Source organism: Bacillus sp. FSL W7-1085 (genome assembly GCF_038595035.1).
Classification (GTDB): Bacteria; Bacillota; Bacilli; order Bacillales; family Bacillaceae; genus Bacillus; species Bacillus altitudinis.
Genome location: NZ_CP152000.1, coordinates 3636417 through 3694087, shown reverse-complemented (window position 1 = coordinate 3694087; position 57671 = coordinate 3636417). Strand labels below are relative to the sequence as shown.

54 protein-coding genes, 1 pseudogene and 1 riboswitch (2 of these 56 cut by a window edge) are annotated in these 57671 nt (G+C 41.5%); of the genes and pseudogenes, 39 read left to right on the top strand and 16 right to left on the bottom strand.

What is annotated here, in order from left to right:
• From MKY11_RS19155 to MKY11_RS19130, 6 genes are all read left to right on the top strand, one after another.
• Nucleotides 1-749: the 3' portion of a GntP family permease gene (locus MKY11_RS19155; RefSeq protein WP_056703976.1), read on the top strand. The gene continues 523 nt to the left of window position 1, outside the view; only the last 749 of its 1272 coding nucleotides appear in the window; the start codon falls outside the window, past its left edge; the stop codon is at nucleotides 747-749.
• A 29-nt stretch (nucleotides 750-778) separates the two neighbouring features.
• Nucleotides 779-1918 carry a glycerate kinase gene (locus MKY11_RS19150; RefSeq protein WP_056703980.1) on the top strand — a complete coding sequence of 380 codons (1140 nt, stop codon included), beginning with the start codon at nucleotides 779-781 and terminating at the stop codon, nucleotides 1916-1918.
• Between the two features lie 93 nt (nucleotides 1919-2011).
• On the top strand, nucleotides 2012-2350 hold the full coding sequence (locus MKY11_RS19145; protein WP_024720449.1) for a zinc ribbon domain-containing protein YjdM: 339 nt from the start codon (nucleotides 2012-2014) through the stop codon (nucleotides 2348-2350).
• A gap of 328 nt (nucleotides 2351-2678) precedes the next feature.
• Nucleotides 2679-3608 carry an ABC transporter ATP-binding protein gene (locus MKY11_RS19140; protein WP_008347360.1) on the top strand — a complete coding sequence of 310 codons (930 nt, stop codon included), beginning with the start codon at nucleotides 2679-2681 and terminating at the stop codon, nucleotides 3606-3608.
• Nucleotides 3605-4555 (top strand): ABC transporter permease subunit, encoded by a 951-nt coding sequence (locus tag MKY11_RS19135; protein ID WP_024720448.1) that lies wholly within the window; start codon nucleotides 3605-3607, stop codon nucleotides 4553-4555. The genes MKY11_RS19140 and MKY11_RS19135 overlap by 4 nt, the downstream gene beginning before the upstream one ends.
• 26 nt (nucleotides 4556-4581) lie before the next feature.
• On the top strand, nucleotides 4582-5010 hold the full coding sequence (locus MKY11_RS19130) for a DUF4064 domain-containing protein (protein WP_024720447.1): 429 nt from the start codon (nucleotides 4582-4584) through the stop codon (nucleotides 5008-5010).
• Between the two features lie 44 nt (nucleotides 5011-5054).
• Here MKY11_RS19130 and MKY11_RS19125 read toward each other — a convergent pair whose 3' ends face one another.
• From MKY11_RS19125 to MKY11_RS19095, 7 genes are all read right to left on the bottom strand, one after another.
• Nucleotides 5055-6383: a citrate:proton symporter gene (locus MKY11_RS19125; RefSeq protein ID WP_327855473.1), complete on the bottom strand. Its 1329-nt coding sequence runs from the start codon at nucleotides 6381-6383 to the stop codon at nucleotides 5055-5057.
• Between the two features lie 294 nt (nucleotides 6384-6677).
• Nucleotides 6678-8744 (bottom strand): beta-galactosidase, encoded by a 2067-nt coding sequence (locus MKY11_RS19120; protein ID WP_327855474.1) that lies wholly within the window; start codon nucleotides 8742-8744, stop codon nucleotides 6678-6680.
• Between the two features lie 23 nt (nucleotides 8745-8767).
• A complete protein-coding gene (locus tag MKY11_RS19115) occupies nucleotides 8768-9976 on the bottom strand; it encodes a glycosyl hydrolase 53 family protein (protein ID WP_327855475.1) in 1209 nt (402 codons plus the stop codon).
• Between the two features lie 11 nt (nucleotides 9977-9987).
• Entirely contained in the window at nucleotides 9988-10830 is an 843-nt protein-coding gene (locus MKY11_RS19110; RefSeq protein ID WP_007497274.1) for a sugar ABC transporter permease, read from the bottom strand.
• Nucleotide 10831: 1 nt separating this feature from the next.
• Nucleotides 10832-12070, bottom strand: a complete 1239-nt coding sequence (locus tag MKY11_RS19105; protein WP_045033662.1) for a sugar ABC transporter permease — start codon at nucleotides 12068-12070, stop codon at nucleotides 10832-10834.
• A gap of 145 nt (nucleotides 12071-12215) precedes the next feature.
• Nucleotides 12216-13481, bottom strand: a complete 1266-nt coding sequence (locus MKY11_RS19100) for an extracellular solute-binding protein (protein ID WP_327855476.1) — start codon at nucleotides 13479-13481, stop codon at nucleotides 12216-12218.
• Nucleotides 13482-13653: 172 nt separating this feature from the next.
• Nucleotides 13654-14649, bottom strand: a complete 996-nt coding sequence (locus tag MKY11_RS19095; protein WP_024720441.1) for a LacI family DNA-binding transcriptional regulator — start codon at nucleotides 14647-14649, stop codon at nucleotides 13654-13656.
• Nucleotides 14650-14820: 171 nt separating this feature from the next.
• Here MKY11_RS19095 and MKY11_RS19090 point away from each other — a divergent pair, with 171 nt between their 5' ends.
• Nucleotides 14821-15720, top strand: coding sequence for a LysR family transcriptional regulator (locus tag MKY11_RS19090; protein ID WP_025208260.1), 900 nt, complete (start codon nucleotides 14821-14823; stop codon nucleotides 15718-15720).
• Nucleotides 15721-15735: 15 nt separating this feature from the next.
• Here MKY11_RS19090 and MKY11_RS19085 read toward each other — a convergent pair whose 3' ends face one another.
• The 3 genes from MKY11_RS19085 to MKY11_RS19075 form a co-directional block, all read right to left on the bottom strand.
• The gene (locus MKY11_RS19085) at nucleotides 15736-17412 is read right to left on the bottom strand and encodes a hypothetical protein (RefSeq protein ID WP_047946714.1); all 1677 of its coding nucleotides are present in this window, start codon (nucleotides 17410-17412) and stop codon (nucleotides 15736-15738) included.
• Nucleotides 17413-17494: 82 nt separating this feature from the next.
• Nucleotides 17495-17905: a hypothetical protein gene (locus MKY11_RS19080; protein ID WP_024720438.1), complete on the bottom strand. Its 411-nt coding sequence runs from the start codon at nucleotides 17903-17905 to the stop codon at nucleotides 17495-17497.
• 12 nt (nucleotides 17906-17917) lie between these two features.
• Complete coding sequence (locus MKY11_RS19075; RefSeq protein WP_342501698.1) at nucleotides 17918-19402, bottom strand: lipase; 1485 nt, start codon at nucleotides 19400-19402, stop codon at nucleotides 17918-17920.
• Between the two features lie 108 nt (nucleotides 19403-19510).
• Between MKY11_RS19075 and MKY11_RS19070 the strand changes: the two genes are divergently transcribed.
• The 8 genes from MKY11_RS19070 to MKY11_RS19035 all read left to right on the top strand — a co-directional run bounded on the left by MKY11_RS19070 (nucleotide 19511) and on the right by MKY11_RS19035 (nucleotide 27416).
• Nucleotides 19511-20011, top strand: a complete 501-nt coding sequence (locus tag MKY11_RS19070) for a DUF1433 domain-containing protein (protein ID WP_019743871.1) — start codon at nucleotides 19511-19513, stop codon at nucleotides 20009-20011.
• A gap of 84 nt (nucleotides 20012-20095) precedes the next feature.
• Nucleotides 20096-20578, top strand: a complete 483-nt coding sequence (locus MKY11_RS19065; RefSeq protein ID WP_342501697.1) for a DUF1433 domain-containing protein — start codon at nucleotides 20096-20098, stop codon at nucleotides 20576-20578.
• A 78-nt stretch (nucleotides 20579-20656) separates the two neighbouring features.
• A complete protein-coding gene (locus tag MKY11_RS19060; protein WP_342501696.1) occupies nucleotides 20657-21145 on the top strand; it encodes a DUF1433 domain-containing protein in 489 nt (162 codons plus the stop codon).
• Between the two features lie 93 nt (nucleotides 21146-21238).
• Nucleotides 21239-22174: a nucleoside hydrolase gene (locus MKY11_RS19055; protein ID WP_056408434.1), complete on the top strand. Its 936-nt coding sequence runs from the start codon at nucleotides 21239-21241 to the stop codon at nucleotides 22172-22174.
• Between the two features lie 116 nt (nucleotides 22175-22290).
• Nucleotides 22291-23124 carry a MurR/RpiR family transcriptional regulator gene (locus MKY11_RS19050; protein WP_039165382.1) on the top strand — a complete coding sequence of 278 codons (834 nt, stop codon included), beginning with the start codon at nucleotides 22291-22293 and terminating at the stop codon, nucleotides 23122-23124.
• A gap of 185 nt (nucleotides 23125-23309) precedes the next feature.
• Nucleotides 23310-24854: a gluconokinase gene (gene gntK / locus MKY11_RS19045; protein ID WP_024720429.1), complete on the top strand. Its 1545-nt coding sequence runs from the start codon at nucleotides 23310-23312 to the stop codon at nucleotides 24852-24854.
• Between the two features lie 24 nt (nucleotides 24855-24878).
• Entirely contained in the window at nucleotides 24879-26207 is a 1329-nt protein-coding gene (locus MKY11_RS19040) for a GntP family permease (protein ID WP_008347326.1), read from the top strand.
• A gap of 105 nt (nucleotides 26208-26312) precedes the next feature.
• Complete coding sequence (locus MKY11_RS19035) at nucleotides 26313-27416, top strand: DNA alkylation repair protein (protein WP_342501695.1); 1104 nt, start codon at nucleotides 26313-26315, stop codon at nucleotides 27414-27416.
• A gap of 219 nt (nucleotides 27417-27635) precedes the next feature.
• On the opposite strand, the gene MKY11_RS19030 is transcribed toward MKY11_RS19035, so the two are convergent.
• A complete protein-coding gene (locus MKY11_RS19030; protein WP_024719206.1) occupies nucleotides 27636-28973 on the bottom strand; it encodes an amino acid permease in 1338 nt (445 codons plus the stop codon).
• 318 nt (nucleotides 28974-29291) lie between these two features.
• On the opposite strand from MKY11_RS19030, the gene MKY11_RS19025 reads away from it, so the two are divergent.
• Nucleotides 29292-30806: a PAS domain-containing protein gene (locus MKY11_RS19025; protein ID WP_135009510.1), complete on the top strand. Its 1515-nt coding sequence runs from the start codon at nucleotides 29292-29294 to the stop codon at nucleotides 30804-30806.
• A 41-nt stretch (nucleotides 30807-30847) separates the two neighbouring features.
• Here the strand turns inward: MKY11_RS19025 and MKY11_RS19020 are convergent, their stop codons facing one another.
• On the bottom strand, nucleotides 30848-31831 hold the full coding sequence (locus MKY11_RS19020; protein WP_216943000.1) for a Gfo/Idh/MocA family oxidoreductase: 984 nt from the start codon (nucleotides 31829-31831) through the stop codon (nucleotides 30848-30850).
• A 144-nt stretch (nucleotides 31832-31975) separates the two neighbouring features.
• Entirely contained in the window at nucleotides 31976-32335 is a 360-nt protein-coding gene (locus MKY11_RS19015) for a MerR family transcriptional regulator (RefSeq protein WP_007498034.1), read from the bottom strand.
• A 311-nt stretch (nucleotides 32336-32646) separates the two neighbouring features.
• Here MKY11_RS19015 and yidA point away from each other — a divergent pair, with 311 nt between their 5' ends.
• Nucleotides 32647-33459, top strand: a complete 813-nt coding sequence (gene yidA, locus MKY11_RS19010) for a sugar-phosphatase (protein ID WP_008345739.1) — start codon at nucleotides 32647-32649, stop codon at nucleotides 33457-33459.
• A gap of 35 nt (nucleotides 33460-33494) precedes the next feature.
• Here yidA and MKY11_RS19005 read toward each other — a convergent pair whose 3' ends face one another.
• Nucleotides 33495-34502, bottom strand: a complete 1008-nt coding sequence (locus MKY11_RS19005; RefSeq protein WP_039164974.1) for a LuxR C-terminal-related transcriptional regulator — start codon at nucleotides 34500-34502, stop codon at nucleotides 33495-33497.
• Between the two features lie 125 nt (nucleotides 34503-34627).
• Between MKY11_RS19005 and MKY11_RS19000 the strand changes: the two genes are divergently transcribed.
• The 3 genes from MKY11_RS19000 (at nucleotide 34628) to MKY11_RS18990 (ending at nucleotide 37921) form a co-directional block, all read left to right on the top strand.
• Nucleotides 34628-35335, top strand: a complete 708-nt coding sequence (locus MKY11_RS19000; RefSeq protein ID WP_341018001.1) for a class I SAM-dependent methyltransferase — start codon at nucleotides 34628-34630, stop codon at nucleotides 35333-35335.
• A complete protein-coding gene (locus tag MKY11_RS18995) occupies nucleotides 35332-36429 on the top strand; it encodes a saccharopine dehydrogenase NADP-binding domain-containing protein (RefSeq protein WP_342501694.1) in 1098 nt (365 codons plus the stop codon). The genes MKY11_RS19000 and MKY11_RS18995 overlap by 4 nt, the downstream gene beginning before the upstream one ends.
• A 220-nt stretch (nucleotides 36430-36649) precedes the next feature.
• Nucleotides 36650-37921: an MFS transporter gene (locus MKY11_RS18990; protein ID WP_138279178.1), complete on the top strand. Its 1272-nt coding sequence runs from the start codon at nucleotides 36650-36652 to the stop codon at nucleotides 37919-37921.
• Between the two features lie 96 nt (nucleotides 37922-38017).
• On the opposite strand, the gene MKY11_RS18985 is transcribed toward MKY11_RS18990, so the two are convergent.
• Nucleotides 38018-39841 carry an acyltransferase family protein gene (locus MKY11_RS18985; RefSeq protein ID WP_342501693.1) on the bottom strand — a complete coding sequence of 608 codons (1824 nt, stop codon included), beginning with the start codon at nucleotides 39839-39841 and terminating at the stop codon, nucleotides 38018-38020.
• 225 nt (nucleotides 39842-40066) lie between these two features.
• On the opposite strand from MKY11_RS18985, the gene MKY11_RS18980 reads away from it, so the two are divergent.
• From MKY11_RS18980 to MKY11_RS18915, 14 genes are all read left to right on the top strand, one after another.
• Nucleotides 40067-40930 carry a S8 family peptidase gene (locus MKY11_RS18980; protein ID WP_160757851.1) on the top strand — a complete coding sequence of 288 codons (864 nt, stop codon included), beginning with the start codon at nucleotides 40067-40069 and terminating at the stop codon, nucleotides 40928-40930.
• Between the two features lie 56 nt (nucleotides 40931-40986).
• On the top strand, nucleotides 40987-41778 hold the full coding sequence (locus MKY11_RS18975) for an SAR2788 family putative toxin (RefSeq protein ID WP_047947039.1): 792 nt from the start codon (nucleotides 40987-40989) through the stop codon (nucleotides 41776-41778).
• 25 nt (nucleotides 41779-41803) lie between these two features.
• The gene (locus tag MKY11_RS18970; RefSeq protein ID WP_047947038.1) at nucleotides 41804-42265 is read left to right on the top strand and encodes a hypothetical protein; all 462 of its coding nucleotides are present in this window, start codon (nucleotides 41804-41806) and stop codon (nucleotides 42263-42265) included.
• Between the two features lie 117 nt (nucleotides 42266-42382).
• Nucleotides 42383-43258, top strand: coding sequence for an aldose 1-epimerase family protein (locus MKY11_RS18965; protein WP_056704026.1), 876 nt, complete (start codon nucleotides 42383-42385; stop codon nucleotides 43256-43258).
• 60 nt (nucleotides 43259-43318) lie between these two features.
• A complete protein-coding gene (locus MKY11_RS18960; RefSeq protein WP_007498020.1) occupies nucleotides 43319-44263 on the top strand; it encodes a sugar-binding transcriptional regulator in 945 nt (314 codons plus the stop codon).
• A gap of 84 nt (nucleotides 44264-44347) precedes the next feature.
• Nucleotides 44348-45019 carry a deoxyribose-phosphate aldolase gene (gene deoC, locus MKY11_RS18955; protein ID WP_007498018.1) on the top strand — a complete coding sequence of 224 codons (672 nt, stop codon included), beginning with the start codon at nucleotides 44348-44350 and terminating at the stop codon, nucleotides 45017-45019.
• Nucleotides 45020-45186: 167 nt separating this feature from the next.
• Nucleotides 45187-46368 carry a NupC/NupG family nucleoside CNT transporter gene (locus tag MKY11_RS18950; protein ID WP_017358632.1) on the top strand — a complete coding sequence of 394 codons (1182 nt, stop codon included), beginning with the start codon at nucleotides 45187-45189 and terminating at the stop codon, nucleotides 46366-46368.
• A 24-nt stretch (nucleotides 46369-46392) separates the two neighbouring features.
• The gene (locus MKY11_RS18945) at nucleotides 46393-47694 is read left to right on the top strand and encodes a pyrimidine-nucleoside phosphorylase (protein ID WP_041091254.1); all 1302 of its coding nucleotides are present in this window, start codon (nucleotides 46393-46395) and stop codon (nucleotides 47692-47694) included.
• A 547-nt stretch (nucleotides 47695-48241) separates the two neighbouring features.
• Nucleotides 48242-48685, top strand: a complete 444-nt coding sequence (locus MKY11_RS18940; protein ID WP_045033720.1) for a MarR family transcriptional regulator — start codon at nucleotides 48242-48244, stop codon at nucleotides 48683-48685.
• Between the two features lie 13 nt (nucleotides 48686-48698).
• Nucleotides 48699-49337, top strand: coding sequence for a nitroreductase family protein (locus tag MKY11_RS18935; protein ID WP_017368360.1), 639 nt, complete (start codon nucleotides 48699-48701; stop codon nucleotides 49335-49337).
• Between the two features lie 25 nt (nucleotides 49338-49362).
• The gene (locus tag MKY11_RS18930) at nucleotides 49363-49656 is read left to right on the top strand and encodes a putative quinol monooxygenase (protein ID WP_327862300.1); all 294 of its coding nucleotides are present in this window, start codon (nucleotides 49363-49365) and stop codon (nucleotides 49654-49656) included.
• 189 nt (nucleotides 49657-49845) lie between these two features.
• The gene (locus tag MKY11_RS18925) at nucleotides 49846-52227 is read left to right on the top strand and encodes an immune inhibitor A domain-containing protein (RefSeq protein ID WP_100324611.1); all 2382 of its coding nucleotides are present in this window, start codon (nucleotides 49846-49848) and stop codon (nucleotides 52225-52227) included.
• A gap of 207 nt (nucleotides 52228-52434) precedes the next feature.
• Entirely contained in the window at nucleotides 52435-52698 is a 264-nt protein-coding gene (locus MKY11_RS18920; RefSeq protein ID WP_008345710.1) for an ORF6C domain-containing protein, read from the top strand.
• Nucleotides 52695-53066 carry a DUF1304 domain-containing protein gene (locus MKY11_RS18915; RefSeq protein ID WP_007498006.1) on the top strand — a complete coding sequence of 124 codons (372 nt, stop codon included), beginning with the start codon at nucleotides 52695-52697 and terminating at the stop codon, nucleotides 53064-53066. Before MKY11_RS18920 ends, MKY11_RS18915 begins: the two co-directional genes overlap by 4 nt.
• 144 nt (nucleotides 53067-53210) lie before the next feature.
• Here MKY11_RS18915 and MKY11_RS18910 read toward each other — a convergent pair.
• Nucleotides 53211-53405 (bottom strand): annotated as a pseudogene (locus tag MKY11_RS18910) (hypothetical protein); the annotation flags it as partial.
• A 225-nt stretch (nucleotides 53406-53630) separates the two neighbouring features.
• Between MKY11_RS18910 and MKY11_RS18905 the strand changes: the two are divergent.
• The 5 genes from MKY11_RS18905 to MKY11_RS18885 all read left to right on the top strand — a co-directional run.
• Nucleotides 53631-54287 carry a type 1 glutamine amidotransferase domain-containing protein gene (locus tag MKY11_RS18905; RefSeq protein WP_217967689.1) on the top strand — a complete coding sequence of 219 codons (657 nt, stop codon included), beginning with the start codon at nucleotides 53631-53633 and terminating at the stop codon, nucleotides 54285-54287.
• Nucleotides 54288-54428: 141 nt separating this feature from the next.
• Nucleotides 54429-55556 (top strand): hypothetical protein, encoded by a 1128-nt coding sequence (locus tag MKY11_RS18900; RefSeq protein ID WP_041091253.1) that lies wholly within the window; start codon nucleotides 54429-54431, stop codon nucleotides 55554-55556.
• Between the two features lie 56 nt (nucleotides 55557-55612).
• Nucleotides 55613-55716, top strand: a riboswitch (TPP riboswitch).
• An 87-nt stretch (nucleotides 55717-55803) separates the two neighbouring features.
• Nucleotides 55804-56490 carry a thiaminase II gene (gene tenA, locus MKY11_RS18895; RefSeq protein ID WP_017358641.1) on the top strand — a complete coding sequence of 229 codons (687 nt, stop codon included), beginning with the start codon at nucleotides 55804-55806 and terminating at the stop codon, nucleotides 56488-56490.
• Nucleotides 56487-57086, top strand: a complete 600-nt coding sequence (locus MKY11_RS18890; protein ID WP_342501692.1) for an ECF transporter S component — start codon at nucleotides 56487-56489, stop codon at nucleotides 57084-57086. Before tenA ends, MKY11_RS18890 begins: the two co-directional genes overlap by 4 nt.
• On the top strand, nucleotides 57061-57671 hold the start of the coding sequence (locus MKY11_RS18885) for an energy-coupling factor transporter ATPase (RefSeq protein WP_342501691.1). It continues 988 nt past the right edge of the window; the window shows 611 of its 1599 coding nt (coding positions 1-611); it begins with the start codon at nucleotides 57061-57063; the stop codon falls past the right edge of the window. The genes MKY11_RS18890 and MKY11_RS18885 overlap by 26 nt, the downstream gene beginning before the upstream one ends.

Genomic DNA, 57671 nt, shown 5'->3' with positions numbered 1-57671 from the left:
TTACTTCTCTGATGGCGGCAGGTGTCATACCGGCTATTTTCGGGATAGCCGTCACGTATGTATTAGCCAAAAAGCTTGCGAATAAAGGGACACCTGTTTTGGAAGAGGGAACAGACCAAGGCGAGGTTCAAGTACCTGGTTTTCTACAAGCGCTTGTAGGCCCGCTTGTGACCATTCTCTTGTTAGCCTTAAGACCGTTGTTTCAAATAAATATTGATCCGATGATTGCCTTACCAATAGGAGGAATTGTAGGCGCTCTTTTCATGAAAAAAGGGAAGTTTCTCAATGATTATGCGATGTCAGGGCTGCATAAAATGTCAGGTGTAGCGATCATGTTACTAGGTACAGGCACATTAGCTGGAATTGTATCGAATTCTTCCATGAAAGAGGTATTTATTCAGGTGCTTGACGCTTCGGGATTACCTCCTTACTTGCTTGCACCAACGTCTGGAATTTTTATGTCGGCAGCCACAGCTTCGACAACTGCAGGGACGGCAGTTGCAAGTGGTGTATTTAGCGGAACTCTTATTGGTCTTGGTGTATCTGCCCTTTCAGGCGCAGCTATGATTCACGCTGGCGCAACTGTGCTAGACCATATGCCACACGGAAGCTTTTTCCATGCAACGGCTGGAAGTGTTCAAATGGATATAAAAGAACGGTTGAAATTAATGCCCTTTGAATCGTTAATTGGTTTGACATTAACCGTTGTATCGACCATTATCTTTGGTATTTTCCAGCTGTTCGGCTGAGGACTTAATGAGAAACGAGGGGTTTTTGGATGAAAATTGTGATCGCACCAGATTCATTTAAAGAAAGTTTATCTGCTTATGAGACAGCATGTGCCATTGAACGAGGATTTCGCTCTATTTTGCCAGATGCAGAATATATGAAAATCCCAATGGCAGATGGAGGAGAAGGCACAGTTCAATCGTTAGTGGATGCGACAGGCGGAACCATTGTCAAGCAAGTGGTCACAGGCCCGCTTGGCAAACCTGTGGATGCCTTTTTTGGTATGTTGGGAGATGGTCAGACAGCTGTCATAGAGATGGCAGCAGCATCAGGATTACATCTTGTCCCGCCAGAAAAACGGAACCCCTTATTCACGACGTCTAGAGGGACAGGAGAATTAATGCTTGCAGCGCTGGATAAAGGAGCGAAGCATTTAATCATTGGGCTTGGTGGAAGCGCAACAAATGATGGTGGCGTTGGCATGATGCAAGGTTTAGGGGCTTTTTTTCTCGATAAAGCAGGCCAAGACCTCACGCCGGGCGGTGGATCACTGAATCAATTAGCTTCTATTGATCTATCTCGACTGGATCCAAGATTGCAATCTGTCCGTCTGGAAGTGGCGTGTGATGTGGATAATCCTTTAACGGGTGAAAGAGGAGCGTCTGCTGTGTTCGGTCCTCAAAAGGGAGCAGATACAGAAATGGTTCAACTGTTGGACAAGAATTTATCTCATTTAGCACAAGTGGCTAAGCAGCATCTTCATGTCTCCTTTGGTGATGCGGCAGGTGCAGGAGCGGCAGGAGGACTTGGTGCGAGTTTATTAGGCTTTTTACAGGCTGATCTGCAAAAGGGAATTGATATTGTACTGAAAGCCGTACATTTTGCTGACGTACTCAAGGACGCTGACCTAGTCATTACAGGGGAAGGGCGGATTGATCAGCAGACCATTTACGGCAAAACGCCAATCGGTGTAGCTAAAGCTGCGAAACAATATGGACTCCCTGTGATTGGTATCGCTGGGTCCCTCTCAAAAGACAGTGCAGTCGTACATGATCATGGCATTGATGCACTTTTTAGTATTGTCCCTGGCGTCACGACTCTGGCTGAAGCCATGCATGATGCTAGTGTGCATGTAGAGAGAACAGCAAGGAATATTGCGGCTGTCATGACATTTGGAAGAGATAAGTAAATGATGAAAAATGTTTCCTTTTCTATCACATTTCTCTCTATAGAAATGTGGTAAAATGGTTCTAAATGAAATAGAAAGTTGGAGGAAACACAAATGTCTAATCTACCGAATTGTCCATCGTGCAGTTCAACTTATACATACGAGGATGGCAGCATGCTTATTTGTCCAGAATGTGCGCATGAATGGTCGCTAGAACAAGAACAAGCGGAAGAGGAACAGCTTGTTGTCAAAGATGCGAATGGAAATCTATTAAGTGATGGTGACACGGTCACTGTGATTAAAGATTTAAAAGTCAAAGGCTCTTCTTCGGTTTTAAAAATAGGAACGAAGGTCAAAGGGATTCGTTTAGTCGAAGGCGATCATAATATTGATTGTAAAATTCCTAGCTTTGGCGCGATGAAGTTAAAATCGGAGTTTGTGAAGAAAGTATAATATATGAAAAGAGGCTGTCGATCATCAGCCTCTTTTTTATTTCGATATTTATAGGTGAAAGGTATAATCTTAAACATCATTTCATACATATGTACCTATTGAAAATCATTCTTTTTTTAAAAAATCAAGCCTCTTTTCTTATAAAAATTCACGCTTTTCTTAACTCTACCTTAAAAAAGGCAGATGATTCTCTAAATTTTGCCTAATCCCCTTCACAACTTTTGGGCATTGCTGTACCATATGGAAGTGTTCTTCTATTTTTGACGGATCATGGTGTTTATCAGGAAATAGATGATAGATGATACTTAGACAAAGAAGGAGAGGTAACGTGACGAACGTTTTAGAACTGCAAAATGTATCTAGGCATATTCGCGGGAAAAAGATTGTTCAAGACTTGAGTTTCTCTGTCCAAGCGGGCGAAGTCTTTGGCTTCTTAGGGCCGAATGGCGCAGGAAAAACGACAACCATTCGCATGATGGTCGGTCTTTCTCCCATTACATCCGGTGACATTCTGATTAATGGTCATAGTATTCAAACCTCATATCAGCATGCCATCCAAGATGTCGGTGCAATTATTGAAAATCCAGAAATGTATAATCATTTAACGGCAAGACAAAACCTTGTTCATTTTGCCAGAATGAATGGAAAAGTGGATGAAGGTCGAATTGATGAACTGCTAGAACTAGTTAGTTTGCAGCATGTGAAACATAAGCGTGTCCGTACGTTTTCATTAGGAATGAAGCAGCGTTTGGGGATTGCTCAGGCATTGATACATAAACCGAAACTGCTAATCTTAGATGAGCCGACCAATGGACTAGATCCAGAGGGAATTCGTATGATACGAGATTACTTGAGAAGGCTGGCAAAGGAAGAAGGTCTTGCTGTCATTGTTTCAAGTCACCTCATGTCAGAAATGGAATTGATGTGTGATCGTTTCGCCATTATCCAAAAAGGAAAGCTGATTGCGATTGAGGATCAGCGTGCGGAGACGAAGCAGGATGATTTGGTCAATTATCGAATGAAAGTAGCATCAAGTGAGCTTGAAGAAGCTCAAAAGCTCATTGAAGCATTTGAGGAAGGCATCACAGTTAGAGAAGAGGAGCAGTACTTATTCTTCTCCATCCTAGAAGAGAAAATGCCACAATTGATTCGTCATTTGAGCGAGGCTTCTATTCATTTGTACGAAATCAAAATAGAAAAACAAACCTTAGAAGATAAGTTCTTAAGCTTAACAGGTAAAAAGGAGGCAGACGTATGATTCGCCTCATTCAAAACGAGTGGATGAAAATCAGTTATCGTGTGGGTACTTGGATTATGGTTGGGCTTCTTGTTTTAGGTATGATTGCGACGTTGATTTTTGCTGTTAAGACAAATGACGGAGATCAAGCATCCGGTGATTGGAAAACTGAGTTGCAAGAAATCAATAAAGCAAATAAGAAAGAATTGAAAGAGGATAATATAGGATTTTATAAGAGATCCCTTGAAACCGATATAGCGATTAATGAGTATCGAATCAAACATGATTTACCTCCAGCCGATCAATTCGGTAAAAATGCATGGACTTATGTGAAAACAAATGCTAATTTGCTTCAGCTGGTCGGTGTATTTGTGATTATTATTGCAGCCACAATTGTCTCGGCTGAATATAAGCATGGTACAATTAAATTATTACTGATTCGTCCGCCATCCAGGTTGAAGGTTCTTTTGTCTAAATACTTTACCGTTCAACTATATTCACTTTTCCTGATCGCTGTCCTATTTATCTTATCCTTTATCTTAGGTGCGATATTCTTTGGACTAAACAATGATTATGTGTATTTGGCTTATCAAAATGGTGAAGTCATTGAACGGTCTCAGTTTGCAAATATGGTCTCTTATTATTTGGCGCATTGTGCTATGTTTGTTGTATTAGGGACACTTTCTTTTGCCATCTCAACGGTGTTTAGAAGTGAGGCCATTTCCATAGCGATTAGTGTATTAGCCTATGTTGTCGGAGCATCCATCACAAGCATTTTGATGTTCTTCTTTGATTGGGCGAAATACTTATTGTTTGCCAACGATCCTGTACAGTATTTCGCAGAAACACCTACTTATATCGAAGGCATGTCCCTAGGTTTCTCACTAACGGTCCTAGTCATTTATTGGGCCATCTTCTTGGCGGTTGCTTTAATACTCTTCCAAAAGCGAGAAGTAAAAACAGGTTAATTTAACTTTTTAGGAGGTTTCTATCAATGATTAAGCGTAAAGGTGAAAAAATTATGGGGATTATCAGTATTGTCCTCAACGTAATTGGTGTTGGTTTTGGGGCGTTGATGCTTTCTGTGGACCCAGCAGTTTATGAAGAATTGAATGAAGTGTTAAAAGAGGAAGGCAGCGCCTTGCCAGTTGAAACACTTGAGGCATCGGTTCATGCCTTTGGCGTTCAGTTTATGGTTGTTTCCGCAATTGCGGCTGTCTTAGCCCTTGTTGGTGTGATTGTTTTGAAAACAGACCGCCGTGCCGTGCTTTCTGGTATTCTTTTCTTGGTTTCGGCTGTGACTCTTTTAATTGGAACTGTTGGTCTTGCTTTCGTTCCGATGATCTTGTTGCTAATCGTTGGATTGATGTCACTGATTAGAAAACCGAAAACAGATATTCACACGAGTGAATATCCTTCATAATTCAAAAGAAAAAGACATGCGCTGGTTTGCGCATGTCTTTCTTTTTATATGATGCCAATCAGTTTGGCGATGATGAGTAAAACGATACTGAACCCCCACATCCAAAAGAAGGAGTAGCGGATATGTTTCCCCATATCGACCCCTGCAAGACCGATGGCAAGCCATACAGCAGGTGCAAGAGGGCTGACAAAGGTGCCGATGATATTTCCAATCATCATGGCGTATGCCGCAGATGTCCCTGACACACCAACCTCTGATGTAATCGATTCGACAATCGGCAAGAGTGCGTAATAATAGGCATCCGTACTTGTCAGCATATCAAGCGGAACCCCAAATATCCCCACAATGATATGTAAAAATGGCAGTAAGAAAGCTGGCAAAATGTGAATACTGTCCACTGCAATCGCCTTCAGCATGCCCGTTCCTTCAAGAATTCCTAAAAAAGAACCTGCGGAGAAAATTACAGCTGCCATCATTAGTGCACTTGGAGCATGCGCCTTAATTCTTTCCATTTGTACATTCACATTCGGATAGTTCACCAAAAGTGCTAGTGAAAGACCAATCATAAACATATAACTAGCAGGAATCACGTTCAGCACGAGAAGGACAACAACAGCTAAAAATAGAATGAGATTGACCCACATTAAGTGATAACGCTTTAAAGACGCATCGCCTGTTTCGCTGATCGATTGAATGGCACGATCCCAATCAGCGCCTTCTAATTGGACAGCAGCTATTTCATTTGCCGCGATTTTCACCCGAATTCGTTTTTCTTCTCTTTTTCCTAAAATGAATGCCATTCCTAATACGAGCACGACCCCGATCAGCTGAATGGGAATAAGCGGTACCCACAGTTCAGATGGGTCCATATTTAGGACACTAGCTGCCCGTCCTGTGGGGCCAGCCCATGGAATCATATTGGTTAATCCAGCACTCGTTCCGATTAACAATAGCAATAAATAAGGACTCATATGTAATTTTTTATAAAGTGGAAGCAGTGCAGGTACAGTTAATAAAAAGGTTGTAGCGCCTGCTCCGTCTAAGTGTGCGATGATTCCAATCAAGGCAGTTCCCATCGCAACTGTGACAACATTCCCTTTTGTCAGCTTGATTAACGCTTTAATTACAGGTTCAAAGAACCCTGTATCTTGTAAAATGCCAAAAAATAAAATGGCGAAGATAAACATGGTCGCCACTGGCAAAACTTTGATAATCCCTTGTTCAAAGAAAGTTTGAATGTCATTGATACCAAATCCTGCGATGAGCGCCCCTATTAAAGGCACCATGACCATGGCGACAATTGGACTTGCTTTCCCCCAAATCAGCAAAACAACAATCGTTAAAATAATCAACAATCCAACAAACGTTAACATAAGCCCCTCCCCCTACAATAAACCGTTTACATTTGTTTGTTTTTTTACCAATGCAATCCCACATTTGCATTGAAAAAAAGAGTATCAAAAATATGAGTATTAGGCAACCGCTTTCATACCTATACAATGGTAAAAAAGGATGGCGGGGCCAATCATGATGCGGTGTTCAATATGTCAAAAAATTTAGATAAAAAATAATACTTCTATTGATAATCTACTATCGGGAGAAAATATATAGGTATTTAGATTCAACAAAAAGTAAAAAGCGCCCGTTGGATGGACGCTTCTTTCACACTATTTTTTCAAAATAACGTATTCGTAAGGATTCAGTTGTAACTGTTGAGATGTATGCTGTCCAGTCAGCATATTTTCATAGCTTTCCGCTGAATCTAGTGAAATGTTCTGTTGCTGTTCTGTAAAATTCATCATAAACACAAAGTCCTGCGATCCATCTGTTCGTTTCTGGACGCTGACTCCCTCTGGAATTGAAGAGGAGAGGATCGGCTTTATCCCTATTCCTGTGATGAGATCTTCGTAAAAATCATCATAAAACGCTTGCTCATTTTCAGAAGCCATATAGTATGCTTTCCCTTTGCCAAATGGACGGACAGTAAGGGCGGGCTGTCCTTCATAGCAGCCATTCTCAAAATGCCCTAACACAGAGGCTGATTCTGGGTGAATGGATTCGAAATATTGCCCGACATGGTAGGTGCGTCCATTTCCTGTGGTCATTAAAACGTGTTCATCTGGCATCAATGTGTTGATTTCCTCTGCCCAAACACCAAGTACATGGCGGAGAGGGCCAGGGAAACCACCGAGGAAACAGAGGTCGTTTTCATCGACCATGCCGCTCCAGTATGTTGCCACAAAAATGCCGCCCTCTTTGACAAATGCTTCGATCTTTTCTGCCACGCCTGGTTTGATCATGTAGAGCATTGGTCCCACAAGCACTCGATAGGATGAGAAATCCTTTTCCATCCCGACAATATCAACAGGGATACCCTTTTTCCAGAAACTGCGATAGTGAGTTTGGCAAGCCTCTACATAGCGTTTGTTGGTATTATTTAAGCCTTGCGCATCATCAATTGCCCAATGGTTTTCCCAATCATATATGATGGCGACCTCTGGTTGAACGGATGTACCCGCAATCGGCTGAAGCTGCTCCAGCTGTTTTCCTAAATCAGCGACTTCTTGAAACACACGCGTATGTTCATGTCCTGAATGATCCACAACAGCGCCGTGGAATTTTTCAGAGGCGCCTCGGCCTTGTCTCCACTGGAAATAAAGGACGGAGTCGGACCCGTGGGCAATCGCCTGCATGGCAGAGAGGTGTGCCATTCCTTTATGCTTCACCTTATTCACTTCATGCCAGTTCACGAGGCTTGGTGTGCTTTCCATCACAAGAAACGGCTGACCGCCCTTTAATGAACGATACAAATCGTGAACGAAGGCGACGTTTGACGCTAATTCTGCAGTGGTTTCTCTGCCGCTATGCCATGCTGGATAACTATCCCATGAGATCACGTCGACTTCTTTTGCAAATTGATGATAGTCCAGTCCAAGGAATGGACGCATATGTGGATAGTCGCCCATAAAATTGGTGGTTACTGGCACATGAGGTGTTAATTCTCGTAGCGGTTTAATTTCATTTTGATAAAAATTGATCGTTTGCGCTGTGACAAAACGCTTCCAGTCTAGGTTCATGCCATGAATCATGTACTCTCCGTGCGGTGCAGGTGACTCGATTTGTGACCAATCACTATATGTGTGGCTCCAAAACCCCGTCCACCATGCTTGATTCAAAGCTTCAAGGTCATGGTTGTATTTGTCTTTCAAATAGTCTCTAAATGCTTCTTGGCAAAGATCACAATGACATTCGCCGCCGTATTCATTTGAAATGTGCCACATGATCAGCGCTGGATGGTCCTTGTAGCGTTCAGCGAGCAAACGATTGAGTGTATTCGTTTTTTCTCGATAAACCGGTGAGGTGAAGCAATGATTATGGCGAAGTCCGTGTAAGTTGCGCTGGCGGTTTGCTTCAACGCGTAAGACTTCTGGATATGTTTGCGAGAGCCAAGCAGGTCTTGCTCCGCTTGGCGTGGCGAGAATGGCGTGAGCTCCCTGCGCTGCCAAGCGATCCATGATATCATCCAGCCAGGCAAAATCATATTCCCCTTCTTTTGGCTCGAGCTTGCTCCAAGCGAAAATGTTGATAGAGAATGTTTGACAGTGTGCAAGCTTCATTAATCGAAAATCTTCGTCAATGATCTCCGGCATATGAAGCCATTGATCAGGATTATAGTCGCCACCATGCAAAAAGCCTTTCACATTTGGGTGAACGAGTGGGTAACGCTTTCCCATTTTGTCACGTCCTATCTGTTTAATTACGGTGTCATTTGTTTAAATACATCAAGAGAAGGCAGGGCTTTTCCGTTGAAATCAAACATGGCCTGATTTTCCCAAGCATTCCCGACTGTGCCGGTTGTTTGAATATAAGCGAGCCCGTATTGACTAGACCACGGAGCACCTTTTGTTGGAATCCAAAGCGGCTCCCAATAAAAGAACCCTTTCCCGCGATTGTTTTTTACTTGTGAAATTTTTTCTGATAGATCTCGTATAAAAGATGCCTGCCCTTGTGGTGATGCTGGATAACCGGCCGTATTGACTGAATCTTGGTTAAATGAGTTATCGAGGTTGTCACCATTTGCTGTTGTAAAGCCGTAGGCGGTTTCTACCACGATGACATCTTTGTTATAGCGGGCGCTAATATCATTCATGTTGTTAGTAAGACCGCTAAATCCCCCGTCCCAATACGGGTAGTAAGATAAACCGATCGTATCGAACGAAACGCCTCGTTTGGTGATTTCATCAAACCACCAGCGAGATGCACCATTGTCCCCTCCATGTGCAAGATGAAGCATGACTTTGATGTTTGAATCGAAAGAGCGGACAGCATTTGTCCCCGCTTTTAGCAAAGCAGCGAGTCGGTCAAATTCACCGCCGCCTTCACCCCAGCTCTTTCCGTTCGGCCAAAGCATACCTGAATTTAATTCATTCCCGACCTGTACCATATTTGGTAGGGCATTTTGTGCTTTCATCGCTTTAAGTACATCGCTTGTGTAAGTGCCAACAGCTTTTTCTAAATCGCTTTGGGAGAGATTGGTCCAAGCTTTCGGTTTGAACTGTTTACCGGGATCGGTCCAGAAATCACTGTAGTGAAAATCAAGCAGCACTTTCATATTTTGTGCTTTTGCACGTTTTGAGAGAGCAATGGCGGTATTTAAATCGTTTGTCCCCCCGTTATAGGCACGGCCTTGGTTGTCGTATGGATGGTTCCAGAGTCTGATGCGCACATAGTTGACACCTTTCTCTTTTAATAGCTTGAGCGGATCAACCTGCTGCCAGTTTTGGTTGTAGTATTTGCCGCCGCTTTGCTCCACTTCTGCGAGCATGGAGATATCGGCTCCTTTGATGAAATCACCTTGCAATCCATTGATCGGTTTCACCGAAATCGTATCAGCCTTTGCTTCAGGCAGAATACCTAACCCCATCAGAAAGAAAACGACAACAGTGACAAGCAACCATTTCTTCATCAAATCTCCCCTTATCCTTTTGTCCCGCCTTGTGTGAGGCCGGATACAAATTGTTTTTGTAAAACAAGAAACAATAAAGCAACTGGAATCGCAATGAGTAAAGCCCCGGCTGCAAAGGTCGTGTAGCTGGCACCCATTTTGTCTGATACAAGATTGTATAGACCGATTGGGAGCGTATACATTTCGGGTGAGCGGACAATGACACTGGAGATAATGAAATCACCCAGCGGTCCTGTAAATGAGTTGATGGCAACAACGGCTAAAATCGGCTTGGCAAGCGGCATAATAATTTGGATGAAAATCCGGAAATGCCCTGCGCCATCCATTCTGGCTGATTCATCGAGATCCTTTGGAATCGCATCAAGATAGCCTTTCATTAAATACGTATTCATCGGAATTTGTCCGCCTGCATAAATCAAAATCAATGCGAGGTGGCTGTTAATGAGTCCAAGCATTTGAGCCAATACAAAAATGGCAATCAGCGCTGAAAATTGAGGAATCATTTGCAGCAGCAAAAAGAGCATTAGCCCATTTTTGCGTCCTTTGAATCGGAACCTAGAAAAGGCATAGCCTGTAAAGCTGACAAGGATCAACGTTAAGAGCATAGTCGCAATACTGATTTTCATTGAGTTCCAATACCATTTTGCATAAAGTGCTCCCTGACCGAAGAAGAGTTCTGTAAAGTGGCTGAACGTTGGATTCTTCGGAAACATGCTTGTGCTCATCAGGCTGTTCCCAGGATTAAAGGAAGCGCCGATCGTCCAAAGGAGTGGATATAGAATACAAACGGAGGCAATGAAAAGGATGAAATAGGTGATACTCAGGCGAATGAGCTTATTTTGTTTTGATCCCATATCACATCATGTCCTCCTCTTTGAATGAATTCGTTCTCTTAAATTGCCAAAGTGCAATGGCAATGACGAAGATTGATAGTAAGATCGTAACAGCGGCAGCGAGTGCATATTGAGAAGACTGCATCGTCAGTTTGTAAATCCAAGACACCAAGATGTCTGTGCCCCCAGCAGTTGAGCCAGCCACAGGCGGTCCTCCGCCATTAAATAAGTAGATGATATTAAAGTTGTTAAAGTTAAACGTATATTGCGTGATTAATATAGGTGCAATTGAATAGAGGACAAGCGGTAATGTGATGGAACGGAATTTCTGAAAGAAATTTGCCCCATCAATGGTTGCAGCCTCGTATAAATCTTCAGGAATGGCCTGCAAAACGCCAGTTGTCATAATGAACACAAAAGGAAAACCAAGCCAAGTCTGCATCGCAATAAGAGCGATTTTGCTCCAAAATGGATCTGTCAGCCATGGTTTTGGATCAATTCCAATCGATGCAAAAAGGGTATTGTTGATCGCACCAAACGTGTCGTTAAACAATCCAGCAAACACCAAAATGGTCACAAATCCTGGAACAGCCCACGGCAGAATCAAAATCGTTCTGAAAAACCGTTTTCCTTTTAAATCTTTTTGATTGAGCAGAACCGCTAGGAAAATGCCGACAGCACATTGAAGGGTCGATGCAGCCAACGTCCATACGACCGTCCAGCCTAGTACATCAATGAATGTGTCTCTCCAAATATCGATTGAAAAGATATTTTGAAAGTTTTTGATGCCTACCCAATCAATGAGATTGGCAGGAGGCGAGTGGTATAAATCATAGTTTGTAAAGGCCAGCGCAAAGCTGAACATAATAGGAAAGACAACAGAGAATAGAAGTAAAAAGAAAGCAGGAGTGCTCATTAAGTAAGGAAAGCCTTGGTCGATGAGCTGATGGTATTGAGCACGGATGGAATGAAGCGGAACCCCTTGATCACGTTTCTTTCCGTTCATAAATGCATCACGTATCATGAGTACATAAAAACCGATGCCAAATCCAGCTGTTAAAAGTGCAATAATTCCTTTTGCTAAAAGGAAAACAGAGTTGTCACGAGGCAGCATCGTACCAAGTGTGAACAGCCCCCAGAAGCCAATATTGAATAAATCATAAAACACAAGTAGAAAAGAAACGCCAAACAGGAAAAAGAGTGCCCCTTTGCCATACTGTTTGTTGTATATTTGCCCCATCCCGGGTATAAGAGAGAACATTAGAGCCCGTCTCCGGTGTGTCTTTGATTCCACTATGTGTGTGCGGTCTAGTTCAAGGTTACCCGTCACGTCTAACACCTACTTCATATGAAATTAGATCAAGTGCAGGCAGCATGACAGATGAACAGCTACCTGCGCTTGGTGTTTATTTGGAGTGATTCGCTTTAATTTGCGAGTCGATTTGTTTGACCGCATCATCAAATGCCTTTTTCACATCGGTACGGCCAGTCGCAATCAGCCCTAATGCGCTGTCAATTGGCTTCCACACCTCTGCCATTTCTGGATTGTTCGGTGTCAGTGTGGCATATTTCGTTTGCTTTGAAACAGCATCCGCATTAGCGTTTTCAGTAATGACTGGGTCTTTCATCAGCTTTTTCACTGGTGGAATTTCCTCTGTTACTTCAAAGCGCTTTTTCGAATTTTTTTCGTTCGTGATAAACTCAACAAATTTCTCGGCAAGTTCTTTATTTTTAGAATAAGAGGAGACGTTGTAGCTCTTTACACCTAAGAACGAGCTCATATGTTTTCCGTTAGGGAGTGTTGGTAGCTCGGACACGCCATAGTCGATACCCGCTTCTTTATAAGGACCAAATGACCATGGACCAGAAATCACAGCCGCTGCCTTTTTCTCAGTGAATAAGGAATTGAGGACATTGATTCCTTGCTCACCAATGATGCCTTTCGGGAAGAGTCCTTCGCTAAAGAATGTCTGAATGTATTTTCCGCCTTCGATGGCACCATCGTTATTAAGACCAATATCATTGACGTCATAAGAACCATCGTTTTTCTGTTTGAAAATATAGCCACCTGAACCGCCTAATACACTTTCTGCGTAATAAATTTCATCCCACTTCGCAACAAAACCGTATTTCCCGTCCTTTGTCAGCTTTTTCGAAAGGTCATACCAGCCATCGAGTGTCGTGGGTGCCTTTTTGACAAGGTCTTTGTTATAGAAAAGCACAGTGGTTTCAACGGATTTTGGCAGGCCATACAGCTTACCATCTATCGTTTGTGATTGAATCGATTCGTCTGTGAAGGAATTGATCACTTTTTGATCTGGTTTGATTTCTTGTAACAATCCCTCTGTGACAGCTGATCCAATTTGGTCGTGAGGCATGGTGATGACATCTGGACCAGTGCCGGCTGCGCCATCAAGACGAAGCGCTTCAATTTGGTCGGCATATGCTTTTTCGACTACTTTGACTTTCACGTCGTTTTGTTTTTCAAATTCTTTGACGGCGTCTTGAATCCCATCAGACTTTTTGACATCCTCCCACACTAGCAAGGTCTTTGTACCTGTAGATGCCGGCTGTGTACCGCTTGAATTGTCATCTCCTGGTCCGCATGCTGACAGCAGCAGCACAGCAGTACCAACGACTGCCGATAATGTCGCCCATTTTCCCTTTTTCATTCGTAATCCCCTCTCGTTCTTTTTTCACAGATGATAAGAAAACGCTTTCTTAATGTGAGAATATCAACTTGAGTAAAAAAAGTAAACACATTTTATTAAATTTATTAAGTAAAATTTTTTACTGAAATAAAGAGAAAAGAAGCCCACCATATACGGCAGGCCTTCCAGCTGTTTATATCGTGCTTTTCCGAAAGACAGGTTCTGAGGCAATCAGCACGGTTTTTGGTAATGTTCTGCCATCAACAAGTCTTTCTAAAAGTAAATCGACAGCTGTTTCGCAAAGTAAAGAGGTATGGATGTGATAAGTTGTGAGCGGTGGTGACACATATTGAGAGACGTGAATATCGTTGATACTAAAGACACTCACTCGATTTGGTAAAGAAAAACCGCGTTCATTTAATGCTTGTAAACAGCCTATCGCAAGAGGATCACTTGCGACACAAAAAGCGGTTGGCAGGTGATCGCCGAGCTCGTCGATCGCCTTCATCATCAATGAATAGCCTTCATCTACAGAGAAGTGGTGACCGATATAGACCAATTGTTCATCCAGTTTGTTGTGTGCTGTCATGTACTGGCGGAAGGTCGTTTCACGAATATCTGGAATACGCCTATTTGTATTGAGATCAAGATCTGTCCCGCCAATAAATCCGATGGATGTGTGCTGTTTTTCGATAAAAGAATCGATAATCTTTTCTACAATTCGTTTCAGGTTTGGTTTCACAGAATCAAAGCGGTCTTCATCTGGTGATGTATCAATAAAGACGATATGTTTTGTGATTGCATATAATTGATCAAGCTCAGTTTTTTTAAATCGACCGATGGCGATGATGCCTTCTGTAGAAGGATCAATCGATTGAAGACCATCAGATGGGTTGTAAGCGGTAACATTTAAGCTTCTGGTATTGGTGAGTTCCTCAATGCCTAGACGAATGGATTTGAAATAAATATCTTCAAGCTCTTCTTTTTCGGTCATCCAATAGAGAAAGGCAATTTTTTTTAGTGAATGTTTGAATGTCTTTTTTTGATAGGACAAAGCTTCTGCTGCCGCGTATACTCTCTCACGTGTTTGATCCGTAACCGATAGGTTGGGATCTTGGTTCAGTACGCGAGACACGGTGGCGATGGATAATCCGGCTTTTTCCGCAATGTCCTTTATTTTAGCTGCCAAGTCAGCACCTCCTATAGAAAATATCTCCTTTCAGTATAGAGTCTTTAAAAAAATTAGTAAATATTTTTATTAAATTGATTGGTTTAGTCTGTTCTTTACGAGTTGGAAAGGAATTAGTAAGATATATGTATTGAAGATGTAGGATTAAGATTTCTGATAGGAGAGGGACAGATGTATTATGATGCACTGAAGACATTTGTGACAGTGGTAGAAGAGAAAAACTTTACAAAAGCAGCTCAGAAGCTACGGATTTCTCAACCGAGTGTCAGTCTTCACATTAAGAACTTGGAGCAGGAATTTCAGACGGTTCTGCTCAATCGTTCGCCAAAGCAATTAACGGTGACGCCAACTGGGGATATGCTGTACCATCGATCAAAACAAATCATTCGTTTATATGAACAGGCGAAGCAGGATATTTATGAGCATCATCATCTGGCACGAGGGAAGCTCACGATTGGAGCGAGTTTTACCATTGGGGAGTATGTGCTGCCGCAAATTTTGGCACAATTTCATCAGCTCTATCCGCATGTTGATATTGAGGTAGTCATTGATAATACAGAGGCGATCGCTAGACATGTTCGGTTGTTCCATGTCGACATCGGACTGATTGAAGGACAAACCAATGACAAAGAACTCTCTGTAGAAACGTTCCTAGAGGATGAACTGTATATCGTTGCCCCATTAGACCATCCGTTTGCAAAGAAAAAGGATGTCACCATTGATCAATTGCAAAATGAAACATGGATCACAAGAGAAGAAGGATCTGGGACAGGAGAATACTTACAGCACGTCCTGAAATCAAATGGACTGAAAGCGCGGACCTTTGTGACATTTAGCAGCAATCAAGCGATTAAAGAAGCTGTCATTCATGGAATGGGGCTGTCTGTTTTATCTAAATATGTCCTTCAGCGGGGCAGCATTGGCGGGGAATTGGCTGTCATTTCTGTGAGGGGAATGGACTTTAAACGGACATTTTCCTATGTCGAATCCCCGATGACAGGTGGGAATAAAAATAAGGAATTGCTTGTTGAGTTGTTGAGAAAAGAGAAAAAAGACGCTTCTCCGCAGTAGGAGAAACGTCTTTTTTTATAATCCTTTGATGTTGATTTCATCGACTGGTAGGAAAATCTCACCTGTATCTGTATACTTCATGGTGACTTGATCCCCTTCTTTTAAATAAATAATAAGAGGCTCTTTTTCAGATGACATGGTGTAGTTTTTTCCATCGTCTAGTAAGAAGGTGACGGTTGTATAATCACCGGTCTTTTCCTTATACACCCTCTTCACTTTGCCTGTTGACTCTTTCTTTTCTTGCTTTGATGAACTATTGACGGTACCGCCGCCTTTTTGAAGAGCAGTTTTATAGGCTCTTAGTGCTTCATTTGGTGTAGAAGCGTATGCGGCGATTTCAGGATTGGCTGCCGAAACAATAAAGTAGTTTTGCAGGAACCCGTTTGAATCGAGAACAGGTGTAAGCCAGCTGGCTTCCCCGTAGAAATTATAAAGAATCGGCATGCGGCCCTTCCATTTCTTCTCGATAAATCGTTTCTCAATAATTTGCAAAGCTCCCTGTGAATCCATGTAGGATTCTTCAAGATTACCCGTATAATACGTGGCTTTTCCTGTTCGGGCATTTGTTAGTGCATACCCGAGCATGGAATCAACGCCCTCTTTTGGACTGGTGAAATCTGTGAAGTAATACATATCCCCTTTTGAATCAAACACTGGACTTACATTGGCTTCCGTTCCCTCGTCAGAAGGCAGCTTCACATCTGATTTTCCAAAGAGGCTGTTCCAGAAACCATGTACATAGTTGCCGAAGTAACTATTTTGTAGACTGACCGCCTCTGGTGACACAGCGCCATCAATAAAGGCTGGTACTTTGTCTAAGGAATATTTCTTCGTTGCACCCGTTTTGGCATCCACAACAACCACACCTGAAGCTTTAAACCCGTTTCGTGCAGAGATGAAATCTCCAAATGTTTGGATGTAATAAGGCTTGCCATCATCATTGATCTCTAGCTGCGTGTCTCCATAGAAAATCAAATCTGGGTACTGAAGACGGATATGCCGCTCAATTTCCTTATTGAAATAGGAAGAAGGCGTATAGACCATCTCGGTTTTCACAAACTTTGGATTGGCAGATGAGTCGGTCGCACTTAATGTAAAGTAACCCGGTGTGCTACCAGAACGAATCCATTTAAAGAAATCGGAGAACTCGACGGGTGCGATATACACATACTCACCATTGACTTTCTGAATTTGCAAGCTGCCAAGCTCGTAGTAACTCGTGTTTGGCACCTGCCCGAACGATTTCTTCATCTTATTGCGAGCAAATTGCGGTGGTACACTCGCAGGTGTCTCTGTCTCATCGAACGCTTTGATTTCGACTTTTTGCTCCATTTTAGACACGTCGAATTTCTCATTTGCATTAAATAGAAAAGCGGTTGCCATATAAACACCGAGCAGCAATAATATGAGAAATAAAACGCCCTTGATCTTCCGCTCCAATCCCACTGATAAAAAGGCACCTGCTGCTGTCACAACAAGTCCAATGAGCCACAGTGATGATGGGTTGCGGTCTAAATTGGTGATGTAGTAGAAGCCGAAAATCCCGATGATAAACAGCAGTGCCAGTCCCGCAATCCACATAAGCGGCACCTGTTGTTCAGTCCCTTTCTTTCTAACGATTAACCTGAGTGGTGTGAGCAAAAGGGTCAGGACAAGACCGATCACAACCGAAAATAACAACATATATCCCACAAACAGATCTCCTTTCAAATCAATCACTCTTTTAGTATATACGAGTGAGACGGGGAAAAGATTCACCGGATGGAAGGTTCATTTAAATGCCGATCGAATCAATGGCTGATTGAACATCTTCTTTCAGCTCAAAAAATGTGAGTCTTTTTTCAATTTTTTCGATTAAGGCGTCAATGGCTTCACCTGACATATGGGTTTGGATGTTCCTTTGATGTTTGTACACGTTAATCAGAAGGTCATCAATCAGATCTACTATTTTTTTGGCTTCTTGGCGATCCTCTGCAAATTCATTTTGAAGTTGATGCCGGATGGCTCTGATCAGCGCTGTTTTCTGTTCTTCTTTGATCTTTGCCTTCAAAGCAGCCAGCTCTGCTGGTGTCATGTCTTCCGTGTTAAAGTTTGCTTGAGAGAAGATGGAGCTTGATGTATGCGTATCTGTCACTCTCTGCAAAAAACGATCTGCGTCTGTTGGTTGTTTCTTTGAAAATTCCATTTGTCGTACTCCTTAAGAAATACCCATATTCTTGGCAAGGGTTGTATCTGCATCGTGGTATTGTTTTCCTAGCTGGCTCATATCATCTGATATTGAATCCATCCACCTTTTCATATCCATCGCATGATCAATCGCTGCATCATACTTTTTGACCGAATAGAACTCATTTTCAAGACCCTCTGTTTTTAAGTGGCGAATCACAGCATCCACATCTGAAGCCGTCAGCTGATCATACGAGCCAAAACCGACAATTTGTTTGTATCTTGAACGGACGCGTTCCACCGATTGATCCACTTTGTCATCGAGTTTCTCAATTTTACGAATGATTTGCTGCATATGGTGCTCGGCATATGTAGAGAATTTACGACCTGTGTTCATGAGAACATGCGACTTGATTAAAATCGCTACCACACTTTGCGGATGGACATTTGATTGGCTCAATTGATGTAACATGGCGGCAGTGAGAGAAGGGTTTTTTCTCAACATATCATCAATGGTTTGAACGGAGCCATCTGACGAAAAGGAATACCGGTCTAAGCCATGGCTGCCGGCGAGGGCTTCAAGAAATAAATTCGCATCAAGTGAAGGGTTCACACTCATTGCCCGATTGAGGAGATTTTTCATAAATTGGACGGCCTTTGAGGAGTCCTCAGTGTAATCGACGCCTTCAGGTAAAGCGGCATCATACATCACTTTCACACGACCGATTTCTGTCGTATGACGATTTAAGAGAGATAGCCCGTCATTGAGATTGATATATTCTGTTAATCTACTACGGTAATCACCTTTTAATGCTTTGGCTTGCAGACCATCCGATAGATTTGGGTAAATATTCGGATTCTCAAAGGTGACCCCGCCTTTAATAAAATCATTTTTGACAAGAACATAAGAAGCATTTGACCCGCCAAGTGAATGCCCTGTCACATACATCTTCGCATTCGGCATTTTCTTATGGATCTCTTTTGCATACCGGTCCGCCTGCACCATTTGATTCTCTGCACCGTGTTCAAAGGGGATATTTTTAATCAAATACTTCGTATCTGAAATCAACCAATCTTGTACAATCTCATTTGTATAGGTCGTTGTCCCTGTCGTCACTTTCGTCGTGACTTCCTTTGACGTCTCTGACTGGCTAAAAGGAGGCAGCTTTGTCAAAATGGTAGAAAGAAGATCATCTGACTCTTTTTTTCCATGTTTTTTAATGGTATCTTTATATTGGCCTGCGCCAATCGGTTCTGACCCGCGGTAGGCGATGACGGCGTTTTTGATTTTGGTGAGGTCTTTTCCGCCATCGGAGCGATCAAAATCTTCTTCGGAAACGATAGTTAGTGCATTAAGACCTTTAGTTGTTTCTTTATAATCAATGACATACATGGTCTTATTTTTACTAATTTCTATTTCACTAGAAATTCTATAGTAATCTATTTTATAAGATGCATTGGAAATAAGATTATAGTCTTTATCAGAAAGTTCGTTTTGGGCTACGGTTTTAGACAAAATTGTCACTCCTGTAATATTTATCTTATATATTATATGATATTGTATGATAGATATCTATAAAAAGAGGATTAAAATCCTCTAGATTAACAAAGGTGGATTTATCTAATGAAAAACACAATCAAAGTTGTGATTATATTATTTACTATCGTTATTATTCTAATAGTTTCTCTTATTATCCAACAAGATAAGAAAGAAAAATCGAATGATTCAGGAGGGGAAACTGTTGTGAAAGAGAAAAGTGATCAAGAAAAAGCAGAAGAGTTCGCAGAGAAAATGAAACCAAAAATAGAAGAAAGATTACATAAAAAGGATATCTATCATTTTATAGAAAAAATAACATTCAAAAAAAAGGTATCCATTAGTCCAATGGGATATGTAACAGTTGATGGTTATATAAATGATGATCCTGAAAAATTTTATTTCTCAGCATCTTTAATGCATAAGTCTAACGAAATTGGTTCTATGAGCTTTTCCCCAGAGTTGTCATATCGTTTTAAAGACTGGAATAAATATAAAGATGAGCCTGAGATAAAAGAAAACTACCTTAACAGACTCTCTAAAAAAGAACGAGAGCAATATCTAAAGGACATTGGAGAAAAAGAGTAAAGCAGGTACTCACCTACCTGTTTTTATTTGTGTCAATTTCATTTGTAGATTGATTAAAGGTTCATAAAGGAGTTTTTATTTTTTATGAGAAATACAATGAAATTTTCTATATTATTTGTGGTCGTCATCATCTCAGTAACTGCTTTCATTGTAGAGTACATTAATCAGAGTCTGTCGGATGATGTAGTGGAAGAGAAGAGCGATGAAGAAAAAGCAGAAGAACTTGCAAAGAAGATGAAGCCTAAGATAGAAGAGCATTTACATAAAAGAGACATTCATCACTTTATTAAAACCATAACGTTTGAAAAAGATGTGACCATCAATCCTATGGGGGATATTATAATCGATGGCTATATAAATAATGAACCGGAGAAGTTCGGATTTTCAGCTTCTTTACAATATAGAGCTAAAAAAATAGGTTCAATGAGTTATGATCCTGAGTTGTCATATCGTTTTAAAGATTGGGACAAATTTAAAGATGAACCAGAATTAAAGGAAAACTATCTTAAACGACTCTCTGAAAAAGAACGAGAGCAATATCTAAAGGACATTGGAGAAAAAGAGTGAAGCAGGTGTCTACCCACCTGTTTTATTTTTTTATTATCATTAATTGAGAAGTTTTGATTGTAAGGAGTGTTGCGTTGTATGAAAAATACTTTAAAACTTGTATCTGTTTTGGTCGTTATCATCATTGTCTCAGTGACTTCGTTAATCACTCAGCACAATAAGCAAAGTAAAACAAATGATGTGGTAAAAGAAAAGAGCGATCAAGAAAAAGCAGAAGAGCTCGCAGAAAAAATGAAGCCTAAAATAGAAGAATGTTTACGCAAAGAAGACATCCATCATTTTATTAAGACCATAACGTTTAAGAAGAGGGTAACTATTGATCCAATGGGCTACATCGTAATTAGAGGATATATAAATGATGAGCCAGAAAAGTACGAGTTCTCCGCTTCATTAAAGTATAGAACAAAAGAAATCGGTTCAATGAGTTATTCATATGAGTTATCAATTCGTTTTAGGGACTGGGAAAAATATAAAGATGAACCGGAATTAAAAGAGAATTTTTTAAAAAATCTCTCCAAAAAAGAACGCGAACAATATTTGAAAGACATTGGAGAAAAAGTGAAATAACAAGTCGACAAAGCCGATTGATTCCCTAAATCAATTTCAAAATATGCTATCATTCCCCTAACAACACTTACAAACAAGGGAGAGCTTTCAAACATGGCAAATAAAAAGAAATTGATCTTGGATGTAGACACTGGAATTGATGATGCGATTGGTATTTTGCTTGCAGTGAAAAGTAAGCGGTTTGATATGTTGGGGATCACAACGGTGTGCGGGAATGTGTCTGTTGAAGCGGCGACGTTGAATACGTGTAAAGTGCTTGAGTTGGTTGAGGCAGAGGAAATCCCTGTCATCAAAGGTGCAGTAACGCCTCTTTTGAGAGCCCCTCATTATGAACATCGGGTGCATGGGGAGGATGGAATTGGCGGCGCTTTAAAAGATGTCGAGCCTAAGAAGACCGCAGATGAAGGTTTTGCGCCTGATTTTATCATTGACCAAGTACTGAAGTATTCGAAGCAGGTTACGCTTGTGTTGACAGGACCGTTAACGAATTTAGCCCTTGCGGTAAAAAAATGCCCTGAGCTGATTCATCACGTGAAAGAAGTCATTTTTATGGGGGGTGTCGTGCAGGGACAGGGGAATGTCACACCGGTTGCGGAATTTAATACATATGCAGATCCAGAAGCGGCGAAATTGGTGCTGGAGGCTGGTTTCCCTTCATTGACTCAAGTAGGGCTGGATGTCACGAGACAGGTCTTGTTAACGGATGAGAGAATTAATGCCATTCAAAATGAAACGTTAGCCAGTTATATCAGAGAGAGCACAAGCATTTACCGCCAGCGCTATTTTGAGCGGAATGGGGTGTGGGCATGTGCCATGCATGATCCGCTTGCTGTAAGTCTTGCAATTGATAAACAACTTGTGAATACACAGGCTTTTCATGTAGAAGTGGAGACGAAGAGTGAGTTCTGCGATGGTCAAATGATATGTGATTTTCAGCATCAATGGGGAAAAGATCGTAATCTTCAAGTGTGTATGGATGTAGATGCTGAAGGGTTTTTTGATTTAATGATCAAAGTCTTGAATTCTTAAAAAAGAAGTCTGTGCAAACAGGCTTCTTTTTTATAAGATGGGAACATGAGGAAATGTATGCGCTCACATGAATGAGGAAGGAGTGAAGTCAATTGGCTTCTGTCAGTTTAAGTAGTATGGATAAGATAAGGGCAGCAAGCAGAGGATTGCCGCCAAAACTGAAAGCAATTGCTGAGCACATTACGAGTGAGCCCCGCGACATCATCCATTTGTCGATTGTCGAGCTTGCCAAAAAGACAGCGAGCTCAGAGGCAACGATTTTTCGTCTTTGTAAAAGGCTTGGATTTGAGGGGTATCAAGATTTGAAGATTGCTATTGCCCAGGAAATAGACCAAACGAAGCCTGATTATGTAGATGAAGAGATGAGTCTTGACGATGATACTGCCGTTTTTATGCAAAAGGTATTTCAGGCAAACATCACTGCATTAAAGGATAGTTTTCAATTGTTGAATCCAGAAGATGTAGAAAGAGCCGTACAATTAATCCATGAAGCAGAGCGCTTAGAGTTTTATGGCAGCGGTGGGTCTGGTCTCATCGCCACAGATGCTTTTCACAAATTTATGAGGACAGGCATCAACTGTATTGTTCATACAGATTCTCACTTTCAAGCGATGTCAGCAGGTCTGCTTGATCAAAAGAGCACAGTGCTTGGTATATCTCATTCTGGTCGAAATAAGGATTTACTGGATGCGATGAAAACAGCTAAGGAAAAAGGAGCGAAAACCATTGGCATTACAAGCTATCAGCGTTCTCCATTGAGTCAGCTTGCAGATGTCACGCTGTATACATCAACGCAAGAAACGGCTTTCCGAACGGAAGCGATGTCTGCTAGGCTTGCCCAGCTTACTGTGATTGATGTGCTATATTTTGCGCTTGCACATTTAAGGCAGCAGGAAACATTAACAAACTTAAAGCAAATGAGAGAAACCATTTCTCAAAAAAGAGTGTAATGGTTTCAAAAATAAATTTTTCTATTAGTGAAAAATGCTGTTGTGGTAACGATTCTAAGGTTTTAAATGAAAATTATTTTCTTTTTGGTCGTTGAATGTCGAAAAAAATATTCCTATAATGGGATTTATCAGGTACACCGGCACCACGACACTTTATTTCAAATCAATGATTGGGCGTGATACAGATGAAGGGAAACCAGGCGGTAATTGGTTTGGATATTGGAACAACAAGTACAAAGGCGGTTCTATTTGGACCACAGGGGAAAGTCATATCAAAGCATTCTGTTCCTTATGACCTCATTCACCCCCAGCCAGCATGGGTTGAGCAGAACCCTGAACATATTTTAGATGCTGTGATTGCGAGTGTAAGAGGCGCATTGACGAAAGCAGCATTTGATGCAAAAAACCTCATAGGTGTGGGAATTAGTACGGCGATGCATTCCTTAATCGTCATGGATGAGAATGGAAAAGCATTAACAAACAGTATCATTTGGGCTGATAACAGAAGTGCAGAACAAGCGAAACGAATCATAACGGACTTAGATGGCTTTCAAATTTATAAAAGAACCGGAACACCGATCCATCCAATGTCACCGCTTTCAAAAATACGATGGATCAAGGAAATGACACCTGACGTCTTCAATCAGGCAGCAAAATTCATTTCCATCAAAGAGTATGTTCTTTATCATTTCTTCGGTCAGTATGTGGTCGATTATTCAATCGCATCAGCAACAGGACTGTTCCGATTGGAAACGCTTCAATGGGACGAGGAGGCACTACGTATTGCAGGAATTCAGGTGAATCAGCTGTCTGAACTTGTTCCAACGACGCATCAGCTGCGTGGGCTTCAGCCAGAAATTGCGCTGCGAATGGGCATTGAAGAAGATACACCATTTGTTGTGGGTGCAAATGACGGTGTATTAGCGAATCTTGGTGTTGGTGCGATTGGCAAAGGTGAGGTAGCAGTCACGATTGGGACAAGTGGTGCAGTACGTACAGTCGTAGATCAGCCAATTACAGATGAGCAATCAAGAACATTTTGCTATGCATTGACGGACAAGCATTGGGTCGTCGGAGGACCGACCAATAACGGCGGAATTATGCTGAGATGGCTCAAGGATGAATTTGGGTCTTCCGAGGTGGAGGTAGCAAAGCGTCTAGGTGTAGACCCTTACGATCTAATGATTGATATTGCAGAAAAGGTTCCAGCTGGCTCAGAAGGACTGCTGTTTCTACCATTTTTAACAGGTGAGCGAGCACCTTATTGGAATCCAAACGCAAGAGGCACGTTCTTCGGGATCGGTCTTCAGCATAAGCGCGAGCACTTTATTAGAGCCGTGTTAGAAGGCGTCATTATGAGTGTTTTCTCGATCGGTGTGGCACTAAGAGATTTAACAGGTCCAGCGAAGGATGTCAGGGCTTCTGGTGGATTTGCGAGATCCCCGCTATGGCGGCAGATTTTGGCGGATACAATGGGCAGAGAAGTGCTTGTTCCAGAGAGCTACGAGGCTTCCGCACTTGGGGCGGCTGTCCTCGCACTTCATAGTTTAGGTCATATGGAAGAGATAGAAGAGGTGCAGGAATGGATTCGTATTTCTGCCCGCCATGAACCAAATATGAAGAACAACGAAACATACATAGAGCTATTTTATTTATATGAGCGTCTCTATGACAAACTGAAGGATGAATTTGATGTCATTAGTGCGTTGCAATTAAAACAAAATCGTTAAACATCGGGGAAAAGGTGGGAGAACATGCTTTTATTCATTGTGATTGCGGCGATTGTCCTTTTACTCATTCTCATTACAGTCGCTAAGTTGAATCCGTTTGTGAGTTTGATCATTACCTCTATGCTAGTAGGCTTTGCTACAGGAATGGATTTACAGGAAATCATTCAATCGATTAAAACGGGATTAGGGAACACGTTATCGTTACTGGCGATTGTACTAGCGCTTGGGACCATGCTTGGGAAAATGATGGCTGAGTCAGGGGGCGCTGAGCGGATAGCTCAAACACTCATCAGTCGTTTTGGGACGAAGAATGTGCATTGGGCGATGATGTTTGTAGCCTTTATCGTGGGGATACCTGTCTTTTTCCAGGTCGGATTCGTTCTTCTCATTCCCTTACTCTTTACCATTGCGATTGAAACGGGCATTTCGCTCGTGACGATTGGGATTTCATTAATCGCAGGATTGTCTGTTGTGCATGGGCTAGTTCCGCCTCACCCAGCTGCCATGGCAGCAGTAGGCATCTATCATGCCAACGTGGGAAAAACGATTTTCTTTTCAATCATCGTCGGTTTGCCAACAGCTATTATTGCTGGACCGCTGTACGGTAAGTGGATTGGAAAGCGGATACATAAACCAGTTCCAGAGCTGCTCAGAAAGCAATTCACGGAACGACATGCTGATCGGAAGCTTCCTGGTTTTGCGAATACGATGTTTACCATTTTGGTGCCGGTCATTCTTATGTTGCTTGCCACGTTGGCGGATATTATTTTGCCAGAGGATAGTATGTGGTATCAGATGTTCAAGTACATTGGAGATCCCATAACAGCTTTATTGATTGCAACAGTGTATTCTTTCTTTAGTCTTGGTTTTATACAAGGGATGAGCCGTGACCGAGTGCTGTCATTCAGTAACGATTGTTTGGGACCGATCGCTTCCATTCTGCTTGTGATTGGTGCGGGCGGAGCGTTCAATAATGTACTGATCGATTCAGGCGTTGGGGATTATATTGCTGATTTAGCCAAACACTCCCCAATTTCACCGATTTTACTTAGCTGGCTGATTGCTGCGGTTATTCGTGTGGCAACAGGATCTGCTACAGTATCCATGATGACAGCGGCCGGAATTGTAGCCCCAATCGCTGCATCCATGCCGGATGTGAGCAGAGAGCTGCTTGTTTTAGCAACAGGAGCGGGTTCACTGATTTTGTCTCATGTCAATGACTCTGGTTTTTGGCTGATCAAAGAGTATTTTGGTATGACCATTAAAGAGACGTTCTTGACTTGGACGGCTATGGAGACCATCATTTCCGTTAGCGCCATTGCATTTATTATGATTATTAATATGTTTATATAACGGGACAACAGCTCAATTCTTCGGAATTGAGCTGTTTTAGCTTGTTGTTATGCCGCTTTTGACAATTTAGGATAAAATAATGATATTGAGCTATGGGAGGCGGACATGATCGAACCATTAAAACATGTATATAATGAACCATTTATTCAACATTTAGCAGAAAAACTGGCGCAAGCGTCAACTGTATTTGATGCTGATCACTTTCAGCAGCTCGTGTTTCAAGAGGATTGGGAGCAGCTGGAGTTAAAAGGACGAATGAGAAGAGTGACTGAATCGATGCACGCCTGTCTGCCTGAAGATTATGAGAAGGCAATCGATGTACTGCGTCAGACAGCACCGCATTTTACAGGGCTCAGTGCGCTCGTATTTCCAGACTATGTCGAGACATATGGTGTTGACCATTGGGATATCTCGATCAAAGCACTTGAATTCTTTACACCGTTTTCCACTGCTGAATTTGCCGTTCGACCTTTTCTCATTCAAGATCAAGAGAAAATGCTGGCGCAGATGCTTGTGTGGTCACAGGATCAAAATGAACATATTCGCCGTCTCGCTAGTGAAGGGTGCAGGCCTCGTTTGCCGTGGGGATTATCCGTCCCTGTGCTGAAAAAGGACCCTTCTGTCACGCTGCCCATTCTAGAAAATTTGAAGTCAGATTCGGCCAAGTATGTGCAAAAAAGTGTAGCGAATCATTTAAATGATATTTCTGCAATTCAGCCAGACCTCATGAAGCAAATGGTCAAAAGCTGGTATGGAACCAATGAACATACAAACTGGATTGTCAAACATGCATCCCGTACGTTATTGAAAAAAGGCGATCCAGATATCATGGCTTTATTTGGCTATGGAGATGATCCGTCTATCCAAGTAACGGATTTGAAGGTGACGCAAGACCCCGTTCGTATTGGAGAGAAGCTGACGTTTCATTTTATTCTTCAGGCAGATAAGCCATTAAAGCTGCGCGTAGAGTATGCCATTGATTACGTGAAAGCTCGTGGTACACGCAATCAAAAGGTATTTAAAATCACAGAATTTGATACAGGATCGGCGCTGCATAGAGAATTTGTCCGGTCACAGTCGTTTCAAAATATGACAACGAGAAAGCACTATGAGGGCATTCATACATTAACCATCATCATCAACGGCATCCCAAAAGCGTCTGTTGATTTCGAAGTCACAGCAGCAGCTCATGAAAAAACCCGCCACTGAGGCGGGTTTCAGCGTGTAGACAAACCCTCGCATTCGGTGTCAGTCCTGCGTGCTGGTGCTCACGAATGTCACATTCGCTCCGCGCCAGTACTCGTCCTTCCTAGACTGCAAAGGTTTTCTGTCACGCTGAAAAGAAGACAAAGGGCTAAAATCAAGTTCATTTTAGCCCTTTATCAACAATCTGATACCCGCCACTGAGGCGGGTTTTTGCTTGCGTTTCTAAGCTTTCTTTTTCATTAAGAATGAAGCAATGATGGCGGCTGCTAAGAAACCGATACTGATAATCGAGCTAGGTAAGTTCTCTGGTCTGAATAGGAACAGAACAAAACTGACACTGAGTACAAGACCAGCAAATAAAGTGAAATACGGAAATAACCAAACTTTGAAATACGGCTCCTGCGGATATCTTGGACGCAGTTTCAAATGTGCCAGACAGATGCTAATCCAAATAAGAGAGACCGCAAAACCAGGGATAGCCAGCATATAGCTGAAAATTTGATCTGGGTACAAGTAAGCAAAGAATGTTCCGATTAAAAGAAACAGAACGGTCACCCATAAACTTAAAATAGGTACACCTCTTTTGTTGACCTGTGCCAGCTTTTTTGGACCGCCGTCTGATTTAGATAGAGAATGAATCATTCTCGTCGTGCCGTAAATACCAGAGTTGGCGGCAGATAGAACGGCTGTAATTAAGACGAAATTAATGAAGTGAGAGGCACCTTGCATGCCAGCTGCTGAAAAGACTTGGACAAAAGGACTGTTATTCGGATCAATTTGATTCCAAGGAATGAGTCCACAAATAATCAAAATCGGCAGTGTGTAAAACAAGATGATGCGCCACATCATACTTTTGACAACACCAGGTAATACCTTTTCTGCATCCTTTGTTTCTGTAATGGTCAGCCCGATCAATTCAGAGCCTCCATACGAGAAGATCACCACTAATAATGAGGCAAAGACAGCACCCCATCCGTTCGGGACAAAGTTTTGGTAATTGGTGAGAACAGGCGTGCTTTGTTCGCTCGGAATGATTCCAAATAATAATGCAGCACCGAGAAGAATAAACACAATAATAACGAAAATCTTCATTCCAGCGAACCAAAACTCAATTTCACCAAAGTATTTTACATTATTTAAATTAATTCCGATGACTAAGAGCGAGCAAAGTAAACATAAAGACCATAATGGTACGTTCGGCAACCAATATTGAAGCAAACTGCCCGCTGCAATGATTTCAATGACACATACAGTGAGCCACATAAAACAGTAAACCCATCCGACAACAAATGAAAAACGTTGACCAAGCGCAATCTGTATGAGGTCGCGAAGGTTATTCCCCGGGTAGACGATGGCCATTTCAGCTAAAGCCGCCATGACAATGAGAAGAAGCAATCCAGCAAATACATAGGAAAAGATGACTCCAGGACCTGCTAAGCCGATTGTATCGGCACTTCCTTTAAAGATTCCTGTACCAATGACCCCGCCCATCGCAATCATGCGAATATGACGCGGCGATAAAAGCTTTTTTAATTCGTGTTGTTCCTGATTCGCGCTCATGACGTTCTCCTTTTTTAAAATGCTTATGTTCCATTTTCTTTTTTCGAGCGGTCAGTGTCAATATAAAAAAAGAGATTTTTCAGACAAAATAGGCGGTTGATTCTATCAATTGAGCCGTTTTCTTCCATAAATCTTTTCCATGACCCATCCCCAAAATCTAAAACTTCGTGAAAAAATGAACATTTGCCTTCATTCTGACATAAACAATTTTCAGTTTTTGTCGATATATCTTTTGTATTACTAAAGTCCTAATAAAGAATTGTTTATAACTGTAAAATATTTCAAAAATATATGAAAGAATGAAAGGAGTTATTGAAGATGTTTATGAGAAAAGCAAGTGATTCATCGTCGGAAGCCCTTCTTAGTGAAAGCAGTCAATTAGTTGAACGAATTGAGAAGGGAGATTTTTCAGCCAGAATTGATACTGCTGCATTCTCTTCTAGTCAAACAATAGAAGCAGTGGCTCAAATAAATGAAGCGTTGCAAAAGATGCAAGAAGTGCAAGAAGATATTCATATGCGTATGAATTTAGTGACAAAAGCGATTCAAGTGGGTCTATGGGATATGACGGTTGTAGCAGGAGATCCTGTGAATCCAAAAAACGAATTCACATGGACAGACGATTTCCGCAAAATGCTAGGTTTTCAAAATGAAAACGATTTTCCGAATGTCTTAGACAGCTGGGCATCTCGAATTCATCCAGATGAGCAGGAATACACCTTGAATGCATTCTCTACGCATTTATTGGATCATTCTGGCCGTACACCGTATGATATCGAATATCGTCTGAAGTTGAAAAATGGCGAGTATCGCTGGTTCAAAGCAACTGGAACGACGATTCGAGATCGAAATGGGGTACCTCTTCGTGTGGCAGGAGCTCTTTTTGATATTCATGATCAGAAATTGAAAGAAGAAGAGCTGCAAGCATTCGTGACAAGATATGACTTGATCAACCGTGCGCTTGTGGAAGCGCCTTGGGATATGGTTGTAGAGGCTGGCGATCCTGTCAATCCAAACAATGAATTCTGGTGGTCTCCGCAGTTTAGAAAAACGCTTGGTTTTATAGATGAAAAGGATTTCCCGAACGTGTTGAGCAGCTGGAGTGATCGTTTGCATCCTGAAGATAAAGAATCGGCTCTCCAAGCTTTTGCGGATCACTTAAATGACCATTCTGGCCGTACACCATTTGACATTGATTATAGATTGCAGAGTAAAAATGGCGAGTACCGCTGGTATCATGCGGGCGGTGAAACCATTCGTGATGAGAAGGGTGTCCCTTTACGTGTCGCAGGAACGATTCGTGATATTACGTTAGAAAAAAATAAAGAAAAAACAGCCCATGAAATGGCTTCCCAAGTAGAGCAGCTTTCAAGTTCTATTAGTGAGATGGTATCTGGCATCAGTTCTGTAACAAACCAAGCACAAGAGCTTGCTGTCGCCCAAGAGCAGTCAACGTCTGCTGCTAATCTGGCGAAAAACAGTGCAGATGAGACGAAGAACATTTCAGACTTGATCAAAGAAGTGGCAAACCAAACGAATCTGCTTGGTTTGAATGCCGCAATTGAAGCAGCAAGAGCAGGCGAGCAGGGCCGCGGTTTCTCAGTCGTTGCCGATGAAGTACGTAAGCTAGCGCTTCATAGTGCCAATGCGACAGAAAATATCGAATCTAGTTTAACTGAAATGAAAACACAAATCGATCAAATTCTTGAAAATATCTCCAATATGACAGCTCTTACGCAAACACAGGCTGCTTTGACAGAGCAAGTGAACGCTTCAGTTGATGAAGTGAATCATATGTCTCAGCGTCTGGTGGCATATTCAAAGAGTATCTAATGCCAAAAAACCGCCTTTTCATCAGAAGGCGGTTTTTTTATTTAAGCATGATCTGCTGGGAAAACAATACCGGCGTCTTTCCTAGCGGCTTCAAGAACCTTCATGACAGAAAGACTGTCATCAAGCCATTCATAACACTTTTCGACATTTCCTGTTTCAATGATATGCTGAAATGCTTCTGCTTCATAAAACAGGCGGTTTGAATTGGTTTGTGCATTGAGTGAAGTGACTTGGTCTCCTATATGCAGCAACACTTCCTCACAGCCATTCGCACCATTTTTCACATGCAGGAACCCTTTTTCCCCTTGAATCAAAGCGAAATTCATACTGCTTGTATCTTTGCTGCCAACACTTGTGGCGATGAAATCATTGTAAGTAAAAGTTAAAACACCAGATGTGTCGATGCCGTTTGGATGGCGGTTGGCCTGGTAACGAACGTCTTTCGGTGAACCAAATAGATTCATAATGAAATGAACATTGTAAATGTTAATATCCATGAGGGCACCGCCAGAAAACTCTGGGTTAAAGACATTCGGCGTTTCCCCGGCGAGCAGCTGATTATATTTACTTGAATATTGACTGTAGTTGCATTGAACGAGTTTGATTCTGCCTAATTGATGAAGGTGTTTTTTGATTAAATGATAGTTGGGCATATGAACGGTCGTAATGGCTTCAAATAGGAAGAGCTGCTTTTCCTTTGCGAGAGCGATTAAGGCTTCTAGTTCTTTCACATTAGAGGTAAAAGGCTTTTCGCAAATCACATGTTTTCCGTGTTTCAATGCAGCCGTGGCATGCTCGCTATGTAAACGATTGGGTGATGCGATATATACCGCTTCTATATGGGGATCTTCTAACATAGTGGTTAAATCCGTATAAGTCGTTTGCACCCCAAATTGATCTGCGAGTTTCTTTGCCGTCGCTTCCTTTCTTGAATAGACAGCGTGGCAAGAAGCACCTTCAAGCTGTTCAATTGCCTGGAGGAAACCTTCCACAATCACACCTGTTCCAATGGTTGCTATTCTCATTCTATTCATAACCCCTTTCATACGATTGATGTCACGTCAAGCTGTCTCTAGTATACCTGATGTTTTCATACAACGTGTACTTAACAGCTAGGCGCAGAGGGGTGCCAGTAAAAAATACCGGCACATCTTTGGCAGTCTCTACAATTAACTAATGTTAGCTAATGTTTGTTTCGTTAACAGTTGAATGGCCGCCTTCCTCTTTTTTAACTCTTGAATGGATTTTTGAATATCTTCTACTTTTTGTTCGAGCAGCTGTTCCGCTTCTGTTTTCGACTGTTTCTCGAATAGTGACGTGATAATTTCTCGTATTTCTTTGAGTGAGAAATCTAGCTTTCTTGCTTCAGTGATAAAGGATAGCATGAGTACATATTTTTTATCATATAAACGATAGCCGTTATGTGCTCTCTTAGGCTCGGGGAGCACACCCTCATTTTCATAAAAACGAATGGTTTCAATATGTACACCAGACATTTTTGACAATTTTCCTCTCGTAAATGTAATCATTCCCTGCACCTCCTTTCTTTGCTATCCATCATACAATTAGATTTGCTAGTTTCAAAATATTCTCCGATGAACATTTGTTCCTTTTCATACTGTTAAAATGACAGGTCTCTTCTATTCACAGCGGATTCTATAGAATAGGTTATAATAGATGAGGATGAAGTGATTTTTTGTTACAGATAGGAACAAGTAGACAGCGTGAGAAAAAAACGATAGGCTAAAATAGGTACATAGTATGATGAATAGCATGTGATCATGTAGATGATCACTCAAAATAGTGACAGCACGTTTTGCTGAGAAAAGGGGAGCAGTGAATGTATAAATTAGTCGCAATTGATATGGATGGTACGTTATTAAATGATCAGCATATGGTGCCGGATGAGGTGTTTGAAGCCATTCAACAGGCGAAGGCAGAAGGCGTTAAAATTGTTTTATGTACAGGCCGGCCGATTGGCGGGGTGCACCGCTATTTAAAAGAGCTGCAGCTTGATCAAGAGGGGGATTATGTCATCGCCTATAATGGAGCGCTTGTACAAAACAGCCATACAAATGAAGTCGTATCAGAATTAACTTTATCCTATGATGATTTGACTTCTTTATATGAACTGAGCCGTCAGCTGGATACACCTATGCATTATTTCGATTCGGCTCATCTATACACACCAAATCGGGATATTAGTGAATACACGGTACTTGAATCGTATTTAACGAAATTGCCGCTTAAGTATTTACCTGTCGAAGAGGCAGACCCATCCATGAGACTTCCGAAGATGATGTATATTGATCAGCCGGAACGTTTGGAAAAGACGATACAAGCCATTCCATCTGAAGTGAAGGATCAGTACATGATGGTAAAAAGCACAGATTTCTTCCTAGAAATTCTCCATCCTGATGTGAGCAAAGGGAATGCCGTGAAGCTTCTAGCGCATGAACTTGGGATTTCTCGTGAAGAAGTGATGGCGATTGGTGACAATGGGAACGACGTGTCGATGCTAGAATTTGCGGGCTGTGGCGTTGCGATGGGAAATGCCATTGAAGATGTCAAAGCAGTTGCGGATGTTGTGACAAAATCCAATAACGAAGCAGGAGTCGCACATGTCCTGCATGAGCGAGTCATCGGAAAATAAAGAAAGAGCGGTCTACCAATGAGGTAGCCGCTTTTTTATATGTGTGAGAAAAAGTAAACAAGCATACGTCTGCTGTTCAAATTTGTTTTTTCGAGCATCGCCTTTACATGATCGTGCACCGTATGAGGCGAGATAAATAACGTACTGGCAATTTCTTTTGTGGATTGTCCTTTTATTAAGCAGTCAAGGACGTTCATTTCTCTTTCTGTCAGCCGATATGTTTTCGCTATATAAGGAAGAATGTCACTTGTTTGAGCTCGTTTAATATGAATCATGACAGCCTCTTCCTCCCCGGCTGCCTGTGCTAAACGAAATGCTTGAAGAGAGAGAAAACGCCCTGTCGGCATTCTGGTGATGCTGACCGCTGTTTGGTCACCGCCGCCATATAAAAGCTTAGCACCTAATGCTCTAAACGGACGGGGCATGATGGCACCGTCATGAATTTGCTCAAAGGTTTGGAAGGTGTGGAGCCAATGAAGTCCAGTTTCATTTCCATAAAGAAGATGGTAATCGTGTGAAAGAATGAGGAAGCCTTGGTGTTCCGCCGTTTCATCTTCTTCCGTTTCTCTTCTTTTAAAAAGTTCATCTCTCAGTTTGGCTGCGAGTGCTGGTGTTTGACGACTAACCGCTTGTATATCTTGTTCATGAAAAGGTTCCTTCTCCTTTTTCCGATAAAGGCTGGCGATTCCCCAGCATTCACCTTGAATCACAAGGGCTGCCCGCAATTCATCTGCCCATCCGTTAGGTAACAAAATGTGCTGGTATCGACCACTATTGATGTATTCTCCACTTTGGACGAGACTGGCAGCGTGGACAGGACCTTTCGCTAGATCTTCATGCTGGTGCACATCTTTTTTTAAATATTCATTTTGAAACAGCTCGTTATGTATGGCTTCAATCGGTTCATCTGTAAAAGAACCCGTCGAGAGGAGAGTAGCTGGATCAATGGTTGTGATACAGGCAGCATCAAAATCACAGATAGCAGCAAGTTCATCTCGAATGCTTTTTCTCAGCTGCTGAAAATGAGCGGCTGGATTGTTCATTTGATCTCCTCCTCAATATCCCCACTTTTAGGGATCGTTTTTTCTCATCTATCTTCTTACAATGAAGATAACATACCGTTAGTGTAAAGGAAACGAAGCAAAGAGGAAACTGGAGGAGAAGACATATGAGTGTAAATCAACATTGGCATGATCCTGTTGCTGAATCCTATGCAGCGACAATTGCACATAAAGTACCGGGCTATCATCTTTTGCATGAGCTGACAGTGGATAGAGTAGAAATCGAATTAATGGGAGCGGCTTCTCGCATGTTAACAGTCGGAGCAGGTGGGGGCGAAGAGATCATCAACATGCTTCAAAGAAATAAAGACTGGCATATCACAGGGGTTGATCCATCTCCAACCATGCTTGATATGGCCAAGCGCAGAGTGGCACAGCTTCATATGCAAGATCGTGTCACATGGTATGAGATGGCCTTAGACAAAGTGCCGGTTGAAAAGTCGTACGATGCAGCAGTAAGTTTGCTTGTCATTCATTTTGTAAAAGATCAGCTGACCTTTTTACAGGAGATCGCCCGCCGGCTTCAACCAGGTGCTCCTCTCGTGTTGGCATTTATTCAAGGAGACCCGGAAACGCCGACATTTCAGCTGGAGCTTCATATGCTTTCTCTATTCATGAAGCGTCAAGGTTTGGGAAAGGAAGTGTTTACGTCCTTCCGAGAAAGGCTGGGTGTCACAACATATCCCGTGTCTGAAGAAAAGATGACAGCACAATTAACCGAAGCAGGATTTCAAGACATCAGACCTTATTTTCAAGCGGGCATGATCAAAGGGATTGTTTGTAAAAGAGGCGATAGAAAGGCGGTTGGAAAATGAGGTCAAAAGTGATGGTGATAGGCGGTTATGGACATGTGGGGCAGCAAATATGTCTTCAATTAAGTGACGTGTATCCTGGGCAAGTCTTTGCGGCTGGCCGAAGTTATGAGAAGGCTGAACAATTTGCACGCCAAACGAATGGGCGTGTACGTCCATTTCAGATAGACGTAAGACAACCAATGGATACGGACTGGATGGATGAAACGAAACTCGTGATCATGTGTCTGGATCAAGATGACACGTCATTTGCTGAAACATGCTTACGATCAGGTATTGATTATCTCGATATTTCGGCAAAAGGAGCCTATATTGAGAAGCTAGCAAAGGTCCATCAACAGCAATTGAACGCAACGGCTGTGCTGAGTGTAGGCCTTGCACCTGGTCTCACCAATTTGCTTGCAGCGAAGGCGGCATCTATTCTGACCTCTGTGGAGCAAATTGATATTAGTATCATGCTTGGGCTAGGTGACCAGCATGGAAAAGCAGCTATTGAATGGACGCTTGATCATGTGCATACGGATTATGAGCTGACGAAGAATCATCAGCGAAAGAAAGTCAAAAGTTTTACTGGAGGGAAACGCATTGATTTTGGCAAAACGTTTGGAAAGCGGCAAGCCTATCAATTCCCTTTCTCTGACCAGCAAACATTGCCTTCGACGCTCCATGTGCCTTCTGTGACAACAAGGCTCTGTTTTGATTCTGGTGTAGCGACACGTGCATTTGCTCTCACAAGGAAACTCGGAATGACGTCCCTTCTCACGATGCCGAAAATCAAGGAACGTGCCATTTCACTGATTCAATCTGCTCAAATGGGTACAGATCAATATGCAGTGAAAGTGGAAGCGGTAGGAATGAAGGGTAACGAAATTCATCGAGCAGCGCTTGGAATAAAAGGTCGCGATGAGTCTCAAGCAACGGCTCAAGTCGCCAGTGCTGTGGCACTGCATGTATTGAGCAAGCAGTTTCAGGCAGGTGTTTTTCATATCGAAGAATTATTTTCATTAGCGTATGAGAATGGTGATTTTGCGTTGGTGGATCAAAAAACGAAGGAAAAGCACGCACTAGCATTGAGAGCCAGCCTTTTAACGGCATAAAAGAAAACGACAAAAGATACGCATCAGCTCAAAAGTACAGGTCAGTCATGTGGGCGCTTTATTCATGATCCATTTCAAAACAAGGTGTCTATGATCCGAAAACAACCGCTTGCTCTCCATGTAAATGGCCGAGAGGCGGAAGAGATTTAAATCAAGGATTGTAGTCGGAACTGATATAATGGTTACATTGGGCAAATAAATCTCAAGTGGGTGTTTACAAGTGTTAGATACAGAAAAAGATGTAGTGAAGAATTATATAGATTCACCCCAAAAATTGAAAAATTTATATAAACGAGTATTGTTCGTTGTCAGTCTATCGCAAATATTTGGAGGGGCTGGAATAGCTGCAGGAATTACGGTAGGTGCCATTTTAGCACAACAAATGCTTGGAACTGAAGCCTATGCAGGAGTCCCAATCGCTTTATTTACTTTGGGGTCAGCTGGGTCAGCTTTCATTGTAGGAAAGCTTTCGCAACGTTATGGACGTCGCATCGGTTTATCGACAGGTTTTGTTGTTGGAGGGCTCGGAGCAATTGGCGTTGTGCTGGCAGCTATGATGAATAGTGTCATTTTATTATTTGCATCGCTCTTCATTTACGGAGCAGGAACATCCACGAACTTACAAGCGCGTTATGCTGGGACGGACTTAGCAAATTCTAAACAGCGTGCAACTGCAATTAGTACAACAATGGTCATGACAACATTTGGAGCAGTAGCAGGTCCGAATTTAGTTGAAGTGATGGGTAAATTTGCAGTGTCCATTGGTGTTCCAGCACTTGCCGGTCCTTTTATTTTATCAGCAGTAGCATTTATTGTAGCTGGTCTTGTCCTTTTTATTCTGCTGCGTCCTGATCCATTAGACATTGCCCGAAGAATAGCAACTTACAAAGCAGAACATGGGCATGGAAATAAATCAGATGTTGCTGATAAAAAAACAGATAAAAAAGGGCTTACAGTAGGTGCCACAGTGATGATCTTAACTCAAATTGTCATGGTGGCACTCATGACCATGACACCGGTGCATATGCAGCATCATGGTCATGGATTAGCCGAAGTGGGCATTGTGATTGGTTTTCATATAGGAGCCATGTATCTTCCTTCACCTATCACGGGTGTACTTGTAGATAAACTAGGACGAACAGCTATGAGCATAGCGTCGGGCATCACTTTGTTACTTGCTGGTTTATTAGCAGCATTCGCACCAAGTGATTCAATGGTTCTATTAATCATTGCTCTGTCTTTACTTGGATTGGGATGGAACTTTGGTTTAATTAGTGGTACTGCTCAAATAGTGGATTCTACAGAACCATCAAACCGGGCAAAAACCCAAGGAACACTCGATGTTTTTGTTGCGTTAGCAGGTGCTTCTGGCGGTGCCCTTTCAGGAATGGTCATGGCGAATACGAGTTATGCTACATTATCTTTAAGCGGAGGAATTTTATCGTTAATTCTCATCCCTGTCATCGTTTGGTCTTTTAAAAGTAAAACATAATGCAGCTCCGTGCTCATCCATCACAAAAAAAGACATGCCTCCAATCATAGGAAAGCATGTCTTTTTTGAATCTCTCTTCACAGGATGCTAGTCTTCTTATGATGCCGAAGACACATCTCCTTTTTTCTTGATACTGGCTTTAATGAGCTCAGTCAATGTGTCAGAGCCTTTTGTGGAAAGGTGAACACCATCTGGCTGAAAATAGGATGGCTGTCCGGTAGCGGCTGAATGCCAATCGACTAAGCTCACATTGTGGTGTTGATTGGCCACACGCTCAATGACTGCATTCACATCATTTTCCCAAGCTCTTGGAACGCGAGTGTTCACAAGAAAAATATGTGCCTTCGAGAAATGTTGAATGAATGAGGTCAAAGTCCCCTCCGTAAAATAACCATTTGTGCCAAGCTCAATAATAACAGCGGCATCAGCCTTGTTAAAAGAAGCATATTGAGGGGCGATACGGATGGCTTCGTTCATTTGCCTTCCGACCCTTGCGTCAATGGTGATGGGTTCATAGGCCTTTTCTAAATTTGAAGCAATGTCTAACATGACGGAATCACCAATGGCAAGAACTTGGTGAAATTGTTTACGATCCGCTGCTTTTTTCTCATGTTTGTCTTTCTTTTTCTTCACTTTTGATTCTGTCTGACCGCCTGCCTTTTGGGGCGCTGTCTTAATTTGTGTGACTTCTTGCGCATGCGGGGATGTATGAGACGAGCTAGACATGCCAATGGTAAATAAAATCAAAAGGACAGCGGCAATCCCAAGAAACACTTTATTGGACATAGACCATTGCTTGATTCCTGTTTTCCAAATCGACCAAGAGGCAAAATAGTGTCTAAACCCGAGTTTACGAATCGGCTGTTCGATCAAACGATAGGAAGCCTCTGATATGAGTAGAATTGCGATGAGCTGCAATGTGACACGTCCCATGGAAGGCTGTCCAATCTCAATGACCGGTGTGGTCAGCACGATAACTGGATAATGCCATAAGTAGATGCCATAAGACCGCTTTCCAAGCCAAACGAGTGGTTGAAAAGACAGCCATTTCCCAATAAGACTGGCAGGATGGCAGACACACGCAATTAAGATCGCTGCATTCAAACAGAATAAAAGCATACCGCCTTGGTAGAGAAAGCCGTCAAATTCGTCGACTGCATAAACACATAAGAGGAAAATGACCATCGAACCGAATCCGGCTATTTGTAACATACGTCTGCCGATAGGAAGTAATTTTCTGCTGGAAAGTCTGTGCATGGGCCAGACAAATGCAAGACTGCACCCGATGAGGAGTGCAAACGCACGTGTGTCTGTTCCATAATAGATCCTGCTCGGGTCAGTATCCGGTGAATAGAGAATGGCCATCCATAAAGCAGATACAAGTGCCAGACCAAAGGTGATCATAGGAAGATGGGATCTATTTTTCACCCATTTCAGTCCAGCAATCAACAGTACCGGCCAAATGAGATAAAATTGCTCTTCAATCGCCAAAGACCATAAATTTTTTAGTGGAGATACAGCATTGAAGCTGTCAAAGTAAGAGAGCTGATGAAAAATATACCACCAGTTACTCACATAAAAAAAGGACGATAAGGCATCGCCACGAATGGACATTAATGCATTTGAACCAGCAATGGCGCACCAGCTGACGATTAAAAAAATCATGACGTAGGCAGCTGGAAGCAGCCTTCTGATGCGGCCCATCCAAAAAGGCAGAAGCTCTTGATAGCCCAAATCTTGCTTATGCAGCAAGATGGTTGTAATCAAGTAACCAGAAATCACAAAAAACAAATCAACGCCAAGAAACCCGCCGCTTGCGGGTTCAATATGTAAGTGATATGCAATGACCGCCAATACGGCAACAGCTCTCAGCCCATCTAATCCTAATATGTAACGTAAACGGTTTTCCTTGCTGTTCATGAAAAAGAATCCCCCATCAATGTCAAACGCGTCTTTATTTTAAATAAGGACACTTATATATTGTATATATAATAGACGTCAACGCAAAATATTTAGTTTGAATTTTTTTCAATAAAATTTTATTGTAAATCAGCATATTAATATATAACATTTATGGTTTTATATTGACTAAAAACCATAATATAGAATAATATATGGAAAAAGGAGTGGTGTTGAATCAATAGTTTGATAAAAAGATTTTTGATAATATTAATAGTTCTTTTTATTTATTTTAAGTGTTTTGAATTGCACTCAAAAAATTTAAACTTCACTAGTAATATTCATCAACAGGTTCCATGGAGCATAAAGTTAACAAAAAAACATGTGGAAAATAGTAGAGGAGGAGAAAGTGTACGAATAGCAATAATTGATAGTGGGATAGATGGGACACACCCTGATTTGATAGGTAAAGTTAAAAAAGGACTTAACACAATTGGTACAGGAGGAGAACAAGAGGACAGTTTAGGGCATGGTACGGCTGTAGCTGGAATAATCACAGCTAATGATAATGAAATTGGACTTGTAGGGATAACGCAGAATGTAGAGTTATATCCTGTTAAAATTCTAGATTCAAAAGGCAAGGGCTCAATAAAAAATTTTGTCAAATCTGTTAAATGGTGTATTGATAATAAAATTGATGTTATCAATGCTAGCTTTGGATTAATGAAAGATGATCCATCTGTTAAGAGGATTATAGACAAAGCAATACAAAAAAACATAATTATAGTAGCTGCTGTTGGTAATAAGTATGGAAGGAAAATGGATTACCCAGCTGCTTATGAGAATGTTTTTTCTGTCACCGCTGTGGATAAGCATAAGAAGGTAGCAGAATTTTCATCTAAAGGAAATTATGATTTTGCTGCTCCTGGTGTAGATATACCAGTTCTTAGGACTCATAACAACTATGCGATTGAAAGTGGCACCTCTTTAGCGAGTGCCCATATTACAGGTGTAGTAAGCTTAATTTTACAGTATAGGGAACGTTTTAATATTAATTCTGAAGAAAGTTTAAATCAACAAGTATACAAAATATTAAAAAAATGGTATTGATGATTATTTGAATAAAATTGTTTTTTAAAACAAGAAACTCGGAGGTTTAGTTTAGGATGAATAAAATAAGTAAGTTAATCTCAATTGTTATCTGTCTATCGCTGGTTATAACTTTGTTTTTCCAATTTCCAAATAAAACAGAGGCTGTTACCACAAAAGATTTTCATGTTTTAGAAGATAGTAATGAAAAATATGTAATTTCACAGGAGCAAGACGGAGTAACTGGTATTCTATCTCTAAATAAAAAAACAGCAGAAATCAGTTATCAAACTGAAGAAATTGGCAGTGAAGGTGAAAAGGTTTCAAAGGATTATGAAGTTGACTTGCAGACACTTTTAAATGATAATTTAGAGGTTACGTTTAAAGATACAAAAGATGATAAGAAATATGAAGTGAATTCTGAAGATATTCAAGCATCTTTTGCATTTGTTATTCCTATTGGTATTGCTATTGGGGCAGTTCTATTAGAACATTTATTAGCTTTGGGACTTGCAGTAACAGTAGTAGGTGTTACCTATATTGCTTATTCTGAATTTATAAAAAGGAAAGATAATAAACATAATCACTTTATTGCTTATCGAGACAAAGATAAACCTCATTTATTTATTGGAAAAGGTATAAGTCGTGCAAACGCTGTAAAAAGATTAGCTCAGAAAAAAGATACATGGTCTACTTCCAAAAGCAATGCACAATCTATTGCTAAAGCAGCCAGTCCGATTGGAAAAGTAATAGGTGCGGAAATTGACAAAAAAGGTAAAAATAAACATTATCACTATCATCCAGTTTATAAATTAAAAGGTAAATATGAAAGAACTGGAGCACATGCTTTTTTTGGCGCCCCTAGATAAAAAATCCAGATAGAGGAGGTTTTCGATGATTGTTCTTAATCGTCAACCAAGAAAGAAGGAATACAATGCGCTCATCGATATATGTTGTGAAGTATGTGATGAGTTCCAATTAGTTTTTAGAAAAGATTTTGCTGATTTTGCCGATTATCGTGAAATTCTAGATAAACTTTCACCATCTCTTAAAGAAATGAAGGAAGAGTCTGAATGGGCTACCACGATTCTAGGAGATGGTCAAACAGCATATGTTTATTATTATTATGCCAATGAACACACAAAAAATCTGTTAAAAGAACTTTCGAACTCTCTATACGGGTGGGTTCACCCTAATTTACTGGAAGATTTATCATTCTTCAAAAATGGGAAAGAGTGGCTGGTTTCAAGCTCACATGAAGAGGAGAGCTATATTTTTCCTGAAAACGAAGAAGAAATTGAGAGATTAAAACAAATCAAAGGCCTTAGATGGACTATACAAGATGATGATGAATAAGTAATTTTAATGGCTTTTCCCTAGAAGGGAGAAGTCTTTTTTATTCTAACTAACTCTTTTATACTCAAACCGAAAATCCCTGTCATAATAAAAGAAGAAGGAAAGGGGATGTGTTGAATGAAAACGATTGAAAATGATCTGTTATTGGTTCAAATCAATGAGAGAGGTGCCGAGGTGAGAGAGGTGCTTCATAAAGAAAGTGGACGTCAATATATGTGGTCTGGTGACCCTGCTTATTGGGGCAGGGTGTCGCCCGTCTTATTTCCGATTGTAGGACGGTTGAAGGATGATCAATACAAGATAGACGATCAAACGTATCAACTCTCGCAGCATGGATTTTTGCGTGATGTTGATTTTGAACTATTTGAAGAAGCAAAAGATCAGGTGATTTTTCAATATCAATCAAATGGCCGTCACACGTCACAATATCCGTATGAATTTACAGCGCGCATCAGTTATGCACTGTCGGAAAATGGACTAACGATTTCCTGGGAAATTGTTCATGAAGGAGATGGCACGATGTATTTCTCGATTGGTGGACATCCGGCATTTCATGTCCCGCTTGTTGAAGGCGAGCAGACAGCTGATTATTCACTCACATTGATACCTTCCACCGAACATGATCCAATTCAATATGAACTTCATGATTCACTTGTGAGAGAGAAGGAGAAAGGTGTTGAGTTTGAGCCGATTCAACTTCGCCCAGAACTTTTTCAGAACGATGCAATGATCTTTAGTCATATTGATCAAGTATCATTGACTTCTCAAGCAGGTCACGGCGTTGAGGTCGATCTCAGTGGTTTTCCGTTCGTTGGTATTTGGTCTCCATATGATCAAGAAAAGGGAACAATGGCTCCTTTTGTTTGTATTGAGCCTTGGTATGGGATCGCTGATATGGAAGGGACAAACGGGCAGTATAAGGAGAAATTCGGCATTCAAACCTTAGAGAAGCAAGAGACCTTTCACGCAGCTTACACCATTTTCTTTAAATGAACATTTGTGCATGGTGAAGTGAACAATTTGTTATGATAGAGGAAAAAAGGAGGCGTACGAATGGATCGGGAGAAACAGCAATTAAGTATTGAAGCAGCAAGGCTCTATTACTTATCTGATTACAGTCAGCAAGAAATCGCCAAGCAGCTTGACCTGTCGAGGCCAACGGTGTCTCGTCTGCTTCAGTATGCGAAGGAAAAAGGGTACGTCCAAATTACAGTGATGGACCCATTTGAGGATTTAAATGAGCTGTCCTTATTGCTGAAAGAAAAATATGATCTGCTCGAGGCTCATGTGGTATTTTCGCCAAAGGACGATTATCCAACGATTACGGATTACTTGAGCCGGTTTGGTGCAGATTATCTTCAAAATACGGTGAAAGACGGCGATATCGTTGGAGTGAGCTGGGGCACCACGATGTATCAAATTGCTCAAAAGATGCAACCTAAACAGGTAAAAGGGGTAGAAGTGGTTCAGCTGAAAGGCGGAATCAGCCATTCGCATGTGAATACATATTCTGCGGAAACGATCCAGCTGTTTGCATCAGCTTTTCAAACGGCACCACGCTATTTGCCACTGCCTGTTGTGTTTGATAGTGCCGCCGTTAAAGAGATGGTCGAACAGGATAGACATATTCAGCGCATTATTGAAATGGGCAAACAGGCAAATATCGCTGTGTTTACTGTTGGGACGGTAAGAGATGAGGCGCTTTTGTTTAGGCTTGGTTATTTCCGTGAAGAAGAAAAGGCGCTGCTCAAGACATCCAGTGTCGGAGATATCTGTTCGCGTTTTTATGATCAAGAAGGACGCATTTGCAGTGAAGCGATTAACAATCGCACAATCGGTGTGGAGCTGGATGATTTGAGAACAAAAGAGCGCTCCATTCTTGTTGCTGGTGGACATCGAAAGGTTGCCTCTATCCATGGGGCGCTGAGAGGAAAATATGCGAACGTATTGATGATCGATCAGCACACAGCAAGAGCTCTTTTAAATGTCACAAAATAGATGAACAAAATTTCATAACTATATTTACAATTGTTCAATAGTCATTTAAGATGAAAGTATCATATTTAAAAGGAAGTGTGAATCATGACAATAGCAAAGCTCATTGATCATACAGCACTAAAACCAGATACATCTAAAGCTGCGATCATGCAGTTACTAGAAGAAGCAAAGACATATCAATTTGCTTCCGTTTGTGTGAACCCAACTTGGGTATCTCTTGCGGCGAAAGAACTAGAAGGAACAGGCGTTGATGTATGTACAGTCATCGGTTTCCCGTTAGGTGCAAACACAACAGCAGTGAAAGCATTTGAAACAAAGGATGCCATTGAAAACGGTGCAACTGAAGTGGACATGGTCATCAATATTGCGGCATTGAAAGATGGCGAATATGATGCAGTTGAACAAGATATTCGTGCCGTTGTAGACGCAGCAAAAGGCAAAGCCTTAGTGAAAGTCATCATTGAAACTTGTTTACTCACAGATGAAGAGAAAGTACGAGCTTGTGAACTTTCTGTAAAAGCTGGCGCTGATTTCGTCAAAACATCAACTGGATTTAGTACAGGCGGTGCAACAGCTGAGGACATCGCATTAATGCGTAAAACAGTTGGACCTGACATCGGTGTCAAAGCATCAGGCGGCGTAAGAACAAAAGAAGACGTAGAAGCGATGACAGCTGCAGGCGCAACCCGTATTGGTGCCAGTGCAGGCGTTTCCATTATTAAAGGAGATCAATCAGCTCCTTCTAAAGACTATTAATTCATACGATCCTATGGTAGGATAACAATCATGACTCATTAGATGATGAAAAAGTCATATGCGGAAGGATCTCATTTCTGGGATTTTCTTCCGCAATTTGTTTGCGAAATAGGGTTTGTTCCATACAAGCACATTAATGTAAACGAATTCATTCAAGGAGGAAAAACATGAAATACGTCATTGGTATTATCGGTTTGCTGGTGATTCTCGCCATTGCATGGCTGGCAAGTAACGGGAAAAAGCGAGTGAAATTCCGTCCAGTCATTGTCATGATTGTACTGCAATTTATTTTAGGTTATATTCTGCTCAATACAGGTGTTGGGAACTTCCTAGTCGGGGGCTTTGCAAAAGGATTCCAAATGCTTCTAGGCTATGCTGGTGAAGGGATCAACTTCGTATTTGGCGGTTTAATGAATGATAATGCGTCAACTTTCTTTATCAATGTCTTGCTGCCGATCGTCTTCATTTCTGCCTTGATTGGTATCCTGCAGCATTGGCGTATCCTTCCGCTGATCGTACGCGGAATTGGGTATTTGCTTAGTAAAGTCAATGGAATGGGGAAACTAGAATCTTACAACGCCGTAGCGTCAGCGATTTTAGGTCAATCCGAAGTGTTCATTTCCATTAAGAAGCAGCTTGGATTATTACCTCAACAGCGTCTTTATACATTGTGTGCATCTGCGATGTCGACTGTATCAATGTCCATTGTCGGTGCGTATATGCAAATGATTAAACCGGAGTACGTTGTTACAGCACTTGTGCTGAACCTATTTGGTGGATTTATTATTGCGTCTATCATCAACCCATATGAAGTGTCTAAAGACGAAGACATGCTTGAAGTCGTAGAAGAAGAAAGACAATCTTTCTTCGAAATGCTCGGCGAATACATTATGGATGGTTTCAAAGTAGCCATTGTTGTGGCTGCGATGTTGATTGGATTCGTTGCATTAATTGCGATGATTAATGGCATTTTCACAGCTGCCATCGGTGTTTCTTTCCAAGATGTACTTGGATATGTGTTTGCACCATTTGCTTTCCTTGTTGGTGTACCTTGGAGTGAAGCGGTACAAGCAGGAAGTATTATGGCGACCAAAATGGTATCTAACGAATTTGTAGCGATGCTTGCTCTATCTGGCGACGGTCTTCATTTCACTGCTCGTACAGAAGCGATCATTTCTGTATTCCTTGTGTCATTTGCGAACTTCTCGTCTATCGGTATCATTGCTGGAGCAGTGAAAGGCTTAAATGAAAAACAAGGAAACGTTGTCGCACGCTTTGGATTAAAGCTGTTATTCGGTGCAACACTCGTCAGCTTCTTAACAGCAGGCGTTGTCGGTTTGATTTACTAAACTAAAAAAGGAATGGTGAAAACAATGAGAATGGTAGATATCATTGCGAAAAAACGTGACGGAAAAGAATTATCTTCAGAGGAAATTTCTTTCTTTGTCAAAGGTTATACGGACGGAACAATTCCTGACTACCAAGCAAGTGCCTTGGCGATGGCGATTTTCTTCCAAGATATGACGGATCAAGAACGTGCAGATTTAACACTCGCTATGGCAAACTCAGGGGACACAATTGACCTGTCTGCTATCGAAGGTATTAAAGTAGACAAGCATTCAACAGGTGGTGTAGGCGATACAACAACGCTTGTACTCGCTCCTCTTGTTGCAGCACTTGATGTACCTGTTGCAAAAATGTCTGGGCGTGGTCTTGGACATACGGGTGGAACAGTCGACAAGTTAGAGGCAGTCAAAGGCTTCCACGTTGAAATTACAAAAGACGAGTTCATCGAACTGGTGAACCGTCATAAAGTAGCGGTCATTGGACAATCAGGCAACCTGACACCTGCTGATAAAAAACTGTATGCCCTTCGTGATGTAACAGGAACTGTTAACTCAATCCCGCTCATTGCAAGCTCGATTATGAGTAAGAAAATCGCTGCTGGCGCAGATGCAATCGTATTAGATGTGAAAACAGGTGCAGGTGCTTTCATGAAAACACCTGAAGACTCTGAGAAGCTTGCAAAAGCAATGGTTCGTATCGGAAATAATGTTGGCAGACAAACGATGGCTGTCATCTCAGACATGTCTCAGCCGCTAGGATTAGCGATTGGAAATTCCCTTGAAGTGAAAGAGGCGATTGACACGCTTAAAGGCGAAGGCCCTGAAGACTTAAACGAGCTTGTGCTCACATTAGGAAGTCAAATGGTCGTTCTTGCGAAAAAAGCAGAGACACTTGATGAAGCAAGAGAAAAGCTAATTGAAGTCATGAAAAACGGCAAAGCACTTGAGAAATTCAAGGAATTTTTAGAAAATCAAGGTGGAGACGGCTCGATTGTAGATCAACCGGAAAAACTGCCACAAGCACCTTATCAAATCGAAGTGCCGGCAAAAGAATCAGGTGTGATCGCTGAAATCGTCGCAGACGAAATCGGTGTTGCAGCGATGATTCTTGGAGCAGGACGTGCAACAAAAGAAGACGATATCGATCTATCTGTTGGCATCATGCTCAACAAAAAAGTAGGCGATCGTGTAGAAAAAGGTGAATCTCTCGTGACGCTGCATGCAAATCGTGAAGATGTTGCGAATGTCATGGAGAAAATTTATGACAACATCCGCATCGCTGACCATGCTGATGCTCCGACTTTGATTCATACAGTGATTACAGAATAAAGAGAAAAAGACAAAAGTGATGAATCGCTTTTGTCTTTTTTTATGTAAATTTTAGGTAGCGCTTCTTCTAGATATGATAAGTTAGATGAGTGGGAGGGGATAAACCATGAGAATGCTCAAACTCATTCTCTTTATTTTTGTTGTCTTGATGATCATTGGATTTATCAGCTACTATGTGGGACCAACATCGACACCAAGTTCTTAAGACGAGCAAAAGCTCGTCCCAGCGTGAAGACAAACCCTCGCATTCGGTGTCAGTCCTGCGCGCTGGTGCTCACGAATGTCAAATTCGCTCCGCTCCATTGCTCGTCCATCCTAGACTGCAAAGGTTTTCTTTCACGCTGAAAAGAAGACAAAGGGCTAAAATAAACTACATTTTAGCCCTTTGTCTACGGTCTGAGACGAGCAAAAGCTCGTCTTTTTTAATTGAAATAAAAAATTTCACTTTATGAAACAAACCTCTTGCAATCATGAAACAATGGGTGTATATTAGTTGACGAGTCAATGATTGATATATCAACTAATTGATCTGAATAGAAAAGAGGGGATGGCATTGACTGCATTTTGCTCTGAAGAAGCAGAGGTATTATATCGTTTGCAGTGCGTGAACCGTATGATGGGTGTGAAGTTCGAAGCATGCACGGGCATCAGCCAATCAAGACTGGAGTTGCTATCACTGTTATTCCAAGCCGACGAAATCAGCCAATCCGATTTGCAGAAAAAAGTAAATATTGATAGTGCGGCTGTGACGCGTCACTTAAAACAGTTAGAAACAAAAGGAATGGTCACGCGCAGAAGAAAGCCGGAAGATAATCGCGTCACGCTTGTTCGTCTGACAGATGAAGGCAGAACAAGAATCGAAGCTTCTAAAAAAGAAAAAGAACGATTTATCTCAGAAATGCTTGAAAACGTAAGTGATGAAGAACGAAAGCTTCTCACTGATGTGCTCATCCGTATACAACAAAACATCGAAAAGATTCAAACAACCTAAAGGAGTGTTACACATGGCTACAACATTAAAAACAAACGATTTTATGGATATTATGAAAGGGCGCCGCTCCATTCGTAACTATGATCCAGCAGTGAAAATTAGCAAAGAAGAAATGACGGAGATTTTAGAAGAGGCAACAACAGCACCATCATCAGTGAATGCACAGCCTTGGCGCTTCATGGTCATTGACAGCCCAGAAGGAAAAGAAAAGCTTGCACCACTCGCAAAATTCAACCAAACACAAGTAGCTACATCATCAGCTGTCATCGCTGTGTTTGCAGATATGAAAAACAATGAATACTTAGAAGAAATTTATTCAAAAGCAGTAGAAAATGGCTACATGCCGCAGGAAGTAAAAGAAAGACAAATTGCTGCATTAACTGCACATTTTGAAGCTCTTCCAGAGCAAGTGAATCGTGAAACGATCTTAATTGACGGTGGACTTGTGTCAATGCAGCTGATGCTTGCTGCTCGTGCGCATGGCTATGATACAAACCCAATTGGCGGATATGACAAAGAAGTCATCGCTGAAACATTCGGCTGGGATAAAGAGCGCTATGTACCAGTTATGCTTCTATCCATTGGGAAAGCAGCTGACGAAGGTTATGCTTCTTACCGTTTACCGATCGATCGCATCACAGAGTGGAAATAATTTTTTAAAAAAGGGAGACGATCATATGATTATTATTCATGCAGGGATGACCATTCATCCAGAGAAAGAAAACGTATTTTTAGAAGAAATCAACGGTTTAATGAAAGCTTCACAGGAAGAATTAGGAAATGTGTCCTACAAGCTTTTCAAGGATACAGAGAAAGAAAACACCTTTTTAATGGTAGAAGTGTGGAAAGATGAAGCAGCGGTTCAAAGCCATAATGCAAGTGCACATTTCCAAGCTTTCGTCGCAAAGGCAAAAGAATTTTTAGCCGCTCCACTTGATGTTGTTGCATATCAAGGAGAGCAACTTTCATAGAAAAACAACAAACACCCTAGGCATTTATAGCCTAGGGTTCTTTTATTTTCGACAATTCGTTCCACCTATTTCAATCTCGTATTGTGCATTTTCCACAAAGTTTCTGAAAATAAAATGTTTTTCGACTTAAGTATATTGGAATATGCTAGAATTAGATATTATTTATTACCAAATTAGGGAGGAACCAATATGAAAAAAGGGAAATGGACGAGCATCGCACTAACAGCTGTCCTCAGTTTAGGCACATTGACAGCTTTCAGCACCCCTCTATCTGCCCACACCTCAGAAAAGTCAACATCCTCAGATGGTGGTCATTATTCAGGTATTCCATTCGACGCAAGTGTTGTCAATGAAGACCGCCTCATCAAAGCCTTGAAAAAACAAGGAAAGATCAAAAAGAATGCCAATGAGGCAGAAACCCAAAAAGCATTAAAGAACTACTTAAAGAAAAAAGAAGAAGCAGCGATGAAACAAAGCGCAAGTACCTTAACAGAAGAACCTGAATTCCTAAAAGAATACAAACAAAATGTACATAATAAACTAGCCAAAAAGAAAAAGTTAAAGAAGCATAAAGGAAAAGAAGGCAATCAAGTAAAGCCGGTGAAAAAGGAAAAATATAAAGGCGACGTCCGTAATGATAAAGTTTTGGTATTATTAGTAGATTTTAAAGATTATAAGCATAATAGTATTAAAAAAGAAGAGACTGATATGTACTATGACAAGTACGATCAGCAGCACTACCAAGACATGCTTTTCGGAAAAAATGGCTACATCGGTCCAGATGGTAAAAGAAAAGTATCTATGAAGCAGTATTACGAAAAGCAGTCCGGTGGAAGCTACACGATTAGTGGAACAGTAGCTGGATGGTATACAGCCAAGCATGAAGCAGCATATTATGGCGGGAACGTACCAGACGAATCAGGCAGTGACGGCAGACCGCGCGAATTGGTGAAAGAAGCCCTCGAAGCAGCGGCAAAGGATCCAAACATTGACCTTGGTGAATATGATCAATGGGACCGCTATGATATGGATGGGGACGGTGTTTATAATGAGCCGGACGGTATCATTGACCACCTCATGGTTGTACACGCTGGCGTAGGTGAAGAAGCTGGCGGCGGACAGCTTGGCTCTGACGCGATTTGGTCGCATCGCTGGTCACTTGGTGATGTATTTGAGATTCCAAACACTGAATCAGAAGTGGGTCAAGGCGGAAAGTTAGGCGCTCTAGATTATACGATTGAGCCTGAAGATGGCGCAGCAGGCGTGTTCACACATGAATTTGGACATGATCTTGGTCTGCCTGATGAATACGATACACAATACACAGGCAGAGGAGAGCCCGTTTCTTATTGGTCTATCATGTCAAGCGGAAGCTGGGCAGGTAAAGTACCTGGTACGGAACCAACAGGTTTTAGTCCATATGCAAAAGAAATGCTTCAAAACTTGCATGGCGGCAACTGGCTTTCTGGAAAAACCATTGATGGTAAGACATTAACAAAAAGCAAAACAGTTTTAATCGATGAAGCAGCAACAAAAGGAACCAACCATGATGCGGTTCGAGTCGATTTGCCAGATAAAGAGATTGTGGTCACTCAGCCTGCACAAGGGCAATATTCATACTTCAGCGGAACAGGTGACAATTTGAATGCTACCATGACAACATCAGGGATTGATTTGTCGAAGGGAAGCAAAGCCGAGCTTACGTTTAAAGCATGGTACGATATCGAAGAAGATTATGACTATGCGTATGTAGAAGTTCGTGAAACTGGGACAGACAAATGGACAACCATTGCTGGTAATATTACGAATGATCGAAATGAGGCAGGAGCGAATGAAGGCAATGGCATCGATGGAAAATCAGATGGCTGGGTAGATGCATCCTTTGACCTTTCTGCTTATGCAGGGAAGAAGATCGATCTGCAATTCCGCTATACAACCGATGCAGGATATTCACTGCCAGGTTTATTTGTAGATGATCTAAAGATTACAGCAGATGGAGCAAAAGTGTGGTCAGATGATGCCGAGGGAACGTCCACGTTCACTTTTAATGGATTCTCTCAATCTAATGGAAAACAATATGCCGCTCAGTATTATTTACTAGAATGGCGCTCTTATGCTGATGTCGATAAAGGCTTAAAGCATATCAAACGAGGAGCAAGTCTGATGAGCTATAATAACGGTTTGGTCGTGTGGTACGTCGATCAATCGTACAGTGATAACTGGGTTGGAAAACATCCAGGGAACGGCTTCCTTGGAGTCGTAGATGCAGATCAACAAGTGTTGAAATGGAGTGACGGCTCTATTGCAGCGACAGGTTTCCAAGTACATGATGCAGCATTCTCTTTGAATCCAAGCACGAAGCTGAATATTGATTATACAGCGACAACAGGCTTAACCTTAGAGGATCGCTATATCCGCCCAACGCGTACATTTAGTGATAAAAAGAACTATGTGAATCCAAATAACCCGGATGCAGGACGTGATGTGCCAACATACGGCCTATCCTTTAAAGTCGTCGGACAAAGTAAGGACCGTTCTGTTGGAAAGGTATTAATTTCTAAAAGCAACTAAACAAAAAGCCGGATTCTATCCATGAATCCGGCTTTTTGATACGTTAAGATATGGGTTTTTAGCGTATGGCTCGTCTTTGATCGAATGTTTGTTCTTTTTTATTTTGATATCCGAATGAAACCATTATATAATAGAGATTGGAAGGTTTTTCTTTCATTCAATGTTCTTTTTAGTTGTTAAAAAACCAAGAAAGGATGAGCGTTACCAATGAGTTGTGTCACTGCCAAGCAATTAAAGGTGATTCGAGGGACGATGCAGACTTTTTGCAGCCATTTAGAGTATGATGGCCACGGTAAGCTTCATATTAATACCATCATGGCTTTTATTAAAAAGGAATTTGGTGTAAGAAAAATGAAAGACATTCCACAAAGTCGTTTTCATGAGGCGTTAGAGCTAATCCAAGACTTTGATTTATACACGGACAAAATACAAATACGAGACCGTCTATCAGAAAGGAATTCACTAAATTGAATATTTTAGCAATGATTTTAGTAGGAATTGTCGCTTTAGAGCACATTGTCATCATGTTACTAGAAATGTTTTTTATGGAATCAAAAATGGCGAAAAGATCTTTCAATCTGCCTGAACACTTACAAAAGGATCCAAATGTGAAAGTGATGTTTGCTAATCAAGGGCTATACAATGGCTTTCTAGCTGCTGGACTCATTTGGGGGCTCATTCTTGGTTCGAATACCGTAGGATATATGATTCAGCTATTTTTCGTTCTTTGTGTGTTCATCGCAGCAGTATTTGGCGGTGTGACGTCTAATAAATCGATTATCATCAAACAAGGGTTACCAGCTTTTCTTGCATTAATTGCACTTATCCTGGCTATATAATCCTATCAGCGTGATAGAAAACCTTTGCAGTTTAGGAAGGACGAGCATCGGAGCGAATTTGACATTGGTGAGCACCGAAGCGCATGACTGACACTGAATGCGAGGGGTTTGTCTACACGGTAAAGCCGCCCTAGAGGGCGGCTTTTATCTTTTACGCATTCCCATCAAACGAATAATGGACGTAAGACAAAGGGCAACAGCGACAGCCAATATGATTTTTCCATACATGACGCCCGTAAGATTCATTAAAAAGACAGCCAATATGATACAGAGCGTGATGATAATCATCACAATCGAATAGGTTTTCATCTCTTTTTCCACTCCTTTTAAATTCCCTCTAGCGCAAGAGGTCTGTCAATTGTTTCTCATATTATATCATTTCATCACAATTTTACATGAAATTCCCTGTCAATAGAATGTGACAGAATGATTAGATTTGAAGTGAGGCTATATTTTTTAAAAAATCGGGTATAACATAAAGAGTTGTATCCAAGTCTGATTGCTTGATATTTAATTGTGCAAAATATAAAATAGTCACATGATAAATAGAAAGGATGATAAAAGTTGAGCAAGAACGTTTTATTAGTATCAACAAGCAGCTCAGAAATGAACGGACACCCAACAGGCTTATGGCTAGAAGAATTGGCCGAGCCATTTCATATTTTTAAAGAAAATGGACTCAACGTGCAAATTGTTTCAATAAAAGGTGGAACAGTACCGATCGATAAAAATTCAATTCCTGAAGGAGTTCCAGCACAATATCAAGATGTGTATGAATTACTTCAAGACACAAAGGCACTGACCGATGTAAACCCAGCTGAGTATGATGGCATTTTCTTTGCTGGAGGACATGGCCCAATGATCGACTTTGCGTCCAATCAATTGGTTGCCGATGCGATCTTAGCGATTTCAGACAAAAAAGGAGCCGTTGGGGCAGTTTGCCATGGCGTTTCTGCCTTTGTTGATGTGAAGGATCGTGATGGAAAATCATTTATCGACGGCAAGAAAATAACAGGATTCACAAATGAGGAAGAGGATGCTGTTCAATTGACATCTAAAGTTCCATTTTTATTGGAAACAAAACTTCGCGAGCAAGGGGCAGCATTTGAAAAAGGCGATGCATTTGCGCCATTCGCCGTTGTAGACGGACAAATTATTACTGGACAAAATCCAGGATCAAGTGCAGAAACAGCACGTTTATTTGTCAAAACCATTGCATAAATCATCAAAAAAACCAGTCGTGACGCATACGGCTGGTTTTTTGTTATAAAAATTTCCTAAAAAAGTCCAAAACAAGTATTAGAAAAATGGTAAAATAATCACAGGGTAAAAAACCCAAATTAGGGAAAAGGGGATGTTCCTGTGAGAGCATTTTATGTCAAAATCACCGCCGCCTTACTGTCTATTTTATTGGTCACAACAGGTTTATTTTCACCAGCAATCAAAGCAGAAGATGCACCAAAATCAAGTGAAAAAGTATCGCCACTGACTGAAAAAGCCATTCAGCAAGTGCAAGAGTCGTTTGAAAAGCAGGATAAAGGGACTGCGGTTCAACAGAAGGAAGTAAAAAAATCATTTAAAGTAGATAAGAAAAAGGGAATAAGTATTAAACGAAAAGCGGCTGCAGATGGAAAGATGCGCACGTCTGCCGTTCGCTCTATTGATGGACTAGCCATTAATCAATCGGCAGTTTTAAACGAGGAAGATCCAGTTGATTTATGGTTCTTAAGTACATCGTCCCCTCAGGCGCTCATCAGCCGGATTATCTCTCCAAATGCTGATTATTTCGTTCAGTTATTTGTTATTGATTATGAAGAAGGACAAGCTTATCCAACGGATCTGATTCAACCGGCAGGCAGTCTGCTTGCGTTAAGCAATTTACCAGCGGGTGATTATGCGTTTGGTATTACTAGCGGTGGAGACTTTGGAGACTCATATACATTACAGGTGAATGCAAAAAATCCACCAAATTTCACAGGTGCTGAATCCCTGTCATCAACATTGCAATACTTTGTTGCTTCGTATGCCAATGGGGATGTTTTCGCAAATGGTACAAAAGTATATAACAAACAATCTAAGACCGCTGATTATAAATGGGAGCGTGTATTTTATTTCTCATATGATGGAAAATATCAACAGAGAACGCATTCTGTTGACAGTGTAAAAGTGAAGAGTATTTCGGCACCAGTATCGTACTCTGCTCCATACGCAAGTTCCTCTGAGGCCATTCTTGTCTACTTAGATGTGGAGACATTATTTATGTATCATGAATCATCGTTTGCTAGTGGGCAGTACTACCATAGCAGCTTTGTTGATACTCTCGGAAAGACAACGCCAAGGCGTTTAGACATTGATGACCTGACAAATTACGGCGATCATATTTTGGCTGTTGATTTAAAGACAGGAAAGCCAATTGATTTCTTCAGTGTCCTTAATTTCTACTATGCAGCAGGGATCGAGAAGCTGCCAACGATCAATACATTGAATTAAGATCGGCGGTTGACATCAAATCGCCACATGTGTAGAGTAAAGATAATTAAATGACAAAAGTCCACTAGGGGAGTCATGTATGACTGAGACAAGAGGAAATCTTGGACCCTTTGAACCTGATCTAGTTTGTACTAGCGGAGGGAAGTGGAGCTGGACCTTGTCTTATTCATGATTGAATCGATAAGAAGGCCGCTCCATTTGGGGTGGCTTTTTCATTTATTCAACTGAAAAAGAGGAGGCTTTTTTTATGACATTTTCAACCCAATTAAGGCAAGAAGCAGAACCATTATTTGAAGCGATTTATCAGCATCCGTTTGTGAGAGGACTCGCAGCAGGAGAACTCGAAAAGGAACAGATCATTCATTATGTCAAACAGGATGCAGAATATTTAAATGCCTTTATTAAAATTTATGCGGCAGCCATCAGCAGATGTACAGACAGAGAGGACATTACCTTTTTCCATCAACAAATGGCTTTTGTCCTTGATAGTGAGACACATCCTCATCAAAACCTTTGCCGAGTGGCAGGTGTCGCTTATGATGAACTGCAAGGTGCGTCTTTGGCGCCAAGTGCCCATCACTATATTCATCACATGCTGCAAGTCGCAAAGGAAGGGACGCTAGGAGAAATCATTGCGGTTTTGCTCCCTTGCCCTTGGACCTATTGGGAAATAGGCAAACGAATGCTTAAAGATGTTGAGCCCGATCCTGCCCATCCATTCTATGAGTGGATCACGTTTTATGGCGGGTTAACGGACTCTGTTACAGTGGAGCTTTGCAAACGGCTTGATCAGTGGGCGGAAGGAGCAAGTGAGAAGGAAAAGGAGAAAATGAAACAGCACTTCATCTTAAGCTGTCAGCTTGAGTATAAATTCTGGGACATGGCCTTTACTGTCGAAGAGTGGCCTGTCCAAATGGAGGTGCATTCTTCATGACATGGAAGATGAAAGAAGTCGTTCTTGCTGTCATTTTATCAGTGGCATGCGGAGTTATCTATTTAGGGTGGTCGACTCTTTATTTACCGATTACAGCCCTTGTCGGTCCAGCAGGAGGCAACATCATGTTCGGAATTTGGGTCATTGCCAGTCCAATCGTTGCTTACATTATCCATAAGCCAGGAGCTGCCCTCATCGCAGAAACAGCTGCCGCTGCCGTGGAATTACTGACAGGCAGCCACTTCGGTCTTTCTGCGCTTTTGATTGGTGTATGCCAAGGACTTGGAGCAGAAATCGCCTTCGCTCTATTTGGCTATAAGCGATATCGCATGTGGACACTCATGTTGTCTGGTGCCTTTGCAGCAGTAGGGGCAATGGCATATAGCCTCATTGCCAATGGATTCGGCTATTACACGCCTCAAGTGTTACTCATGACACTTGTCACTCAAGTCATTAGCGGTATGTTACTCGGCGGTTGCTTGGCAAAGGTTGTGGTGGATGCTTTATCTAAAACGGGTGTGCTGAATCAATATGCCATCATGAAAGAAAAACGAAGTAAGGGTGACCAGCATGGATTCATTTCTCGCGTGCAGTAATCTCACTGTCCGTTTTTATGAACAGCCGAATCCCGTTCTTCATCAAGTATCTCTTTCTATTCAAAAGGGGGAAAAGGTGCTGATATTAGGACCAAGTGGAAGCGGGAAATCTACGCTGATTTCTGTGCTTGCTGGCATTATTCCAGAGCATATGGAAGCTGAAGTACAGGGAGAAGTGATGCGGCAAAGGCATACTGGTGTCATGTTTCAAGACCCAGATTCGCAGTTTTGTATGCACCGAGTCAATGAAGAAATTGCGTTTAGCTTAGAGAATCGATCTGTCCCTCGTGAACAAATGGATGACATGATTCAGCATCTCATGAAAAAGGTACAGCTGGATGTCGACCCAAATACAGATATTCATACCTTATCTGGCGGAATGAAGCAGCGGTTGGCGCTTGCATGTTTACTAGCATTAGAGCCAGATGTCCTGTTCTTTGATGAACCGACAGCACAGCTTGATCCAGCAGGAAGAATGGAGATATTTCAATTACTTCAGCATCTTTCGGCTGAACAGAATCAGACGATGATTTTTGTGGAGCATGTGTTAGACGGTGTCATCGAGTGGATGGATCGGGTGATCTT

Excerpts from the sequence above, each read along its gene's own strand:
- MKY11_RS18960 (WP_007498020.1), top strand. The coding sequence starts at position 43,319 with ATGGATCGGGAGAAACAGCAATTAAGTATTGAAGCAGCAAGGCTCTAT.
- MKY11_RS19125 (WP_327855473.1), bottom strand. The coding sequence starts at position 6,383 with ATGTTAACGTTTGTTGGATTGTTGATTATTTTAACGATTGTTGTTTTG.
- MKY11_RS19035 (WP_342501695.1), top strand. The coding sequence starts at position 26,313 with ATGATCGAACCATTAAAACATGTATATAATGAACCATTTATTCAACAT.
- tenA (WP_017358641.1), top strand. The coding sequence starts at position 55,804 with ATGACATTTTCAACCCAATTAAGGCAAGAAGCAGAACCATTATTTGAA.
- MKY11_RS19040 (WP_008347326.1), top strand. The coding sequence starts at position 24,879 with ATGCTTTTATTCATTGTGATTGCGGCGATTGTCCTTTTACTCATTCTC.
- gntK (WP_024720429.1), top strand. The coding sequence starts at position 23,310 with ATGAAGGGAAACCAGGCGGTAATTGGTTTGGATATTGGAACAACAAGT.
- MKY11_RS18965 (WP_056704026.1), top strand. The coding sequence starts at position 42,383 with ATGAAAACGATTGAAAATGATCTGTTATTGGTTCAAATCAATGAGAGA.
- MKY11_RS19005 (WP_039164974.1), bottom strand. The coding sequence starts at position 34,502 with ATGAACAATCCAGCCGCTCATTTTCAGCAGCTGAGAAAAAGCATTCGA.
- MKY11_RS18995 (WP_342501694.1), top strand. The coding sequence starts at position 35,332 with ATGAGGTCAAAAGTGATGGTGATAGGCGGTTATGGACATGTGGGGCAG.
- MKY11_RS19110 (WP_007497274.1), bottom strand. The coding sequence starts at position 10,830 with ATGGGATCAAAACAAAATAAGCTCATTCGCCTGAGTATCACCTATTTC.
- MKY11_RS18930 (WP_327862300.1), top strand. The coding sequence starts at position 49,363 with ATGATTATTATTCATGCAGGGATGACCATTCATCCAGAGAAAGAAAAC.
- MKY11_RS18890 (WP_342501692.1), top strand. The coding sequence starts at position 56,487 with ATGACATGGAAGATGAAAGAAGTCGTTCTTGCTGTCATTTTATCAGTG.
- deoC (WP_007498018.1), top strand. The coding sequence starts at position 44,348 with ATGACAATAGCAAAGCTCATTGATCATACAGCACTAAAACCAGATACA.
- MKY11_RS18985 (WP_342501693.1), bottom strand. The coding sequence starts at position 39,841 with ATGAACAGCAAGGAAAACCGTTTACGTTACATATTAGGATTAGATGGG.
- MKY11_RS18945 (WP_041091254.1), top strand. The coding sequence starts at position 46,393 with ATGAGAATGGTAGATATCATTGCGAAAAAACGTGACGGAAAAGAATTA.
- MKY11_RS19015 (WP_007498034.1), bottom strand. The coding sequence starts at position 32,335 with ATGATTACATTTACGAGAGGAAAATTGTCAAAAATGTCTGGTGTACAT.
- MKY11_RS19100 (WP_327855476.1), bottom strand. The coding sequence starts at position 13,481 with ATGAAAAAGGGAAAATGGGCGACATTATCGGCAGTCGTTGGTACTGCT.
- MKY11_RS18970 (WP_047947038.1), top strand. The coding sequence starts at position 41,804 with ATGATTGTTCTTAATCGTCAACCAAGAAAGAAGGAATACAATGCGCTC.
- MKY11_RS19065 (WP_342501697.1), top strand. The coding sequence starts at position 20,096 with ATGAGAAATACAATGAAATTTTCTATATTATTTGTGGTCGTCATCATC.
- MKY11_RS18940 (WP_045033720.1), top strand. The coding sequence starts at position 48,242 with ATGGCATTGACTGCATTTTGCTCTGAAGAAGCAGAGGTATTATATCGT.
- MKY11_RS19080 (WP_024720438.1), bottom strand. The coding sequence starts at position 17,905 with ATGGAATTTTCAAAGAAACAACCAACAGACGCAGATCGTTTTTTGCAG.
- MKY11_RS19050 (WP_039165382.1), top strand. The coding sequence starts at position 22,291 with ATGGATAAGATAAGGGCAGCAAGCAGAGGATTGCCGCCAAAACTGAAA.
- MKY11_RS19120 (WP_327855474.1), bottom strand. The coding sequence starts at position 8,744 with ATGGGAAAGCGTTACCCACTCGTTCACCCAAATGTGAAAGGCTTTTTG.
- MKY11_RS19020 (WP_216943000.1), bottom strand. The coding sequence starts at position 31,831 with ATGAGAATAGCAACCATTGGAACAGGTGTGATTGTGGAAGGTTTCCTC.
- MKY11_RS19135 (WP_024720448.1), top strand. The coding sequence starts at position 3,605 with ATGATTCGCCTCATTCAAAACGAGTGGATGAAAATCAGTTATCGTGTG.
- MKY11_RS18950 (WP_017358632.1), top strand. The coding sequence starts at position 45,187 with ATGAAATACGTCATTGGTATTATCGGTTTGCTGGTGATTCTCGCCATT.
- MKY11_RS18925 (WP_100324611.1), top strand. The coding sequence starts at position 49,846 with ATGAAAAAAGGGAAATGGACGAGCATCGCACTAACAGCTGTCCTCAGT.
- MKY11_RS19150 (WP_056703980.1), top strand. The coding sequence starts at position 779 with ATGAAAATTGTGATCGCACCAGATTCATTTAAAGAAAGTTTATCTGCT.
- MKY11_RS19105 (WP_045033662.1), bottom strand. The coding sequence starts at position 12,070 with ATGTTCTCTCTTATACCCGGGATGGGGCAAATATACAACAAACAGTAT.
- MKY11_RS19145 (WP_024720449.1), top strand. The coding sequence starts at position 2,012 with ATGTCTAATCTACCGAATTGTCCATCGTGCAGTTCAACTTATACATAC.
- MKY11_RS19130 (WP_024720447.1), top strand. The coding sequence starts at position 4,582 with ATGATTAAGCGTAAAGGTGAAAAAATTATGGGGATTATCAGTATTGTC.
- MKY11_RS18920 (WP_008345710.1), top strand. The coding sequence starts at position 52,435 with ATGAGTTGTGTCACTGCCAAGCAATTAAAGGTGATTCGAGGGACGATG.
- MKY11_RS19070 (WP_019743871.1), top strand. The coding sequence starts at position 19,511 with ATGAAAAACACAATCAAAGTTGTGATTATATTATTTACTATCGTTATT.
- MKY11_RS19060 (WP_342501696.1), top strand. The coding sequence starts at position 20,657 with ATGAAAAATACTTTAAAACTTGTATCTGTTTTGGTCGTTATCATCATT.
- MKY11_RS19115 (WP_327855475.1), bottom strand. The coding sequence starts at position 9,976 with ATGAAGAAATGGTTGCTTGTCACTGTTGTCGTTTTCTTTCTGATGGGG.
- MKY11_RS19025 (WP_135009510.1), top strand. The coding sequence starts at position 29,292 with ATGTTTATGAGAAAAGCAAGTGATTCATCGTCGGAAGCCCTTCTTAGT.
- MKY11_RS19030 (WP_024719206.1), bottom strand. The coding sequence starts at position 28,973 with ATGAGCGCGAATCAGGAACAACACGAATTAAAAAAGCTTTTATCGCCG.
- MKY11_RS19055 (WP_056408434.1), top strand. The coding sequence starts at position 21,239 with ATGGCAAATAAAAAGAAATTGATCTTGGATGTAGACACTGGAATTGAT.
- MKY11_RS19000 (WP_341018001.1), top strand. The coding sequence starts at position 34,628 with ATGAGTGTAAATCAACATTGGCATGATCCTGTTGCTGAATCCTATGCA.
- MKY11_RS19090 (WP_025208260.1), top strand. The coding sequence starts at position 14,821 with ATGTATTATGATGCACTGAAGACATTTGTGACAGTGGTAGAAGAGAAA.
- yidA (WP_008345739.1), top strand. The coding sequence starts at position 32,647 with ATGTATAAATTAGTCGCAATTGATATGGATGGTACGTTATTAAATGAT.
- MKY11_RS18975 (WP_047947039.1), top strand. The coding sequence starts at position 40,987 with ATGAATAAAATAAGTAAGTTAATCTCAATTGTTATCTGTCTATCGCTG.
- MKY11_RS18935 (WP_017368360.1), top strand. The coding sequence starts at position 48,699 with ATGGCTACAACATTAAAAACAAACGATTTTATGGATATTATGAAAGGG.